We start from the raw sequence: 55,318 nt of genomic DNA on the forward strand, positions 1-55,318 counted from the left end.
GGACGGCCTGTCTGATCCTCTGGCGGAGCAATGGGATGACCACCGGCGAGGCGTCGGCGGGACTTGCGCTGGTCCTGCGCCTGATCGCCATGTCCGGCTGGGTGATGCAGACGGTCCGCGGCGTCTTCGAGAATGTCGGCGTGGTTCAGGAAAGCATGCAGACGATGGCGCGGCCCCACGCCCTCGTGGACGCGCCGGACGCGGGCGCATTGCGGGTCGCGGGGGGCGAGATCCGGTTCGAGAACGTCGGGTTCCATTACGGGCGCGGCGATGCCACCATCATCGAAGATTTCTCGCTGACGATCCGACCCGGCGAGAAGGTCGGGCTGGTGGGAGTGAGTGGTGCGGGCAAGTCCACCCTGGCGACACTTCTCCTGCGGCTCTACGACGTGGAGAGCGGCCGCATCCTGGTAGACGGCCAGGACATCGCCACGGTGACGCAGACATCTTTGCGCGAGGCCATCGCGATGGTCAGCCAGGACACGTCGCTCCTGCACCGCTCGATCCGGGATAACATCGCCTACGGGCGGCCTGACGCCGATCAGGCGGCGATCGAGCGCGCGGCCCGGTTGGCCCATGCCGACAGGTTCATCGCCGACTTGGTCGACCACAAGGGGCGGCGCGGCCACGACGCCCAGGTGGGTGAGCGCGGCGTGAAGCTCTCAGGCGGCCAGCGCCAGCGGATCGCCATCGCGCGGGTCATGCTCAAGGACGCGCCGATCCTGATCCTGGACGAGGCGACCTCCGCGCTCGATAGCCAGGTCGAGGCTGCAATCCAGGATTCCCTCGACACGCTGATGGCCGGCAAGACCGTGCTCGCCATCGCTCACCGCCTGTCGACCATCGCGGCCCTCGACAGGCTCGTGGTCATCGACCGCGGACGGATCGTCGAGGAGGGCACGCACGCAGAACTTGTCGCCCGCGGCGGCGTCTACGCCGGCCTCTGGGCGCGTCAGTCAGGCGGCTTTCTGGCCGATCGGGATCCGCCGAAAACGCCCGAGGGCTGGCTGACGCCGGATCGGCGGGCGCGACATGTTTCCGACGCCTTGCGCAGCTAGGCGATGGCGGCGCCGGCCCAGACGGGTCGCGGCGCCGAGGTCACCGCGTCATCGCGGCCGATCCGTTCAGATTTGAGACATCCCGAGAGCGTTCCATGCCGGCACTCGACCTCGCGGGCCTTCCCGCGCGGGAAGGGGCCCCGTTGCACCGTCCCTGGCTCCACGAATTGCGCGCGACACTGGCGCTATCGGGGCCGCTCGTGCTCATCAACCTCGCCCAGCACGGCCTGATCATGGCCGACGTCGTCCTGCTCGGTCGCCTCGGTGCCGAGGACCTTGCGGCGGCGACGCTGGCGCACGGGCTCTACTTCATCCTGTTCATCGGCGGCCTCGGCCTGACCGGGACGGTGGCACCGCTGACCGCTGCAGCGCTCGGGGGCGATCCAGGCGCGAGCCACGCCGCGCGGCGTACCCTTCGGGCTGGCCTCTGGGCCGCCACCCTGGTGTCCGCGCCCCTCATGGGGCTCCTCTGGTACACCGGCCCGCTGCTCGCCGCGATCGGAGAGCCGCCGGCCCTGGCCGAGGCGGCGGGCGCCTATATGCGCGTGTTGCAATGGGCGATGTGGCCGGCCCTGCTGTTCATGGCCGTGCGGGGCGCGCTCGCCGCCTTGGAACGGCCGGGCTGGGCGCTGGCCGCGAGCCTCGTTGCGCTTCCGGTGAACGTCACCCTCGGCCTGTGGCTCGCCTTTCCTGCGGGCCTCGGCCTTGGCATGGCGGGGATCGGCGCCGCCACGCTGTGCTCGTCGGTGTTCAGCCTCGCTCTTCTGGTCGCCGTAGTTCTGTGCAATCCACGACTCCGGCGCTATCGGCTCCTCCAGGGGCTCTGGCGTTTCGACGGCGCGCGGCTGGCCGCCGTCTTCCGGCTCGGCCTGCCGATGGTGGCGACCGGCCTGGCCGAGGCGGGCCTATTCGAGGCCGCCGCCCTCGGTATGGGCCTGTTCGGGGCGAGCCAGCTCGCCGCCCACGCAGTGGCGATCCAGATCGCGGCCGTGTGCTTTATGGTGCCCAACGGTGTCGCCCAGGCCGCAACCGTACGGGTCGGATTGGCCTTCGGGCGCCGGGACGGGAGCGGCGTACGACGGTCCGGCGCGGTCGCGCTGGGGCTCGCCTTCGTCTTCATGACGCTCTGCGCGTTCACCCAGCTCCTCGTTCCGGAACGGCTCACCGGCCTGTTTCTCGACCTGCGCGACCCCGTCAACGACGCCATCCTGCCGATCGCGGCCGCCTTCATCGGCTTCGCGGCGCTCTTCGCGGTGGCTGACGGCGTGCAGTCGGTGGCGCTTGGCATGCTGCGCGGTCTGCAGGACACCCGGGTCCCGATGTGGATCGCGATCGGGGGTTACTGGGGCCTCGGCGTGCCGCTCGGCGCCGCGCTGGCCTGGGGCGGCGGCTTCCAGGGCTACGGAATCTGGTTCGGCTTCTGCGCGGGGCTCTTCGCGGTGGCGAGCCTGCTGGTCCTGAGGTGGCACCGACTCACGGGCGCGACATGAGGCGGGCGCATCCCGGAACGGAAGCCGGGGTGGAAGAATCGAACCAGCCTCAGGCGGTCGCGGGAGTGCCCTGTCTACCGCACCGCAGTAACATACGGCCCCGCTTACTGCGCGAGATGCGCGCGCGATCTGGCCGTCGGCTTGACTCCGGGCGACGGGCGGTCGCATTGCACAGTTTAGAATTAAAGTGCTGTGGTTCGGCCGAGCCGACAAACCCGCACGTCAAGCGGCGCGCCTCCCTCGTCCGGCACGGTGAGGGCCCGCTCTCTGGAGGTTCGAGACCTTGGCGAACACATCAGCCGCCGCCCCCGCGACGCACGGGCATGACGGCAGCCGCCGTGATTTCCTTTTCCTCGCCACCGGTGCCGCGCTCGCCGTCGGAGCAGGCGCTGCCGCTTGGCCGCTGATCTCCTCCATGGCGCCCGACGCCGATACGATCGCGGCCGGCGCCCCGATCGAGGTCGACCTGGCGCCGATCCAGGACGGGCAGATCGTGAACGTCTTCTGGCGCGGCAAGCTGATCTTCGTCCGCAAGCTCACCGAGAAGGAGGTGGGCGACATGAAGGCGGTGCCACTCTCGGCGATGATCGATCCCGCCGCCTTCACGACGCGGGTCAAGAATGGCCACGACCAGTGGCTCATCGTCTACGGCAACTGCACGCATCTCGGCTGCGTGCCGATCGGCCACCAGGGCAATTTCGAGGGCTGGGCCTGCCCATGCCACGGCTCGCAATTCGACGCGGTGGGTCGCGTGCGCCACGGACCAGCGCCCATCAACCTGCCGATCCCGCCTTACGCCTTCCAGACGGATACGAAGATCCGGATCGGCGAAGGCGGCAAGGAAGCGGCTTGAGGAGGACGGAAGCATGAGCGGAACGGCCAGCACCTACGTCCCCAAGAGCCGCGTGGCCAAATGGTTCGAGGCGCGCCTGCCCATCGCTGGGCTGGTGCACTCGTCCTTCATTGCCTACCCGGTTCCGCGGAACCTCAACTACTTCTGGACCTTCGGGGCGATCCTCGCCGCATTCTTGGGGATCCAGATCATCACCGGCGTCTGGCTGGCGATGCACTATGAACCTTCGGCGACGGGCGCCTTCACGTCCGTCGAGAAGATCATGCGCGACGTGAATTACGGCTGGCTGTTGCGCTACGCGCACGCGAACGGCGCGTCGATGTTCTTCGTGGCCGTCTACGTTCATATGTTCAGGGCGCTCTACTACGGGTCGTACAAGGCCCCGCGCGAGGTGCTCTACATCCTCGGCGTCGTCATCTACCTGCTGATGATGGCCACCGCCTTCCTCGGCTACACGCTGCCCTGGGGCCAGATGAGCTTCTGGGGTGCCACAGTCATCACCAACATCCTGGCGGCGATCCCGGTGGTCGGCGACACGATCCAGACCCTGCTCTGGGGCGGTTACTCGGTGGGCAACCCGACGGTGAACCGCTTCTTCTCCCTGCACTACCTGCTGCCCTGGATGATCGCCGGCGTGGTCATCCTGCACGTCTGGGCGCTGCACGTGACGGGTCAGAACAATCCGGCCGGGATCCCGATCAAGTCGAGCAAGGATGCGGTGCCGTTCACGCCCTACGCCACCGTCAAGGACGTGTTCGCGACCTGCGTGTTCATGATCCTGTTCGCGTGGTTCCTGTTCTTCCAGCCGAACTTCCTCGGCCACGCGGACAACTACATCCAGGCGAATCCCGCCGTGACGCCCGCGCACATCGTTCCGGAATGGTACTTCCTGCCATTCTACGCGATCCTGCGCGCGGTCCCGAGCAAGCTCGGTGGCGTGATCCTGATGTTCTCGGCGGTGATCATCCTGGCCTTCGCGCCGTGGCTCGACACGTCGCGGATCCGCTCGTGCAACTACCGGCCGATCTACCGCCAGTTCTTATGGGTGTTCATCGGCGTCACGCTGCTGCTCGGCTGGCTGGGTTCGCAGCCTCCGGAGGGCGGCTACGTGATCGCATCGCAGGTCTGCACCGCCTACTACTTCGCCCACTTCCTGATCGTCATGCCGCTCTGCGGTCTGTTCGAGACACCGAAGAAGCTGCCGGGCTCGATCCTCGAGAGCGTGACCGGGCCAGGCAAGCAGGTGAGCGGATCCGGCATGCCAGCGGGTGCCGCCGCCGCTCCGACCACCAAGGGCTGACGGGCTGACGACAGGACCATGATGATGACCCGCGTCCTCTCGACCGCCGCCCTTGCGGCACTTCTGTTCGGCGCCGCGCCGGCCTCCGCCCAGGAGGGACATGGCGGGCCGATCCCGGCCCGCGTGAACTGGAGCTTCGCCGGCACGTTCGGCCGCTTCGACACCGCGCAGCTGCAGCGAGGCTTCCAAGTCTACAAGGAAGTCTGCTCAGCCTGCCACTCGATGAAGCTGGTCGCCTTCCGCAATCTGGCGCAGGAGGGCGGCCCGGACTTCACCGCCAGCCAAGTCAAAGCTCTCGCCGCGACCTATCAGGTCAAGGACGGGCCGAACGATGCGGGCGACATGTTCGATCGCCCGGGCCGCCCGGCCGACACCTTCCCGCCGCCCTTCCCGAACGATCAGGCGGCAGCCGCGGCCAATGGCGGCAAGGCGCCTCCGGACTTCTCGGTGATCGCCAAGGCGCGGACCTTCTCCCGCGGCTCGCTGTACTTCCTGACCGACTGGCTGCCCCTCATCGGCTATTCGGAGCAGGGGCCCGATTACATCCACGCGCTCCTCAACGGCTACGAAGAGGCGCCGAAGGACTTCACCGTCCCGGATGGCGGCCACTACAACAAATATTATCCCGGCCACATCATCGCGATGCCGCCGCCGATCACCGACGGGCAGGTCACCTACCCGAAGAACGATCAAGGCCAGCCGGTCGTGCCCGAGACCGTCGATCAGTACGGCAAGGACGTCGCGGCTTTCCTGATGTGGGCGGCCGAGCCGCACATGATGGACCGCAAGGCTCTGGGGTTCCGGGTGATCCTGTTCCTGATCATCCTGTCGGGGCTGCTGTACTACGTGAAGAAGAAGATCTGGGCCGATGTCGGCGGCGAGGTCCACGGCCTCCAGCCGGAGTTGCACAAGGCCTACTGAGATCTCACCTCGGATCGACGAAGCTGGTTGGGCCTCCCTTGCGGAGGCCCATCTTTTTTGAGCTGGATCCCCATGTTAACCCGTCATTTCCGCGATGATCGGCTCGGGGAACACGAGCCGATCCACCCCCAAACCTGGTCCTGAGCGTCGGCGCAGCGGCCTCAAGTGGGCTCCAATTACCGCGGAACCTGGAGGTTTCCTTCGAGGCCTCCGCTTCGCCCCGGCACCTCAGGACGAGGTCACGGGTAGGACTAGCGGCTCTTCGAAGCGCCGCGCCACGACAGGGATACCTTCATGACGGCAGCGGTACTCGGCGTGATGGGCGGCTCCGGCGTCTACGAGCTGCCGGGTCTCGAGGATGTCTGTGAGGAGCGCGTGGCTTCTCCCTGGGGCGAGCCCTCGGACGCCCTGCGGATCGGGCGGATCGGCGACACGAAAGTCGTATTTCTGGCCCGGCACGGGCGCGGCCACCGGCTCTCGCCATCGGGTATCAACTACCGCGCCAACATCGATGCCCTGAAGCGGGCAGGGGTCACCGATCTCGTCGCTCTCTCGGCCTGCGGTTCGTTCCGCGAGGAGCTGCCGCCGGGCCTGTTCGTCCTCGTCGACCAGTTCGTCGACCGCACCTACGGGCGTGCCTCCTCATTCTTCGGCGACGGCTGTGTCGCCCATGTCTCCCTCGCGCACCCGGTGGGTCCCGGTCTTCAGGCGCGGATCGCCCAGGCGGCTAAGGCCGAGCAGATCGCAGTGCACCGCGGCGGTACCTATGTCTGCATGGAGGGCCCGCAATTCTCCTCGCTGGCAGAATCCCGCGCCTACAAGGCACAGGGCTTCGACGTGATCGGCATGACCAACATGCCGGAGGCCAAGCTCGCCCGCGAGGCGGAGATCACCTACGCGACCATCGCGATGGTGACCGACTACGATTGCTGGCATCCCGGCCACGACGCCGTGGACGTGGCCTCCGTGATCGCGGTCGCCCGCGCCAATGCCGACAAGGCCGCGCGCGTGGTGGCACGGCTGGCGCGCGACTTTCCAGGCGAGCGCGAACCCTGTCCGGCGGGTTCCCACCGGGCGCTTGAGGGCGCGATCATGACGGCGCCTTCCGTGCGGGATCCGGCGCTGCTCGCGAAGCTCGACGCCGTGGCGGGACGGGTGCTGGCCGGCTAGGGAACGCCCTTTCCATTCCGAAGAGAGTCCCTCTAGAAGGCGGGGCGGCCACAATCGCCCCTGAGACGAAGTTCAGACCAAGATGCGCAGCGCCACCATCAGCCGGAAGACCGCGGAAACCGACATCGCGGTCTCCGTGGCTCTCGACGGGACCGGCCAATCGACGATAGCCACGGGAATCGGCTTCCTCGATCACATGCTGGATCTCCTGGCGCGGCACGCCCTCTTCGATCTCGACGTGAAGGTCGACGGCGACCTACACATCGACCAGCATCACTCGGCCGAGGATTGCGGCATCGCGCTCGGACAGGCCTTCGCCAAGGCACTCGGCGACAAGCGTGGCGTCACCCGCTACGCCGACATTCACCTGCCGATGGACGAGGCGCTCACCCGCGTCTGCGTCGATATCTCAGGTCGTCCTTTCCTGGTGTTCCGCACCGCCTTTCGGGTTGAGAAGATCGGAAATTTCGACACCGAGCTGGTGCGCGAGTGGTTCCAGGCCTTCGCGATGAATGCCGGGCTGACCTTGCACGTCGAGACGCTCTACGGGGACAACGCCCACCATATCGCGGAAAGCTGCTTCAAGGGACTGGCCCGGGCCTTGCGGAAGGCCGTGGCGATCGATCCGCGGGAGGAGGGGCGCGTTCCCTCCACCAAGGGCTCCCTGTAGACTTGTTGTCGTCGGGCGTCCGGATCGGCCACACGGCCCTCGCGGCGCACGCTGTCGGAGTTTCGCGATGCGGATGCGCAGCTACACGCTCCACCTGCCGGATGAGGCACGGCCGGGCGAGTCGATCGGCCTCGACCGCGCCAAGCTGGTGCAGGACGGCTTCTCGTGGTCGGCCTTCGCCTTCACCGTTGTGTGGTTCCTATTCCATCGCCTCTGGATCGCGGCACTGATCGTGTTGATCGGGCTCGTGGCGCTGGCGGGGCTGGGAATCTTCCTGGACCTGTCCACCGGCGCCGGCGTGTTCGTCACGGTCCTCGCAGCGTGGCTGATCGGACTCGAAGCATCGAGCCTTCGGCGCTGGACGCTGGCCCGGCGCGGGTGGCCGGCGCGCGATGCCGTAGTCGCATCGTCGCCCGAGGAGGCGGAGGCTCGGGCGCTGCAGCGCTGGATCGGAGCGAGCCCGACCGCACCCCGTGCCCCGTTCCCGAGCGGACCCAGCCGGCGCACGGACCCAGTCATCGGTCTGTTCCCTGCGCAGGAAGGCGCCCGGTGAGTCAGTGCGCGAGACGAGCATGAGCACTGAGATCGTCGCGATCATCGATTACGGGTCGGGAAACCTTCATTCCGCCGCCAAGGCCTTCGAGCGCGCCGCCCGCGAGAGCGGCCGCAACGCGCGGATCTGCCTGACGTCGGAGCCGGACGTGGTGGCTTCGGCCGACCGCGTCGTCCTGCCGGGCGTCGGCGCTTACGCGGATTGCCGTCGCGGGCTCGACGCGGTGCCCGGCATGGTCGAGGCGATGACGCATGCCGCCCATGAGGCCGGCCGCCCCTTCCTGGGGATCTGCGTCGGCATGCAGCTCCTCGCGACCCGCGGCCTCGAATACACCACGACCCCGGGCCTCGGCTGGATCCCGGGCGATGTCGGCCCGATCCGCCCGGCGGATCCGACGCTCAAGGTCCCGCATATGGGTTGGAACACCCTGCGGGCTGAACGCGACCACGCCCTCCTTACCGGGATCCCGACCGGCGCAGACGGCCTCCACGCCTACTTCGTACATAGCTACGCGCTCACACCCGAGCGCCCGGACGACGTGGTCGCCCGCGCAGAGTATGGCGGGCCGGTTACCGCCATGGTCGCGCGCGACAACGTCGCCGGCACGCAATTCCATCCCGAGAAGAGTCAGCGGCTGGGCCTCGCCCTCATCGCCAATTTTCTCAACTGGCGCCCGTGAGCGCAGTGCGGCCCCGACAAGAAGGACAGACGCGCCCGTGATCCTGTACCCGGCGATCGACCTGAAGGAGGGACGCTGCGTCCGCCTCATCCAGGGGGACATGGCGCAGGCCAAGGTCTTCGGCGACGATCCGGCGGCGCAGGCCGCGATCTTCGAGGCGCAGGGCTTCTCCTGGCTTCATGTGGTCGATCTCGACGGCGCCTTCGCGGGCGCGCCGCGCAACGCCGAGGCGGTGGACGCGATCCTCGCGCGCGTCACGGTCCCGGTGCAGCTCGGCGGCGGCATCCGCGAGATGAAGACTCTCGAGGGCTGGCTCGCGAAGGGTGTGGCACGGGTGATCATCGGCACCGCGGCGGTGCGCGACCCGGGCTTCGTCCGGGAAGCCGCACGCAAGCATCCGGGCAAGATCGCCGTCGGCATCGACGCGAAAGACGGCCGCGTCGCCGTCGAGGGCTGGGCACAGACGTCCAGCATGACGGCGGAGGAGCTGGGCCGCCGATTTGAGGACGCGGGTGTGGCGGCGATCGTCTACACCGACATCGCCCGTGACGGGATCCTCAAGGGCCTGAACGTCGAGATGACCTTGGCGCTGGCGCAGGCCGTACGCATCCCGGTGATCGCCTCCGGCGGCCTCGCGTCGATCGACGACGTGCACCGCCTGCTGCAGCCGGATTGCGCTCTTATCGCCGGCGCGATCACGGGACGAGCGCTCTATGACGGCCGCATCGATCCGGCCGCGGCACTGGCGGCGATCGCTGCGGCGCGCGGCCCTGCTTCGTGATAGACCGTCTGTGACGGAGGCGCCGAAGTGGGAGGCTTCGATGACGGCGTTGAAGACCCGGCCCGCATCGGCAGAAACGGCCTACACGAACGATTTCCATATCTGGACGCAGGAGCGGAGCGCGGGCCTGCGGTCGGTCGACCTCTCCGGCCTGGATCGCGGGAGCTTGGCTGGTGAGATCGAGAGCTTGTTCAGGAGCCGGTTCGCCAGCGTGGTGAGCGCCTTGCGCGTCGTGCTGGTCCATATGCTGAAGTTCGACTTTCGACCCGTAAAGCGGGCGCGAAGCTGGGCCATACCAATCGCGACCCATCGCGTCCTTATCGCGAAGGAACTTGCTGAGAGCCCAGGATTGAAGGGGCGCCTCGCCGAAGCCGTGGCGAAGGCGTACCGGGTCGCCCGCCTCGAGGCAGCCAGGGAAACGGGCTTCCTGGTGAAGCGCTTCCCAGCGGCCTGCCCATACACCTATCAGGACATCTTGGATCGCCCTATCGCGATCGATCCCGAAGCCTGACCGAACCCCCGGGACGCCGTGCTCAAGACCCGCATCATTCCCTGCCTCGACGTGAAGGACGGGCGCGTCGTGAAGGGCGTCCGCTTCGAGGGCCTGCGCGATGCCGGCGATCCCGTCGAGGCCGCCAAGGTCTACGACGCGGCCGGCGCCGACGAGTTGTGCTTCCTCGACATCACGGCGAGCCGGGAGGCCCGCGGCACGCTGCTCGACATCGTCAGCCGCACCGCCGAGGCCTGCTTCATGCCGCTCACCGTGGGCGGCGGCGTCCGAACCGTCGAGGACGTGCGCGCCCTGCTGCTCGCCGGCGCCGACAAGGTCGCGATCAACACCGCCGCCGTGAAGGATCCGGATCTCGTGGCGCGGGCCGCGGAAAAATTCGGCGCTCAATGCATCGTCGTGGCGATAGACGCCAAGCGCGTGTCGCCGCCCGGAGCGCCCGCCGCCTGGGAAATCTTCACCCACGGCGGCCGCGATCCCACCGGAATCGACGCCGTGGCCTTCGCGCGGCTGGTTGCCAGTAAGGGGGCCGGCGAGTTGCTGGTCACCTCCATGGACAAGGACGGGACCCGCTCCGGCTACGACCTCGCCTTGACGCGGGCGATCAGCGATGCCGTGACGGTGCCGGTGATCGCGTCCGGCGGTGTCGGCGGCCTCGACGACCTCGTGGCCGGCGTGGCCGAGGGCGGGGCGAGCGCCGTCCTGGCAGCCTCCATCTTCCATTTCGGGCAGGCGAGCGTCGCCGAGGCGAAGGCGCACATGGCGGCCGCCGGTCTCGCTATACGCCTCGACGGTCCGGCTTCTTCGGCGAGGGCGCCTCAGTGAGCAGCTATCTTCTGGCGAACGCAAACCTCCTCGATCCCGAGACCGGCCGCCAGACCGCCGGCGCGATTCTCGTGAAAGACGGCCGCATTGCCGACATCGCCGCCGGACATGCTCCAGGCGCCCCGGCAGAGGCGGCGCGAATCGATTGTGCCGGGCATGTGCTGACGCCCGGTCTGATCGATATGCGGGCCTTCGTCGGCGAGCCGGGCGCCGAACACCGCGAGACCCTGGCCTCAGCGAGTGCCGCCGCAGCCGCGGGGGGCGTCACCACCCTGGTGTGCATGCCCGACACGAACCCGGTGATCGACGGACCAGCGATCGTCGACTTCGTGCTTCGGCGCGCCCGCGACACGGCGAGCGTCAACGTCCTGCCCGCCGCCGCCATCACCAAGGGTCTGGCCGGCCGGGAGATGACCGAGTTTGGGTTGCTCAAGGAAGCCGGCGCGGTCGCCTTCACCGACGGGTTGCGGGCCGTGGCGAACGCGCAAGTTTTGCGTCGCGCGCTGACCTACGCTCGGGATTTCGATGCGCTGGTGATGCAGCACGTCGAGGACGCAGAGCTCGTCGCCGAAGGCGTGATGAACGAGGGCGAACTCGCCTCGCGTCTCGGCTTGATGGGGATCCCCCGCGAGGCCGAGACCGTGATGCTTGAACGGGACATCCGCCTCGTTCGGCTGACAGGTGCCCGCTACCACGCGGCGATGATCTCCTGCGCTGATTCTGTCGAGATCGTCCGCCGGGCCAAGGAGGACGGCCTGCCCGTGACCTGCGGCGTCTCGGTCAACAATCTCGTCCTCAACGAGAACGACATCGGCCATTACCGCACGTTCTGCCGGCTCTCGCCGCCCCTGCGCGACGAGGCCGACCGACAGGCCGTGGTGCGCGCACTGGGCGAGGGCGTGATCGACGTCGTCGTCTCCGATCACAATCCGCAGGATGTTGAAACCAAGCGCCTGCCCTTCGCGGAAGCGGCGGATGGCGCCCTGGGAATCGAGACCCTGCTCGGCGCCGCCCTGCGCCTCGTCCATACCGGCGATCTCGCCCTGCCCAAACTGATCGCGGCGCTGACCGTCAATCCGGGCCGCATCCTCGGTCGGAGCGCCGGGCGCCTCGTGGTCGGCGCCCCCGCCGACCTCATCCTGATCGATCCCGATCTGCCCTACGTGCTGGACAAGCACCGGCTGAAGTCACGGTCAAAGAACTCGCCCTTCGACGAGGCGCGCCTGCAGGGGGCGGCCGCGTTAACGTTGGTCGGCGGCCGGATCGTTCACGCAACCGAAGACTATCCGGTGGCCGCCTGATGCCACCTGATCTCGTGACCCCGGCCGCGCTGGGCGGCCTCCTCCTCGGATACGCCCTGGGCTCGATCCCATTCGGGTTGATCCTGACGCGGTTCGCCGGGCTCGGTGATGTGCGGGCGATCGGCTCGGGCAACATTGGCGCCACCAACGTACTCCGGACAGGGCGGAAGGGCTTGGCCGCTGCAACCCTGCTGGGCGACGCCCTCAAGGGGACCGCCGCAGTGCTGATCGCCCGGAATCTGGGCGAGGGCCCGGCGCTCGCCGCTGGTCTGGGAGCGTTCTTGGGCCACCTCTTCCCGATCTGGCTCGGATTCAAGGGCGGCAAGGGCGTTGCGACGTTTATCGGTGTCCTCCTCGCCTTCAGCCCGCCCGCGCTGGGCATCTTCGCCGCGATCTGGCTCGGCCTCGCCTTCGCTCTCAAGTATTCGTCGCTCGCGGCGTTGGCGGCGTCCGCGGTGACACCCGTGATCTTGTGGGCGGTCGGCGCGCCGGCCCAAGCTTTGCTGTTTCTCATCTTGGGCATGCTGCTATGGTGGAAGCACGCGCCCAACATTCGCCGACTCGCGGCCGGCACGGAGGGGCGCATCGGCCAGAAAGGCTGAGCGCGCGACGCGCACCGTGGGGGATGAATGCAGCTCACCGATGCGCAGCGGATCGAATGGCTGCGTCTGATTCGGACCGAGGGTGTCGGCCCCCGCACCTTCCGCGCCCTCGTCAATCGATTCGGCGGCGCCTCCACGGCCCTCGACGCGCTTCCGGACCTCACCCGCCGCCAGGGCCGGCGCATCGCGCCACCGAGCCGGACACAGGCCGAGGACGAGATCGCGGCCCTTGGCCGCCTGGGTGGCCGGTTCATCGCCACCGGCGAGGCGGATTATCCCCGGCTGCTCCAGCGCACCGACGCCGCCCCTCCGCTCCTGGCGCTCCGCGGCGCGCCGATTCTGAGCCAGCCCGCCGTCGCATTGGTCGGCTCGCGTAACGCCTCGACCGCCGGGCTTGCCTTCACGGAGCGCCTGAGCCGCGGACTCGGCGAGGCCGGCCTCGTCGTCGTCTCGAGCCTCGCCCGGGGCATCGACGTGCGGGCCCACAGGGCGAGCCTGCAGACCGGGACCGTCGCGGTGATGGCCGGCGGCCAGGACCGGATCTACCCGGCGAGCCATGCGACGCTGGTCGAGGCGATCCTGGCGGAGGGCGGCGCGGTGCTCGCTGAAATGCCGATGGGATGGGAACCGCGCGGACGCGACTTTCCCCGGCGCAACCGCATCATCTCGGGCCTCGCCTACGGCACCGTCGTCGTCGAGGCAGCGCGGCGCTCCGGCTCGCTCATCACGGCACGGTTTGCCCTGGAGCAGAACCGCGAGGTCTTCGCGGTGCCGGGTTCGCCGCTCGATCCCCGGGCAGAGGGTACCAACGACCTGATCCGACACGGCGCCACCCTCGTTTCGGACGTGTCCCACGTCCTGGACGTCCTCGGCCCGATCATCGAGGGCGGCCCGGATGCAGAGGTGGCGCCCGCCCGCGGCGGCCCGGATCTCGCAGAGCAGCCGGACTTCTGGGACGAGATCGACCTCGACGCCTACGCCGCGGCCCCATGCAACCTGCCGGACCTCTTCAGTCGAGGCCCGACCGGCGTATACGACGAGCCTGAGGACGATCCGTCCGAACCCTTCTATCCCCGCGCGCGGATCGTCGCTCTCTTGAGCCCCAGCCCAGTCGGCACCGACGACTTGGCACGGAGCGCGGGGGTCGGGGCGAGGGTGGTGCAGACCGTCCTGCTGGAGCTGGAACTGGACGGCCGGATCGAACGCCACGCCAGTGGCACGGTCTCGCTCGTCAGCCGCTGATTGGATCCTCCGCAGCATCTGCGTCGGCGAGGTTGCGCATCACGTCGAGACAGCCTTGAAGTATGTAGGCGGCGGCGAGCTTGTCGACCAACTCGCCGCGGCGGGCTCGCGAGGCGTCGGCCTCGATCAGCGCCCGGGTGACCACGGCGGTCGACAGGCGTTCGTCGAAGAAGACGTGGGGCAGCGGCAGGATCGGGGCGAGGTTGCGCATGAAGGCGCGGGTCGATTGCACCCGGGGCCCCTCGCTGCCATCCATGTTCAGCGGCAGGCCGACGACGAGGCCGCCCACGGCGTGCTGCCGGCACAGGGCGGCGAGCCGCTGCGCGTCCGGTGTGAACTTCACCCGTCGGATCGTCTCCAGCGGCGTCGCGATCTGGCGGCCCAGGTCGGACAGGGCGAGCCCGATCGTCTTGGTGCCGAGGTCGATGCCGATCAGCCGTGCCCCGCCCTGAGATGCGGCCGCGAACGCACGGATCGCGTCGTGGTTCATGGTGCCGCCTGCGCGCTTCGGGCCAGGGTCGCTTCGGAGAAGCCCTCGAACCGGGCAGGGAGCGGTTCCTGGCCGGGTTCGAGGACCAGGGCAGCCGCCGGGCCGATGACCCGCGCGAAGAAGTCAAAAAGGCTCTCGCCGCCGAACAGGACCGTCACGAGGTCGGGCGCGAGCAGCCAGATGTCGTACTCCTCGCCACCGCCCGACACATCCCAAAACAGGAAGCTGCCATCGTCGCCCGCGGCGAAGAAGCAAGCGCGCTCGACCACGCTCGGATCGTCGCCCTCGACATCGAAGCGGTGAGGCTCCGACCCGTCCTCCAGCATCTGCACGGCGGCGCCAACGCTGTGGGCAATGAGACCGGCTTGGCTCAGCAGATCGCTGGCCTCGAACGGAACCGGGACGGCGATCCTGAACCGTTCGGCCGCCAAGCCGACGCCGCAGGTTCGACAGAAGGCCCGATAGGAGGCCGGCAGCGCGAAGCCCAACTCCGCCGCCGCGCGGTCGAGGGCTGCGGCGTCGGCCGTCAGACCCGGCGTCAGACTGAGAAACAGCCGCTCCCACATCGCTTCCGCCCCGCCATCCACAGCCTTAACCCTCTCCGTAGATCACCCCGGCTGCGCGCGGAGCCGTTCACCAATAGGTAGGTTAACGCATCGTTAACCCACACCCCGGGTACCGCCTTGTCGACGACCGGCACGCTCAATCGCTTCGCTCCGGCTCCGCGCCGCCACGCGCTCACGCGCAAGCACTGCTGGATGCTGCTGCTCGCCTTCGAGATCCTTGTTGCCGGCTTCACACAATCCCTGGTGCGGCCAGCACGGCAGGCCGGGATCAGCATCGAGATCTCGGTGACGCCGAACCACGTCGTGACCTGAACGACGTCTCGGCGCAACGGCTCCGGCATCGGTCGGCTTTGTCCTGACGATTTAGGGAGCGCCAAGCCTTTGCGGTGTGGCGCGTTGCGGCGCGTCGAAACCCGATGCTATAGCCCGATCGATCTCGGGAGGCTGCTCCCGATCTGGATTGAACGGGACGGCATGTCGGTCGACGAGAAGACGGTTCGGCGCATCGCGCATCTGGCGCGGATCGCAGTCACCGACGACGAGGTCGGACCGCTTCAGGGCGAGCTCAACGCCATCCTCGCCTTCGTCGAGCAACTCAGCACCGTTGATGTCTCCGGGGTCGAGCCGATGACCTCGGTCACCCCGATGGCGATGAAGAAGCGCGAGGACGTGGTCACGGAGGGCGGCCGCGCCGCCGACGTGGTGGCCAACGCCCCCGAGACCGAGGACAACTACTTCCTCGTCCCGAAGGTGGTCGAGTAGCCCTTGCGGGCTGAATTTTCCGGGCCGGATCTTTGGCGAGCAGGCGCGACGACGCGCGGGGACGTGAACAGCGTGAATCCGAACGAACTCACCCTGGCCGAGGCGCGCGACGCTCTGAAGGCGAAGCGGATCTCGGCCCGCGAGCTGTTGCAGGCTCACCTCGACGCGATGGGCAAGGCCCGCGCGCTGAACGCCTACCTGTTGGAGACGCCGGACCGCGCCCTGCAGATGGCTGAGGCCTCGGACCAGAAGATCGCCGCCGGCGCGGCACGGCCGCTGGAGGGCATCCCCCTCGGGATCAAGGATCTCTTCTGCACCGACGGCGTGACCACCACGGCGGGCTCGAAGATCCTGGAGACCTTCGAGCCGCATTACGAATCGGCGGTCTCGGCCAACCTGTGGCGCGACGGCGCCGTGATGCTCGGCAAGCTCAACCTCGACGAATTCGCCATGGGCTCGTCCAACGAGACCAGCGCCTTCGGCAACGTGGTCTCTCCCTGGCGCCGCAAGGGGTCTGACGCGCCGCTGGTGCCCGGCGGCTCGTCGGGAGGCTCGGCCGCCGCCGTTGCGGCGCGGCTTTGCCTCGGCGCCACCGCAACCGATACCGGCGGTTCTATCCGCCAGCCTGCCGCCTTCACCGGGACGGTCGGGATCAAGCCGACCTACGGGCGCTGCTCCCGCTGGGGGACGGTGGCATTTGCCTCCTCCCTCGATCAGGCGGGCCCGATTGCCCGCACGGTCCGCGACTGCGCGATCCTGCTCGGCTCCATGGCCGGCCCCGATCCGCGCGACACGACCTGCGCCGACCTCGCGGTGCCGAATTTCGAGGCCGCGGTGTCGCGCGGCGTCAAGGGCCTGACCATCGGGATCCCGAAGGAGTACCGGGTCGACGGCATGCCGGCCGAGATCCAGAAGCTCTGGGACGAGGGCGCCGCATGGCTCAAGGCGGCCGGCGCGACCCTCAAGGACATCTCGCTGCCGCACACGTCCTACGCGCTGCCGGCTTACTACATCGTCGCCCCGGCCGAGGCCTCTTCGAACCTCGCCCGCTACGACGGCGTGCGCTACGGCCTGCGCGTCCCGGGCAAGGACATCGCCGGGATGTACGAGAACACCCGCGCGGCCGGGTTCGGCCGCGAGGTGAAGCGCCGGATCATGATCGGCACCTACGTGCTGTCGGCCGGCTATTACGACGCCTACTACGTCCGCGCGCAGAAGATCCGCACGCTGATCAAGCGCGACTTCGAGGTCGCCTACGCCGACGGCGTCGATGCGATCCTCACCCCTGCCACCCCGTCGGCCGCCTTCGGCATCGGCGAGAAGGCCTCGGCCGACCCGGTGGAGATGTACCTCAACGACGTGTTCACCGTGACGGTGAACATGGCCGGGCTGCCGGGCATCGCCGTGCCGGCGGGGCTCGACGCCCAGGGGTTGCCCCTCGGGCTGCAGCTCATCGGCCGGCCCTTCGACGAGGAGACGCTGTTCGCGGTGGCCCAGGTCATTGAGGACGCGGCCGGCCGGACCGTCCTCCCAGAGCCCTGGTGGGCATGACCGTTCCCTTCTACCCCTGGACCGTCTGGATCTGGGCCGGGTTCGACCCGGCGCTGATCGTCGTGGCCGTCTATCTCGGCTGGACCGCCAGCCAGTTCGGCAAGCTGTTCATCGCGGCGATCGCGGCGTTCGCCTTCTCCGTGCTGTTCTCCTACGCGGTGAGCGCGGCCGGCATCCCTTGGCCGGCGCCCATCACCCATGACGGGCCGACTTTCTTCCCGGTCCGCGCCGTCGCGGCACTGCTCTGGGCAATCGCCGGCTACGGCGCACGCCGGGCCGTGGGACGCCGCGCTTGATCTTTTCGCGAAGCGGCCCGTAAGTGGCCGGACACAATCAGCTCCCACCCGCGACCTCATCCTGAGGCGCTGGAGCGCAGCGGAGGCCTCGAAGGAGCCCTCCAGCCGGTCGCGCGATCCCTGGAGCCCTCCTTTGAGGCCCGCCGGCGTGGGCACCTCGGGATGAGGTTGCGGGTGGGAGATACCCGCCAAGCTCATCTCGGCCCAAACGACCATGAACGCACCCGTCGACCCCAAGAAGCTGATCAAGGGCGGCCTCCACGACTGGGAGGTGATCGTCGGCATGGAGATCCACGCCCAGGTTGCCAGCCGGGCGAAGCTGTTCTCCGGAGCTTCGACCGAGTTCGGCGGTGAGCCGAACGATCACGTCTCGCTCGTCGATGCCGCGATGCCCGGCATGCTGCCGGTGATCAATGCCGAGTGCGTGGCCCAGGCCGTCCGCACCGGCCTCGGCCTCAAGGCCAGGATCAACCTGCGCTCGGTGTTCGACCGGAAGAACTACTTCTACCCGGACCTACCGCAGGGCTATCAGATCTCACAGTACAAGGACCCGATCGTCGGCGAAGGCGAGGTGCTGGTCGACATGGCCGACGGCTCGTCGATTACTGTCGGCATCGAGCGCCTGCATCTGGAGCAGGATGCCGGGAAGTCGCTGCACGATCAGGACCCAACCCGCAGCTTCGTCGACCTCAACCGCTCGGGCGTGGCGCTGATGGAGATCGTCTCGCGGCCTGACCTGCGCTCCTCCGAGGAAGCGAAGGCCTACGTGACCAAGCTGCGCACGATCCTGCGCTATCTCGGCACCTGCGACGGCGACATGGAGAAGGGCAGCCTTCGTGCTGACGTGAACGTCTCCGTGCGCCGCCCCGGCGAACCGCTGGGCACGCGTTGCGAGATCAAGAACGTCAACTCGATCCGCTTCATCGGGCAGGCGATCGAGACTGAAGCCCGGCGCCAGATCGCGATTTTGGAGGATGGCGGCACGATCGAGCAGGAGACCCGCCTGTTCGACCCGAACAAGGGCGAGACGCGCTCGATGCGCTCCAAGGAGGAAGCCCACGATTACCGCTACTTCCCCGATCCGGACCTATTGCCGCTGGAGTTCGATCAGGCCTTCGTCGACGCGCTCGCCGGAGAGCTGCCGGAACTGCCGGACGCCAAGAAGGCGCGATTCGTCGCCGATTACGGGCTGTCGCCCTACGATGCCGGCGTGCTGGTCGCCGAGCGTGCGTCCGCCGACTATTACGAGGCGGTGGCGAAGGGCCGGGACGGCAAGGCCGCAGCCAACTGGGTGATCAACGAGCTGTTCGGGCGCCTCAACAAGGAGGGACTATCCATCGAGGCCACGCCGGTCTCGGCCCAGCAGCTCGGCGCAATCGTCGACCTGATCGGCGAGGGCGTGATCTCCGGCAAGATCGCCAAGGACCTGTTCGAGATCGTCTGGACGGAGGGTGGCGACCCGCGCGCCGTCGTCGAGAGCCGCGGGATGAAGCAGGTGACCGACACGGGCGCCATCGAGGCGGCCGTGGACCAGATCATAGCGGCCAATCCCGACAAGGTCGCTCAGGCCAAGGAGAAGCCGACGCTGCTCGGCTGGTTCGTCGGCCAGACCATGAAGGCGACCGGCGGCAAGGCGAACCCAGCCGCGGTGAACGCGCTCTTGAAGGCGAAGCTCGGGATCGATTGATCCCGGGCTCACCCGCCTGCAGGGTCTGGCGACGCCGTCCTTGCGAGCGGGGCCATCGAGACACATTGAAATCCCGCCGCGGCCGAGCCGGGCAGGTGATGGACGAACAGATCCTGGCTTCAGAAGGAAACCGCGGCGGAACGGCTCAAAGTGGGGCCTTTCGCGCATTCGAAGACGTGCCGTGTTGGCCGCTTCTGCGCCCCTGGAGCCGCTTCCGTCCGGCTGTTCGTATGGTGCCGCTAGGTGTCGGGCCGAACCTGTCCCGATTCCGTCTAGGCGGCGTTCCGCTGCGGTGGAGTCATGCCTGTCTCCTCCAGCCTCTGGCGACCTTGACCATTGTCAAACCTGACCACGTCAAGGTTTTCGGCCGGTCCATGCCCGCTCTCGCTAAGCACAGATGAAGACTGCGCCCGTCTCCCAGCACGGTCAATAGCTATTTCGTGGTGCCGTTGCATTTTCCGGCCGGCGACGGGCCGCCGCCGCGATGCACGCAAACGCGATCAAGGCCTTGGATCGATCGTGCGGCACCGCGAAAATATTGCCTGGCGCGCGAGTTATTTGCCGGCACCCATATTGTTCTCGACCAAGAATCGGATGCCGCGATCGAAGGACTCGTCCGTGTCGCCGCGAAGGTCGACGCTATAGGCCCGCTCCGGCGCGTTCCCCGCGAGGGGCTTCACGTACACGTTGAGGTTCAAGATCAGGTTCGACACCTTCTGGACCTCGCCGGTGATCGCCACGTCGGCGCCGAGCTTGCGGGCCATCTGGTCGGCGCAGCCGTTGCACCGCCGCAGGTCGGCGCTCTTGGCGACCTCCTCCCGGACCGGATCGACCGAGACCACGGTGAAGAGCCCCTTTTTCGCGAGCAGATCTCGCAGTTCGGCGCTGACCCGCTTCAGGCGCGCGGTGTCGGCCGCGTCGCTCGGGACCGGCGAAAGGTTTGAGAACTGGAAGTCGAACACCGCGGCCTTCTCGGGCGCGGCACGGGCGGCGCTCGCCAGCATCAGGAGGCAGCCGGCACGCAGCGTGGATCGGTTCATGCACATCTCCCCAAGAATGGACTCAGGGGGACAACCAGCGGAGCGAAGATGCGGCCCCTCGGCTTTTCTCAGCGCCGGTCAGCTTCCCGGGTCCGGTTGGCGGACGTGTTCGCGAGGCCGGATATGCGCTCACGCAGATCCATGAACCAGTTCGGTGTCGGCGCCCGGCCGCCGTTGACCACCACCGTCGCGGTCATGCCGGCGATCAGCGGGACGTTCGGCGGAACGTGATCGATGCGGATCCGCACCGGGACGCGCTGGGCAAGCCGGACCCATGTGTAGACCGGGTTCACGTCCGGCAGGCCCTGCGTGCTCGCGGCGGCGTTGGCCGTGGAGATGCCCAAGGTGATGCTCTCGACCGTCCCCTTCAGTTGGGGATCGAAGCCCATCAGCTTGACGTCGGCCGTGTCACCCACGCGGATGTTGGGCATCTTCGTCTCCTCGAAGTACCCGTCGATCCAAAATGAATCAGTGTCGACCACGTTGATGTTCGAGGTGCCGGTGCGGGCGTAGTCGCCGACACGCATCAGAAGGTTGGTCACGCGGCCGTTGACGGTCGATCGCACCTGGGTGCGCTCAAGGTTGACTTTGGCCTGCCGCAGCTGCGCCTGCGCGCTCTCGAGAGTGGCCTCCGCGATCTTGGCGGTGCCGGCGTATTGCTGCTTCTCCTCGATCGACGTTGAGACCGTGGTGAGCGCCTGACGTCGGGCGGACTGGGCATTCTTGACCTGTAAGTCGGCCTCGCGGTTCTTAACCTCGGCATCCGCCGAAGTCACTGAGACCTCGAAGTCGATCGGATCGATCACATAAAGGATATCGCCCTTTCGGACGTTCTGATTGTCCTGAACACGGACTTCTATGATTTGACCGGAGACTTGCGGGGCGATGTTGGCGACCTGCACGCGGACTGCTCCGTCGCGGGTCCAGGGTGCCACCACGTAGAACTGCCACACGTAGATCGCCGCCACGAGAGCGACCAGCAGGATCAGCCCGGTCGCGGCCAATCGGACGACCTTGGCGGCCCGACCCCGGCGCGGGACGGTGGGCAGGCGATCGTCGGTGCGTTTCTCAGGATCCGTCGTGCCCGCGCGCGAGGCGGGCTTGGGATCATCCTCGTCGGCGGTCGTGTCGGGCATTCAAATCAACGCGATGAGAAGAGCGAGGACGCAGACGTAGATGCCGGCCTCGGCGAGCGGGGCGTTGGCAACGTAGCGGCTGAAGCGGATGCGCGCGAAGAACCAGCGCAGGACGAGCAGGACCACGAAGGCAGCCAGAGCATAGGCGACGAAGGAGGAAATCAGCACGCCGCCGATATGGATATCCTCGTACATCTCTGCCTCGAAAGCTGCGTCCCTCAGAATAGCGCGATTCCGAGCCGCTGGAGGAAACGCCGATACCGCGCGATGGTGCGCGACGCGGTGATGAGGTCGCTCGCCGCCCGCGCGGTCGTGAGCCGCACCGTTCTGTCCTGGGCGGATGCGGCGCGAATCATGTCGCGGGCTGCGCGTTCGAGGGCGCGGTCGTCACCGGCCGCGAGGCCGGTGCGCGCCCGAAGGATCGCGTCGCGGAGACCCGGCACGGGCCAGAGGCGCCGCAGCTCCGCATGGGCCCGAGCGGCCGCCGCCTCGAGCCGGGCCAGTGCAAGAGCGTGCGAGAGGTCGGCCCGCCGCACCGCGCCGCTGGCCGAACTGTAGGCGGCGAACTGGAAGACGCGGTCCGCATTCAGGCTCGTCCGCGTGGTAGCGTCCCCGCCTTCGCCCACCAGCGCATCGGCCAAATCGCGTCGCGCTGAATCGAGGGCGAAGACGCGCTGCTGCGCGGGGGTGATCGGGAGCACCAGACGCACCACGATCGACAGGATGATCGCCGACACGACCACCAGGAACGCGTTCAGCAGGAAGCTCTGCGCATCGTAGGACTGAGGATTCGCCGGGCCCAGCAAGACCGGAAAGAACACGATCACGATGAAGCCGATGCCGAAGGTCTTCGGGTTCAGCGAGAGGAAGCAGCCGAAGAAGATCACCGGCGCCATCACCATCGCGAGCATGGGAAAGCCCTGCACGCCGTTGAGGAAGGCGAACCGGGCGATGCCGGCGAACGTGGCGGCGAGGCACATCCCGATCACGACGCCGTTGGCGAACTTCTTGGGATCGGGTGTAACCGAAGACAGGGCCGCCGTCGCAGCGACTTGCACCAAAGCGAAGGTGGCCTGTGGCAGGCCGAGCGCCAGGAAGGTGGCTGCCGTCACGGCGAAGGCGATGGCGACTCGAAGGGCGCCGCGCAGGGCGACCGGGAAGTCCCGGTGCGTCGGCAGGCGGGCGTCACGGAGCGGGCGGTGGCCGTCCGCAACGGCCCGGATCCCATCCTGCGCGAAGGTGGCCGCGCAGACGAAATCCATGGCGCGCTGAAGGACTACTACCTCGTCGAGCGGCCGATGGCCGTCCCGGATCGCGACTTCGACCAGGTCACGCAGCCGCTCGTCGTCCCGGTCGAGGGCTTCGGCATCGGGCGCATCGGCGACCCGCCGACAGATCGCCATGGCCTCCGCGACGGCGGGGCTCGGGCTGCGCAGGCAGGCGGCCGCCGCGGCCACCGCGCGGATCGCCGCCGCCATGACGTAGAGCGCAGCGATGCAGCTGCGCGCCCCGGCGGCCCGGAGGGGCCCGTCGTCGAGTTCCCCCGCGATGGCGCTGGCATCGGCGCGCATCGGCGCGATGGTTCTGATCAGCGCGGCGGTGCGCGCCGGGCCGAGATCGCCAGCGGTGAGTGTCTCGCGGGCATAGGACCGCGTTCCGTCCCAGGCCGTCCGGAGTTGCGGCAGCAGCGACCGCCACGTGCTCGGCGACGCCAGCGCATCGTTGATGAAGGTAATGACGACGATCCCGAGCACGATAACCGCGACTCGGGAGACGGCAGCGTCGAAGGTTCCTTGCGGTTCGTCGATCTGGCCGAGGGCGATGATTGCCACGGTGTATCCGGACAGCATGGCGCCGTAGGCCCGGGTGTCCTGCAGGTACTGCGCGACGAAGACGCAGAGGCCGAGCCAGACCGTGAAGGAGAGGAGCAGGAGCACCCGGTCCTGCCCGAACAGCGCCATGACCAGGATCGACACGACGGCGCCGACGAGCGTGCCGAGGAGGCGATAGACGGCCTTGGAGATCGCCTGTCCCCGTTTTGGCTGCGCGAGGATCGCCACGCAGGTCGCGGCCGAGGAGGCGCTGTCGAGCTGGAGCCAGAAGGCAAGCGCCAGCGCCACCATCATGGCGAGCCAGATGCGCAGGGCAAAGGCCCAGGCCGCCGGCTTGGGCACCCAGGCGTCGAGGATCGCGATGACGCGATCCAGGATCGAGACCTGAGCCTGGGCGGACACGGCCTCAGCCATGCCCGGCCAGCCCGTGCCCGATGCACCGACGCGGCGCGGGTCGACCCATCATGACGGCACTCGCCAGCGATCCGTTTCCCGGCAGGAGCAACATCCGAGAAGCTCCGCGGTTCGAGACCGGCTCAGGCTTTGTCGTTGCCCTTCAGGCGCTTGTTGCACTTGCTCCAGAACTGAGGCCATTTCGGCCCCTGCGCGGTCTTCTGCGCGTCGGTCAGTCCCCGCCACTCGGCACCGCACTTCTTCTGGCGCTCGCGGGCGGCGGTCTGGCCCGGGCTCGGCTGCTTCGCGGCCGGCGCCTCGGTTGCCGCGGGGGCCTTCGCGGGGGCCTCCTTGGCGAGAACGGGCTGCATGACGAGGAGCGGCACGGACAGGGCCGCGATCCTGACGAGTCTGTTGATCATCGAAGCTTCCCCCTTCGGCGTCGCGACGACGCCCGGGCTCCAGTCTCGCCGGTGCGGCGCAGCCGCGGCAAGTCGGACCCGCGATCTGCCAACAGGCGGCGCGTCATATGTCGCAAACGTGAGACCTCCTCCGACGCTGCCCTTGAGCGCGGCCGGGAAATCGTCTTCACTGACAGGGTTGTCCGAGATCGGCGGAGGACCACCGCGTCGCCGATCGATCGGTCGAGGAGCAGGCAGAGCATGGCAGCGGTGTCCGGGCGGCCGATCGACGTCCATACCTGGAGCACGCCGAACGGTTGGAAGATCCCGATCATGCTGGAGGAGTGCGAACTCCCCTATCGGATCGTCCCGGTCGATATCGCCAAGAATGAGCAGTTCGCCCCGGATTTCCTGGCCATCTCACCCAACAACAAGATTCCCGCCATCGTCGATCCGGACGGTCCGGGCGGACGGCCGATCTCCATCTTCGAGTCGGGCGCGATCCTGCAGTATCTCGGCCGCAAGACCGGCCAATTCTACCCGGCGGATGAGCGCGCCCGGATCGTCGTGGACGAGTGGCTGTTTTGGCAGGTGGCGGGCTTCGGGCCGATGCTGGGGCAGACGCACCACTTCAAGATCTACGCGCCCGAGAAGGTGCCGTACGCCATCGACCGGTTCACCACCGAGGCCAAGCGCCTCTACGGTGTGCTGGAACGTCGGCTGGACGGTCGGGCCTACCTCGCCGACGACTACTCCATCGCCGACATCGCCACGTTCACCTGGGCGAAGCTCAACTTCAAGCAGGGCGTCGACATCAACACCCTGCCCAACGTCGCCCGATGGCTGGACAGCATTCTCGCGAGGCCGGCGGTGCAGCGCGGCCTCGCGGCGATCTGACGGACGCTCAGTTCTTGTTGGCGGCCTGCTGGTTCACGTCCGGAACCTTAGTCCAGGTCTGGGAGCCGCACAGGACCTTCAGCATGCAGCCGGACACGCTCAGTTCGGCATCGCTCTCGCGCTCAAGGCTGACCGTATAGATCTTGCCTTCCTCGATATTGTAGAGTTCGCCGGTGAATTTCTCATCATCCGGCTTCAGACCTTCGATGAGCTGCAGCCCGATCACCGGGCGAGCGCGCTTCTTCGGATCGGGATTCTTGAGGTCGGTGCGCGGGGCGCCGTTGTCGAAGGTCGGCGCTTTCAGCCAGACGACCTTCCCGCAGACAAGCTTCTGACCGGGACCGCAACGGTCGATCCGGATCTTGGCGCGGCCGTCGCCTGTGAGCCATGTGCCGGAAGGATCCTTGGCGGTGTCGGCGGCAGCGGCGGAGAGGCCGGCGAGCAGCAGGCCGGCGCTGAGAGCGAGTCGCATGGTTCGTCTCCGGAATTGGGGCGTCTCGGACGCCCTGAGGGGTGGACGAAGTCGATGGACGTCAGTGAGCCGCCGCATTCCGGCGATTTTTCGGCAGTGTTGCGGCAGCGCCACGGCCGCGCTTGTCCGGCATCGCCCAGTTGCGCGGCTTGAGGCACCGGTGGGCGCCCGCTATAAGCCCGGCGCCGAAGCGAAATTTTCGCTGCCGCGCCGCGTCCGGGATGCCGACGTGCCGCGCGCTTTTTCCACAGCCAGACCGGACGCACCATGGCCACCGAGCGCACCTTCTCGATCCTGAAGCCCGACGCCACGCGGCGGAACCTGACTGGCGCGGTGAACGCCGTGATCGAGGAGGCGGGCCTGCGCATCGTCGGCCAGCGCCGCATCCGCATGACCAAGGCGCAGGCCGAGAAGTTCTACGAAGTGCACAAGGAGCGCCCGTTCTTCGGTGAGCTCGTCACCTTCATGACCTCCGGCCCGGTGGTGGTCCAGGTTCTCGAGGGCGAGAATGCCGTGGCCAAGTATCGCGAGGTCATGGGCGCCACGAACCCGGCTCAGGCCGCCGAGGGCACCATCCGCAAGAAGTTCGCCGAGTCGGTCGGCGAGAACACCGTGCACGGCTCGGACAGCGCCGAGAACGCCAAGATCGAGATCGCGCAGTTCTTCCAGGACTCCGACATCGCCGCTTGAGGCGTCGCACGGTGGCGGCCCGGGCACACCGGGCCGCCTTCATTTCGCAGTGCACCCGGCGCTGCGGTGAATGCCGCCGGGTGTGACCGGGCCGTCCTTGACGGGACGGAGCCCGGAAGAGTCCAACGGCTGAGCTTAGCCAATCTCAGCTCCGGACCACCCGACCATGACGATGCGCCGCCTGCCCCTGCTGATCGCGACCGGCCTGTTCGCCCTCGGCGCGACCGCCGCCCTCGCGGGCGGATCCTCGGCCCCGTTCCAGCAATACGAGCCGGATCCGGCCCTCAAGACCGCCACCAAGGCCAACCTCGAAGGCCGCGTGCGTCATGCCTGCACCATCGTCCAGGCCCGCATGACCAGCGCCACCGAGGCCTCCCTGGAGCGGCCCTGCGGCTGCTACGCCCGCCAGACCCTGCGCAGCCTCGACGCGTCCGAGATCGAAGCCTACCGCACCACCGGCTATTTCAACGATTCCGCCCGGGCGAAGGCGCTCGCGGCGCTCGACAGCTGCAAGCTACAGCGCCCGGTCTGAGCACCTCAAGGCAGCGAGGTTCCGCCGACCGTTCTTGCGAGCGGCGCGAAGCAACCCAGCGCAGAGAAACGTCGGCGAGCGTGGCGCAGCGCGATTGCTTCGCTCCGCTCGCAAAGACCTGGGCACGCCGGTATGGCTGTCCTTACAGGCTGAACAGCACGCCGTCCGGCCCGTCGGCGTCGATCACGACCCGCCCGTCCTGCAGGCGGGCACCGCCGCCCGCCACCAGCGCGAGTACCGCTGGGTAGAGCCGGCGCTCCTGCACGATCACGCGGTCCGCGAGGCTTTCGGGATCGTCATCCTGCCGAACCGGGATCGCGGCCTGGGCGACGATCGGGCCGGCGTCGAGCTCCGGCACGACGAAGTGGACCGTGCAGCCATGCAGGCGCACGCCCGCCTCCAGCGCCTGCCGATGCGTGTGCGTGCCCTTGAACAGCGGCAGGAGCGAGGGGTGGATGTTGAGCATCCGGCCCGCCCAGGACGCCACGAAGTCGGGCGTCAGGATCCGCATGAAGCCCGCGAGGCATACGAGGTCGACATCGGCCGCCTGCAGGGCGGCATCCAGGGCGGCGTCGAAGCCGGCACGGTCCGCGAAGGCCGTGTGGTCGATGGCCTGCGTCGGGATGCCGGCCGCGGCCGCACGCGCGAGTCCGGCGGCCTCCGGGCGGTTCGACAGGACCAGCACGATCTCGGCCGGGAAATCGGGGCGTTGCGAAGCCTCCAGCAGCGCCACCATGTTCGAGCCGCGCCCAGAGATCAGGATCGCCACGCGGGTCTTTCGAGCGGCCGCCATCAGAGGGCGAGGCGGCCGGTGAACGTCACGGGCTCGGAGCCGCGCGGCGTGATCCGGCCGAGCCGCACGGGCGTCGCGCCGGCCCGGGTCAGGGCCTCGTCGACGTCGTCCACCGCGTCGGCGGCGGCGATCACCACCATGCCGATCCCGCAATTGAACGTGCGCAGCATCTCAGCCTCGGCGACGGCGCCCGCGCGGGCGAGCCAGCCGAAGACCGGCGGCGGGGTCACCGCGTCGAGGTCTATGGCGATCCCGACATCGTCCGGCAGGACCCGCGGCAGGTTGTCGGGGAATCCGCCGCCGGTGATGTGGGCGAGCGCCCGGATGCCGTCCGTGGCGCCCAGCGCGGCGAGCAACGGCTTTACGTAGATCCGGGTCGGCTCCAGGAGTGCCTCGCCGAGGCTGCGCCCAGGCTCGAACGGCGCCGGATCATCCCAGCCGAGGCCGCTCTTGGCGACGATTCGCCGGACCAGCGAGAAGCCGTTGGAATGCACCCCGGAGGAGGGCAGGCCCAGCACCGCGTCGCCGGGGCGTATGCCCGGTCGCGGCAGCAGCGCGCCTCGCTCGGCGGCGCCCACCGAGAACCCCGCGAGGTCGTAGTCGGAGCCGTCGTAGAGGCCCGGCATCTCGGCCGTCTCGCCGCCGATCAGCGCGCAGCCCGCCTGCCGGCAACCGTCGGCGATGCCCCGCACGATATCGGCGCCGACACCCGGGACCAGCTTGCCGGTGGCGTAGTAGTCGAGGAAGAACAGCGGCTCGGCGCCCTGGACGATGATGTCGTTGACGCACATGGCCACGAGGTCGATGCCGATCGTGTCGTGGCGGCCGGTCTCGATGGCGATCTTGACCTTGGTCCCCACGCCGTCGTTGGCCGCCACCAGGATCGGGTCGCGGAAGCCCGCGGCCTTCAGGTCGAACAGGCCGCCGAACCCGCCGATCTCGGCGTCGGCGCCGGGGCGCCGGGTCGAGCGCACCAGCGGCTTGATCGTCTCGACCATGGCGTTGCCAGCGTCGATGTCGACGCCCGCCGCCGCGTAGGTCAGCCCCGTCTTCGGCTGGTTGCCGTCCTCGCCCGTCATGCCTTCGCCACCTCGCTCGATACGGGTTCCGCTCTAGCGGCTTACCGCGCGGCGCGCGAGTCGGCGGACCGGCGGCTTGATCGGCGCGCGCCGCATACCCACTCTGCGCGCTGGCGGATGTCCGCCGGGGGGAGCGTCGTCGTGCGCGCACGGGCTGTGATCGGGCTGGCCAGCGTGGTCGCTCTCGGACTCGTCGTCTACCTCCTGCGCGAGGTGATGCTGCCCTTCGTGGCGGGCATCACGCTGGCCTATCTCCTCGATCCCCTGGCCGACCGGCTGGAGCGGCTCGGCCTCGGGCGGTTGGCCGCGAGCCTCATGATCCTGGCCCTGTTCGTGATCGCGCTGATCGTGACGCTGCTGATCCTGATCCCCCTGGCGGCCAATCAGGTCGTGGCGCTGGTCAACGCGCTGCCCGGGATGGTGTCGCGGCTCCAGGCGATCATCGCCGAGCGCTCCGGGACCCTGCTGGAGCGGGTCGGCGGCGCGGATGTGCTGAACGAGCTGCAATCCTCCGTCGGCACCCTGGCCACGCAGGCAGGGACGTGGCTCCTGGCCTTCCTGAAGTCGCTCTGGTCGGGCAGCCAGGCGCTGATCTCGATCGCGTCGCTGCTGGTGGTCACGCCGGTGGTCGCGTTCTACATCCTCGTCGACTGGGACCGGATGGTCGCGGCCATCGACGGTTGGGTGCCGCCGCGCCACCGGGCGACGGTGCGGGATCTCGCCCGGCAGATCGACGGGGCCGTCACCGGCTACGTCCGCGGGCAGACGCTGGTCTGCCTCATCCTGGGTAGCTTCTACGCGGTCGGCCTCTGGCTCGTGGGCCTCAACTTCGGCGTGCTGATCGGGCTGATCGCGGGCTTCCTGACCTTCATCCCCTATGTCGGCACGCTTACGGGCTTCCTGCTCTCGGTGGGCGTGGCGCTGGTCCAGTTCTGGCCCTCGTCCGACTGGCTGCACCTGGGCCTGACGGTGGGCGTGTTCCTCGTCGGCCAGTTTCTGGAAGGCAACGTCATCTCGCCGAAGCTCGTCGGCGAGTCGACGGGACTCCACCCGGTCTGGCTGATGTTCGCGCTGCTGGCATTCGGCACGCTCTTCGGCTTCGTCGGGCTGCTGCTGGCCGTCCCGATCGCGGCCTCGATGGGCGTGCTCGTGCGTTTCGCCCTCGCGCGCTATCTCGAGAGCCGCCTCTACCACGCCGGGCAGCCGATCCTCATCGAGCACGACGGCAAGGAGGCAGCGGCCTTGACCTCCGCGGGCGCGGGATGATCCTGCACGAGGCAACCCGGACGACGCATGCGCGAGAACGCTCCACCGCGGCAGCTGGCCTTCGACCTGCCGCTCGATCCCCGCTACGGGCGCGAGGACTTCCTCGTCGGTCCGGCCAACGAGGCCGCCTACGCGCTGATCGAAGCGTGGCCGGACTGGCCCGACAGCGTTCTCGTGCTGACCGGCCCGTCCGGCAGCGGCAAGAGCCACCTCGCGGCGATCTGGGCGGAGCGCGCACATGCCTGGACCATCCCGGCCGCCGAGATCGGAGCCGACGCGGTCCAGCACCTCGTCTCGAACGGCGCGCTGGTCATCGAGGACATCGACCGGGCGGAACAGCGGGACGAGGCGGCGTTGTTCCATCTGCTCAATCGGGCGCGCGAGCGGGCCTGCCCGGTGCTGCTCACCAGCGCGACCGGGATCGATGCCCTCGGCCTCGTGACGCCGGACCTGCGCTCGCGTCTCCGCCTGGCGCCGGGGATCGCCATCGAGGCTCCGGATGATGCCCTGCTCCGCGCCGTGCTGGTGAAACTGTTCGTGGACCGGCAACTGGTCGTCGATCTCGGGGTCATCGAGTCGCTGGCCTTGCGGATCGATCGCTCGCTCGGCCGCGCCCGGGACGTCGTCGCCGAACTGGATCGCGACGCGCTCGGTCGTGGGCGCCGCATCAGCCGTCCGCTCGCCCTGGCGGTGCTGCGGCGTATGGGCTTTGATGACGAGCCGGAGCCGAGTGACTGAGTGGAGAATCCGGCGGCCGTCACGGAACTGTCGTGATGGCCGCCGGTCCAGGGTGATACAGGCTCCGCCACCGTGAGGAGCCACGCGCTAGAGACAGGACTCGGGGATGGAATCGACGCAGAAGCCCATGGATCGCGACGCCGCCGACGAGGCAGCGGAGCCCCGTCGGCGCTCAGCGACCCCTTCGACGACGCGGCGCACGCCCACCACGCGGCGTTCACCGGTTGAGCTGGCCGCCGGTGTGACCACTCCGGCCGCCGCCCCTGAGAGCGCTGTCGGCACCGCCACCGATTCTACCGACGAGTGGCCGGCCGCCGCGCCTCCGGCCGAACAAACGGCGGGCGCTTCGCGGGAGCCCGTGCTCGAAGCCGGGCGCTCCCTGCGGCATTCGCCCGAGCGGTTCGTGAACCGCGAGCTGTCCTGGCTCCAGTTCAACCGACGTGTGCTGGAAGAAGCCTCCAATCCCAATCATCCGCTCCTGGAACGGCTCCGGTTCCTGTCGATCTCAGCGAACAATCTCGACGAGTTCTTCATGGTCCGCGTCGCCGGCCTGATCGATCAGGTCCGCGCGGGCCTGACGGTGCCGTCTCAGGACGGCCTGTCGCCCTCGGAACAGCTCTTGCGCATCGGTGCGGAAGTGTCCCGCCTCGCCGCCGACCAGCAGGCCCGCTGGCGCCAGCTGCGCGAGGAGTTGCATGCCGCCGATATCGACATCGTCGAGCCCGCCTCCCTCTCGGCCGAGCAGTCGGCGTGGCTTGAGGAGTATTTCCTCAACCATGTCTTCCCGGTGCTGACGCCGCTGGCGATCGATCCGGCGCACCCGTTCCCATTCATCCCGAATCTCGGCACCACCATCGCACTGATGCTGGTGCGGCCGAAGGACGGCCGGGTGCTGCGCGCCCTCATCCGCCTGCCGGGCGTGATCGATCGATTCGTGCGCCTGCCGGTCACCGACAGCGAGACGTCGGCGCGGCTGATCCCGATCGAGCAGGTGATCGGGATGTTCACCGGGCGACTCTTCCCGGGCTACCTCGTCAAGGGCAGCGGCGCATTCCGCGTGGTGCGCGATTCGGACCTCGAGATCGAGGAGGAGGCAGAGGATCTGGTCCTCCACTTCGAGACCGCCCTCAAGCAGCGTCGGCGCGGCGTCGTGATCCGCCTCGAGGTCGAGGCCGGCATGTCCGAGGATCTGCGGAGCTTCGTGGCCGACGAGCTTGAGATCTCGCCGGACGCGATCTTCCTGGTGGAGGGCATGCTCGCGCTCAATGAGCTGTCCCAAGTGGTCGGGATTGACCGGCCGGACCTGAAGTTCAAGCCCTACAATCCGCGCTTTCCCGAACGCGTCCGCGAGAGCGGCGGCGACGTGTTCGCGGCGATCCGCCAGAAGGACTTCATCGTCCACCACCCTTACGAATCCTTCGACTCGGTGGTGCAGTTCCTGGCCCAGGCCGCCCGCGACCCGAACGTGGTGGCGATCAAGCAGACGCTCTACCGGACCTCGTCCAACTCCCCCATTGTGGCTGCTCTCGCCGAGGCCGCGGAACTCGGGAAGTCCGTCACCGCCCTGGTCGAGCTGAAGGCCCGCTTCGACGAGGAGGCGAATATTCGCTGGGCGCGCAACCTGGAGAAAGCCGGCGCGCAGGTGGTGTTCGGCTTCGTCGAGTTGAAGACGCACGCCAAGCTGTCACTGGTGGTCCGGCGCGAGGGCGACAAGCTGGTCACCTACTGCCACGTCGGCACCGGCAACTACCACCCGATCACGGCGCGCATCTACACGGACCTGTCGTTCTTCACAGCCGACCCGGCGATTGCTCGCGACGTCTCGCGGATTTTCAACTTCATCACCGGCTACGCTGAGCCCGCCGAACTGGAGCGCATGGCGGTCTCGCCGCTCACGCTGAAGAACCGGTTGCTGGAGCACATCGAGGCCGAGATTGCCCACGCCAGGGCCGGACGCCCGGCGGCGATCTGGATCAAGTGCAACTCGCTGGTCGACGGCCAGATCATCGACGCGCTCTACGACGCCTCGGAGGCTGGGGTGCAGATCGACTGCGTGGTACGCGGCATCTGCTGCCTGCGACCAGGCATCCCGGGCCTGTCGGAGACCATCCGGGTGAAGTCGATCGTCGGGCGCTTCCTCGAGCACGGCCGGATCTATGCCTTCGGCAACGGAGTCGGGCTGCCGCATCCCAAGGCCACGGTCTACATCTCGTCCGCCGACCTGATGAGCCGCAACCTCGACCGCCGGGTTGAGGCGCTGCTGCCGATCACCAACCCGACAGTGCATCAGCAGGTGCTTGACCAGATCATGCTGGCCAACCTGCTCGACAACCGCCAGAGCTGGCGTCTTCTGGCTTCGGGCGGATGCGAGCGGATCCAGCCCGCGGACGGTGAGGAACCCTTCAACGCGCACAAGTACTTCATGACGAACCCGAGCCTCTCGGGCCGCGGCAAGGCCTCGAAAAAGTCGAGCCCGCGGGCCCTGAGCCGGCGCGCGCAGCGTGCCTGACTTTGGCGGCGCGGTGGCACTGGGGTAAGGATTTCGCCCGACGCGCGGAAGCCGCGCGTCGGGCTCAACAAGGACTCGGACGTTTGGGCAGCCTTCGCGCCAACCTCTCCCTCGCGCACGCCGTCGAGCCGCGTGCCGACGATGCGCGCGAACCTGTCGCGATCATCGATATCGGTTCGAACTCGGTCCGGCTCGTCGCCTATGATGGGCTGACCCGGGCGCCGACGCCGCTCTACAACGAGAAGGTGCTCTGCGGTCTCGGGCGCCACGTCCTCACCACCGGTCGGCTCAATGATGACGCGGTCGCCCGGGCGCTTGCCGCCCTCGCGCGCTTCCGGGTGCTGTGTGAGACCATGCGCGTGGGGCAGGTCTTCGTCCTGGCGACCGCGGCGGCGCGGGATGCCGAGAACGGTCCGGACTTCCTGCGCGCCGCCGAGGCGGCCTGCGGCCACGAGATCCAGCTCCTCTCCGGCCGCCGCGAGGCCGAGCTCTCGGCGCTGGGCGTCATCTCCGGCTTCCACGCGCCAGACGGTGTCGTGGGCGATCTTGGCGGCGGGTCTCTGGAAATGGTGGACGTGCGCGGCAGCGTCGTCGGCCAGGGCGTAACCATGCCGCTCGGCGGCCTTGCCCTGCAGGATCTCTCCGGCGGCTCGGTGAAGAAGGCCGCCAAGATCGTCCGCGAGCACATGCGCAAGGCGGCTCCGCAGCTGGAAACCCTGCGCGGCCGGACCTTCTACGCGGTTGGGGGCACGTGGCGCGCGCTCGCCCGGCTGCATCAGGCCGCCCGCGGCTACCCCGTCCACGTGATGCACGGCTACACCGTGGAGCCGAGCGACGAGCTGACCTTCCTGCAGATCGTCGAGCAGACCGACGTGTCCCTGCTCCAGGATGTCGACGCCATCTCGGAAGCTCGCCGCCCCCTGCTGGCCTACGGTGCCGCGGTCTTGGAGGAGATCATCCGGGTCGGGCGGCCGCGGGAGGTGGCAATCTCGGCTTCGGGCGTGCGCGAGGGTCTGCTGTTCGAGCAGCTGGACCGGGAGGTGCGGCAGATCGATCCGTTGCTCGCGTCGGCAGCGGAGTTCAACGCCCTGCGCGCCCGCGCCCCCCGCCACGGCGAGGAGCTGATCGCCTGGACCGACCGGTTCGTTGAGACGCTCGACGGACACGAGACCGCCGACGAGCGCCGCCTGCGCCACGCCGGCTGCCTGCTCTCCGATGTCGGCTGGCGCGCCCATCCGGATTACCGCGACGCGCAGAGCATCGGGGTCATCCAGAATGCGGCGTTCGTCGGAGTCGATCACCCGGGACGGGCCTATCTCGCCTTGGCGGTCGCGCTCCGGCACACCGGCCTCGCCCCCGAAAAGGCCAACCCGGTCCTGCGCGGAGTCGCGGGCCCGCGCCTGTTCGAGCGGGCACGCCTCCTCGGCGCCCTCTTGCGCGTCGCCTTCCCGATCTCGGCCGGGATGGGCGGCGCCCTCGGCCATGCACCGCTGACCGTCGAGGACGGGCGGGTAACCCTGCGCCTGTCCCGCGAGTGGGAAGCGCTGAGCGGCGACCGCCTACTGAACCGTGTCCGCGGGCTCGGGCGCGTGGTCGGCCTCGACGGGCGGATCGAGGTCGGCTGAGGGCGCCGCGGGCCGCTATCGCCGACAGCATCCCGACGTCCTCCGCGGATCTTCACGGGAGAGCGCGGGCTGCCTGGAGCGAGGCGTACGGGCAGAGGTTCAGCACCCGCACAACGAGGCCAGCGAGGCCGCCCGATGAAGCGTCCAGCCGCCGACGCTCAGGCGACGCGATCGGAGAAGATCGCTTTCTTGACCACGGCGTGGACGCCCCAGTTGCCGTCGACCACCTGCGTGATCCCGAAATCGACCGCCACCGACATGAGCGAGATCGCCTCGTCCTCGGTCAGTCCCTTCGCGTGCATCAGGAATTGCCGCATCTTGCGGAAGGCGTCGCGCATCGCGAGATCGATCGAGGATTTCTGAAAGATAACGGATTGCGCCTCCGGACCTAGGTCGCGCAGGTAATTCGGATAGCTGAATCCCGACAGCACCCAGTCGTCCCGGGTCTCGATCATCGGGAAGTCGAGGGCTTCGAGCGGCGTCCCGGGCAGGTCGGTCTTCTTGTGGAGGATGAACTGGAAGGTGCCGGTCAGCGAACACTCGATCGCGGTGCCGCACAATTCGGAATCACCCTGGCTGGCATGGGGATCGCCCACGGAGAACAGAGCGCCGGGCACCGCTACGGGATAGTAGAGTGTCGCGCCCTTGCCGATCCGCCAGTTGTCGATGTTGCCGCCGGTGTAGCTCGGCGGGATCGTGTTCACCCGGTCGGCCTCCGCGGGCGCGACGCCCATGGTGCCGAAATGCGGGCGGATCGGGACGCGGATCCCCTTCAAGACCTCGAAGGTCTTCTGCGTCTTGGCATGGTCCACCGGCAGGCCGGGATAGTCGATGGTCGGGTGGGAGACGCCGAACGGATCGGTCACCCCCGGCCAGCGGAAGCTATAGACCGCCCGCGCCCAGTCGCGCTCTCCGGTGGCGTCCACCTCATAGATCGTGACGACCTCCCGGGGCTTATCGCCGGTGATAAGATCGTTGTAATGGTAGCCCCACCACGCCGCCGCGTTGCTGCCGAAGGCGAGTCCCTTGTACTTAGGGTTGGCGCAGGGTCGCGGCGCAACGTCGAGGATGCGTACCTCCAGCACGTCCCCGGGCTCGGCGCCCCGGATCGCCACCGGGCCGGTGCAGATATGCACGCCGAGGCCACCGCCGGGGCCGATCTTGGCGTCCAGGGCGCCGGCGCCGCGGGGCGAGACGCCCATCTTGTCCTTCGTCCAGAGATAGACGCTCTCGGCGCCCGGATCGCCCTGGATCATCCGCTCGGCATCGTCGCTCGCCTGATGGGTGAGCGTCTCGATGGTGACGAAGTCGCCGGATGCGATCTCGACCTGCGGCTTGAGGCTCCGGCTGAAGAAGCCCCAGTGCACGGTCTCCGCGTTGGCCGACAGGTGATAATGCGCGGTCGCGGCGATCTTCGCGCCGCTCGCCTGGGCGAGCGCCGGGCTCACCAGCGACGGGCCGCCGGCCGCGAAGGCCGCGGCCGCGCTGGTCGCCGCGAAGCTGCTCTTCAGGAAGGCCCGCCGTTCCGGTTCAAGATCCTTCCGGAACCGGCGCCGGTGCTCCTCGAAGGCGTGGCAAGTCGGATCGTCGCCGGCGCACATGGCTCATCTCCCGAGGTTTGGCCAAGGGGACGGGGAAGCAAGTCGACGGCCACGCCTGCGGCCGTCACGCGGCATGCTCACTCCGAGATCATGCCGACGCCGCCCTCCTCGCTCTTGGCCGGAGCCGACGGATCCGCTTGGGCCTCAACCACCGCCGCGGCGGTCACATTGACGATGCCGCGGGCGGTGACCGAAGGCGTGAGGATATGCGCCGGCTTGGCCGGCCCGATCAGCAGGGGGCCGACCGGCAGGGCATCCGCCAGCACCTTGGCGAACTGGAAGGCGATGTTGGCGGCGTCGAGATTCGGGAAGATCAGAACGTTGGCGGCGCCCTTGAGCCGCGAGCCCGGAAGCACGCGATCGCGGACCATCTCGTTGAGGGCCGAATCCGCCTGCATCTCGCCGTCGACCATCAGATTCGGGTCGCGCTTCTGCAGGAGCGCGAGAGCGTCCCGCATCTTCATGGCCGAGGCCGAATCCGACTGGCCGAAGTCCGAATGGCTGAGCAGCGCGATCTTCGGCGTGAGTCCGAACCGGCTCACGTGGCTGGCGCAGGCCTGAGCCACGTCGGCGATCTCCTCGGCGGACGGATTGGGTCGGACGTGGGTATCGGCCAGGAAGTAAGCGCCCTCGTGCGTCACCACGAGGCTCATGGCGGCGCACTGCTCGACCCCGGGCGCCAGCCCGATCACGTCGCGGATGATCCGCAGCCGAGTCTCGAACCGTCCCTCCAGGCCGCAGATCAGGGCATCGGCCTCACCGCGGCGGACCGCGATCGCGCCGATCACGGTGTTGTTGGTGCGCACCAGCGTACGGGCGGCATCCGGCGTGATGCCGCGTCGGCCGGCCACCTCGAGATAGGTCTGCACGTAGGCGCGGTAGCGGGGATCGTCCTCCGGATCGATCAGCTCGAAATCGCGCCCGTGCTCTAAGGACAGGCCGAAACGCTTGAGCCGCGTCTCCACCACCCGCGGCCGCCCGACCAGGATCGGGAACGCGACCTTGTCCTCGACGATCGCCTGGACGGCACGGAGCACGCGCTCGTCCTCGCCCTCGGCGTAGATGACGCGCTTGGGCGCTTCCTTCGCCTTGGAAAACAGCGGCTTCATGATCAGGCCGGACCGGTGGACGAACCGGTCCAGGCTCTCGACGTAGGCGTCGAAATCGGCGAGCGGCCGGCCGGCGACGCCAGACTCCATCGCCGCCTTGGCCACCGCCGGCGCGATGCGCAGGATCAGGCGTGGATCGAATGGGCTCGGAATCAGCGATTTCGGACCGAACGGCCGGGCCTCGCCGCCATAGGCACGGGCGACCACGTCCGAGGTCGTCTCGTGCGCGAGGCCCGCGATCGCCTTCACAGCGGCCTTCTTCATCTCCTCGTTGATCTTGTGGGCGCCCACATCCAGCGCGCCGCGGAAGATGTAGGGGAAGCACAGGACGTTGTTGACCTGATTGGGAAAATCCGACCGGCCGGTGCAGATCATCGCGTCCGGCCGTTCCTGCTCGGCCAGGTCCGGCATGATCTCCGGATAGGGGTTGGCGAGCGCCATGATCAGAGGCTTCTCGGCCATCTCCTTCAGATATTCGGGCTTGAGCACACCGCCGGCCGAGAGGCCGATGAACACGTCGGCGCCAGGGATCACTTCGGCGAGCGTCCGCTTGTCGGTCTCCTGGGCGTAGATGTCCTTCCAGCGGTCCATCAGTTCCGGGCGGCCCTTGTAGACCACGCCCTTGATGTCGGTGACCGTGATGTTCTCGCGGGTCGCGCCGAGCGACACGAGAAGGTTCAGGCAGGCCAGAGCCGCCGCTCCCGCGCCCGATGTGACGATCCGGACGTCGGACAGGTTCTTGCCGGCGAGCTCAAGTCCGTTGAGGACGGCCGCCGCCACGATGATCGCGGTGCCGTGCTGGTCGTCGTGGAAGACCGGAATGTTCATCCGAGCCCGGCACTGCTCCTCCACCTCGAAGCACTCGGGCGCCTTGATGTCCTCCAAATTGATGCCGCCGAAGGTCGGCTCCAAGGCGCAGACAACGTCGACGAGCTTCGAGACGTCCTTCTGGTCGACCTCGATGTCGAACACGTCGATGCCGGCGAACTTCTTGAACAGGACTGCCTTGCCCTCCATCACGGGCTTGGAGGCCAGGGGACCGATATCGCCCAGGCCCAGGACCGCCGTACCGTTGGAGAGCACCGCCACGAGGTTCTGGCGAACCGTGAGGTTGGCAGCCTCTTGCGGATCGTCGTGGATGGCCATGCAGGCTGCCGCCACGCCCGGCGAGTAGGCCAGTGCGAGGTCGCGCTGGTTGCCCAGAGGCTTGGTGGCCTGGATCTCCAGCTTTCCGGGCTTAGGCAGGCGGTGGTAGATGAGCGCCCCGGCCTTGAGGTCCTCGGACATGTTATCGGCCATCGCCCACGCTCCCGCTCACCTGCTTTCCCGAGGACGACGCGATCGCGCAGCGCACGGGCTCCCGTCGTGACCGGTCTGTTGCACCGGCTACGCAGGGGGCGCAACCCGCACAACGAGACCCGAATCCACCTCGCCAAACTGGCGAGGACCTACGGCTTCTCCATAGGCGCTTATTCGTATGGGCGTCCAAAAATCCGCTTTCCCGAGAGCGGACGGCGGCTGACGATCGGCCGCTATTGTTCCATTGCCGACAAGGTCGAGATCCTGCTCGGCGGCGACCACCGGCTCGATTGGCCGTCGACCTACCCGTTCGCGGCGATGCGAGGGCTGTTTCCGGACGCTCGAGCCCCGGAGAATTACCATGCGTCCCGGGGCGACGTGGTGATCGGGCACGATGTCTGGCTCGGCTCGGGCTGCATGGTCCTGTCGGGCGTCACGGTTGGGCACGGCGCCGTGGTGGCGGCCCGGGCCGTGGTAAGCCGCGACGTGCCGGCCTACGCAGTGGTGGCGGGCAATCCCGCACGGGTGGTGCGCCGCCGGTTCGACGAGGCCACGGTGGCGGCGCTGACAGCGGCGGCGTGGTGGGATCTCCCGCACGCGACGGTGACACGGCTGGTGCCGCTGCTGCAGAGCGGGCAGGTCGAAGCCCTGCTCGCGGCGTTGCGCGGGAACGCGGATTCCCGTACCGGCGAGGCCCAGCTCGAAGCCGCTCCGAGATCCGGACTATGACCGACACGCCTCCCGACCGCCTCGCCGCCAACCCGAACAGTCCCTTCTACGACGAGAAGGCGTTGGAGCGCGGCGTCGGCGTGCGGTTCAAGGGCGTCGAGAAGACCAACGTCGAGGAGTATTGCGTGAGCGAGGGCTGGGTGCGGCTCTCGGCCGGCAAGACCCTCGACCGGGCCGGCAATCCGATGACGGTGAAGCTGAAGGGTGCCGTGGAGCCCTACTTCCGCGATCCGACGCCGGAGGCCTGATCGGCCTTCCGGGCGAGTGATGCCCGGAAGTTGCGGACCGCGTCCGACACCATACGTTCGACCTGCTCCCGTGAGCGCGGGTCGTCGATGACGAGGCTCGTCAGGATGTCGGCGCGCCTGGAACGCTGATTGGCGGTACGGGCGTGATTCGACACGCGCAGGTGCCATGAGCAACTGACGGGCCTGAGATAGAGACTATCACCGCGCTCATTGCGCGCGGTCACCACAAAACCTTCCTGCTCAAGCAGGCGCGCCGCCAAATCAAGCGCCGCCAGCGGCAGGATCGGTCTCCCGGATCCGCTCATGGCCCAGCCGGCTCGATGGTACCGAGGGTGCGTCGCCCCAAGATCCGCGATTTCAGCGATAGGGCGGGCCGCTCGATCCCGAACCACGACAGGGCGGCCACCGGCAGCGTCATGGCGAGGGCCGGCACGAGAAGAGCGAGCCCCGACGGCTCCGGCCACAGGGCGTGCAGGCTCTGCTGGATCGGCCAGCCATAGAGATAGATCCCGTAGGACAGGTCGGCGGAGGGATCGAAAAGGCCGCGCGCCATGGGTCCCAGGGCGAGCCAGACGACACCGTAGGCCTCCGCCAGGAACAGTAGCGCGGGATAGGCCGGCGTCCGGGCGAGCACGAAGGTCCCGAAGACCAGACAGGCGAGGGCGGCCGTCGAGATCCGAAGGCGCTCGCGCCACAGGTACAGCGCGGCTCCGGCCGAGAAGATCAGCGGCAATCGCAGGGCGGTCTCGGTGCCCTTGGGCAGCTCGGCCCCGCGCCACCCGCCGACGGCAACCAGGGCGATGGCGAGGCCGATGACGATCACGAGCGCGGCCCCCCGCCTCCGAAGCAGGCCGCAAAGGGCGGCGGCCAAGACGCCGAGATAGCACAGGACCTCGTATTTGAGCGTCCACACCGTGCCGAGGGGCGCCCTGTACGGGTTGGCCTCGAAGACACCGGGGAGCGCGGCATTGCTCTTGAAGGTCGTCAGCGTCGCGCGGATGAACGACCAGAGGCCGGGGTCGCGCAGGTACTCGGCCAGGGGCAGCCGGGTGAGCGCCGCCCCGAGCCCGAGCGACACCATCAGCGTCGCCGCAACCAGCCCCGGCAGGATCCGCAGGGTCCGGGCGATCGCGTAGTCGCGGATCCCGCGCCGGTCGCAGCTCATGGTGACCAGGAAGCCCGAGACGGCGAAGAAGCCATTCACCGCGTGCTCGCCGAGGGTGTAGCCGGTGAGCCGAGCCAGCGGCTCATCGCCGGCAGCGCCCGTCGCCACGCTGAAGGCATGCGATACGACGACCGCGAGCGCGAGGAAGAGGCGCAGACCGGTGAAGCCGTTGCGCGGCCCCTCCAGAACGGTCGCGATGGTCGAGGCCGCCACTAGCGCAGGCCCTCCCGCGCGAGTGCGTCCTGGCCACGCAGGAAGGCGAGGGCGCCGGCCGCGGAGCCACCGTAGCGCTCCAGTCCCGACCGTCGCAGGGCGAGGGCCGAGAGGAGCACCTTCGGCAGGTTACGCGCGAGGCCGGCAGGGCTCGGATCGGGCAGGCCGTACTTCCGGCTGACATAGGCCCGCGACCAAGCCTGATGCCAGCGCGAGCGGAACACCCGCCCCGGCTCCGGCGCGGATGAGCGACCACGGCCATGCAGCGCCTCGGCGCCATGGACGTGGACGAGCGCCCGGCCGGCATCGGCGACGCGTCGGCACAGGTCGTCGTCCTCGTAGAACAGGAAGATGTTCTCGTCGAAGCCGCCGAGCTCCAGGAATAGGGCGCGCGGTATCATCAGGCAGGCGCCGGAGAGGAACGGCGCACAGGCATCGCCCTGCGGCAGGGCCGGGCGGCCGCCCGGATTGGTCAGATAAGGTGCCAGCAGGGAGCGTGCCTGAAAAAAGAATCGCCCGTCGGGCTCGACAAGCCGGGGCGCATAGAGACCGGCCTCCGGCCATGCGCGGGCGGCATCCAGCAAAGCGTCGACGGCACCCGGACGCAGGACGATGTCGGGATTCACGATGAGGACGCGCTCCGCCGTCGCGGCGGCCCGGACGCCCCTGTTGTTGGCGCGGCCATAGCCCTCGTTGCGGGCGTTGCGGATCACCTGGGCTCCGGCGGCCTCCGCGACCGACGCGGAGGCGTCCCGGCTGGCATTATCCACCACGATCGCCGGGACGTGCTGGCCGGCCAACGCCGCGAGGCAGGACGGCAGCACGTCCGCGCTGTCATGCGCGACCACGATCGCGACGAGGCTCGCCACGGCGCGGCGAACCCGTCAGCGAGTCAGGCCTTCTTCTCGGGCAGGTTGAGCCGGATGTGCAGCTCGCGCAGCTGCTTGGGCGTCGCCTCGGAGGGCGCGCCCATCATCAGGTCCTCGGCGCGCTGGTTCATCGGGAACAGCACCACCTCGCGGATGTTTGGCTCGTTGCACAGGAGCATGACGATGCGGTCGACGCCCGGCGCAATGCCGCCGTGCGGCGGAGCGCCCATGCGGAGTGCGTTCAGCATGCCGCCGAACTTCTGCTCCAGCACCTCGTGGCCGTAGCCCGCGATGGCGAACGCCTTCTCCATGACGTCCGGACGATGGTTCCGGATCGCCCCGGAGGACAGCTCCACGCCGTTGCAGACGATGTCGTACTGGAAGGCCTTGATGTTGAGGATCTTCTTCGTGTTGGCGCCGGTCTCGTCCTCGGATGCCAGCGCATCGAGATCGAGGTTCAAGAACTCGTCGCGGTCAATGTTGGGCATGGAGAACGGGTTGTGGGAGAAGTCGATCCGCTTCTCCTCCTCGCTCCACTCATACATCGGGAAGTCGGTGATCCAGCAGAAGGCGTACTGGTCCTTGTCGCACAAGCCCAGTTCGTCGCCGATGCGGATGCGCGCCTTGCCGGCGAGGCCGGCGGCCTTGCCCTCCGGGCCGGCGGAGAAGAACACTGCATCGCCGGATTTGGCGCTCGCCCGCTCGGCGATCAGAGCCTGGACCTCGGCCGGGATGAACTTGGCGATCGGCCCCTTGCCGGAGAGCTGACCGTTCTCCTCCTCGAAGACGATATATCCGAGACCGGGCGCGCCCTCGGAGCGGGCCCAGTCGTTCAGCCTGTCGAAGAACGAGCGCGACTGCGCGGCCGCCCCGGTCGCCGGGATCGCGCGGACCACGCCGCCGCCGGCGATCACACCCTTGAACGCCTTGAACGCGACGTCGTCGCGGGCGAACAAGTCGGTCACGTCCGCGATGATCAGCGGGTTGCGCAAATCCGGCTTGTCGACGCCGTATTTCAGCATCGAATCCGCGTAGGTGATCCGCGGAAATTCCCCGGTGACGCGCTTACCCTCGGCGAACTCTTCGAACACGCCGCGCAGGACCGGCTCGACCGCCTGGAACACGTCCTCCTGGGTGACGAAGCTCATCTCGATATCGAGCTGGTAGAACTCGCCCGGCGAGCGGTCGGCGCGGGCGTCCTCGTCGCGGAAGCAGGGCGCGATCTGAAAGTACCGGTCGAAGCCCGCGATCATCGTCAGCTGCTTGAACTGCTGCGGCGCCTGCGGCAGCGCGTAGAACTTGCCGGGATGGACTCGCGACGGCACGAGGTAGTCGCGCGCGCCCTCCGGGCTCGACGCGGTCAGGATCGGGGTCTGGAACTCGAAGAAGCCGCCCTCGCGCATCCGGCGGCGGAGCGAGTCGATGATCGCGCCGCGCTTCATGATGTTGGCGTGGAGCTTCTCCCGGCGCAGGTCGAGGAAGCGGTACCGCAGCCGTGTCTCCTCCGGATATTCCAGGTCGCCGAAGACCGGCAGCGGCAGCTCGCCCGCGGGACCGAGCACCTCCAGGTCGTCGATGTAGACCTCGACCGCGCCGGTCGACAGCTCGGCGTTCTCGGTCCCGGACGGGCGCGTCCGGACCCGTCCGTCGATCCGCACGACCCATTCCGAGCGCACGGTCTCTGCCGCCTTGAAGGCCGGGGAGTCGGAATCGACCACGCACTGCGTGAGTCCGTAATGGTCCCGCAGGTCGACGAAGAGCACGCCGCCATGATCGCGGATGCGGTGGCACCAGCCGGAGAGGCGGACACTCTGTCCGACGTCGGACGGGCGGAGCGCCCCGCAGGTGTGGGAACGGTAACGGTGCATGACGGGCTTCTTCCGAGGGAAGGCCGGCACCATTCACGCGAGGCCCCCCAAGTCAAGCGCAGGACCGGCACGATGGCTGCGAAACGGGCCGCGCGCCGCGCGTTCGGCCAGCCGGCCGGACTACCGGATCGGCCGCCCGATCCCCATATGATCTCCATGAGTCACAACGCTTTTTCCCATCCGGCGGCCGCCCCTGATCCGCCGATCGCAGCGGCTCCAAGCGCGTGGCGGACCCTGCCGCTCGACGGCCATTTCGACCTCGTCTACGAGGATGCCACCGGCGCGTGGAGCAATCGGTCCCTCGATGCGCGCGAGTTGAAGCTCGGTCCCGGGCGGATGCTGCTCGGCGGCATCGATGCCCGCCGCGGCGGCTATCGCGGCTTCCGGGTCGATCGGATCCGGCGGCTCATCGACGGCGCGACGGGCGAGCGCATCGAGACCGGCATCCTTGACCGGCTGCTGGCGCGTGCGGAGGCGCAACGCCGCGCCGATGCCGTGCGGATCCGGGGCCAGGCCCGGGCACGGCGCAGGGCGAGCCTCGCCGCCGCGGCCAGGGCATTTTCCGCCTAGGGAATGCGGGGAAATATGGGGACCTTCGCGCCTGTCCCTCCCCATGATGGCGGCGGTTGCGTATAGCCGGGACATGGACCTGATCACCTCAACTGACACGCTGCGTGAAACCTGCGCGCGTCTGGCCGCGCAGCCCTTCGTGACCGTGGACACGGAGTTCATGCGCGAGACGACGTATTATCCGAAGCTCTGCCTGATCCAGATGGCGGCTCCGGACGGCACCGCCGTGCTGGTCGATCCGCTCGCGCCGGGGATCGATCTGCAGCCCTTCATCGACTTGATGGCCGACGAGCGCACCGTGAAGGTGTTCCACTCCGCGCGCCAGGATCTCGAGATCATCTGGTTGATGGGCGGCGTGCTGCCGCACCCGTTCTTCGACACCCAGGTCGCCGCGATGGTGTGCGGCTACGGCGACTCGGTCTCGTACGAGCAGCTCGTCAACGATGTCGCCAAGGCCAAGATCGACAAGTCCTCGCGCTTCACCGACTGGTCGCGGCGGCCGCTTTCGGAGGCCCAGCTTACCTACGCCCTGTCAGACGTGACCCACCTCGTGAAGGTCTACGAGGTTCTCGTGGCCGAGTTGCTGCGCACGGATCGCGGCGCTTGGCTCGACGAGGAGATGGCGGTGCTGACCTCGCCGGACACCTATCGGGCCGAGCCCGCGCAGGCCTGGCGCAGGCTGTCGGGCCGGATGCGCAAGCCGCGCGAGATCGCCGTGCTGATGGAGGTGGCGGCCTGGCGCGAGGGCGAGGCGCAGGCGCGCAACGTTCCCCGCGGGCGCGTCCTCAAGGACGAGGCGGTGATCGACGTGGCCTCGGCCGCACCGCGCAACGCCGAGGCGCTGGCGCGGCTACGCACCATCCCGGCCGGGTTCGAGCGCTCACGCACGGGCGCCGAGATCCTGTCGGCCGTCGAGCGCGGTCTGTCGCGCGACACCAGCGAGATCCGCATGCCGGAGCGGATCCGCCGGAGCGGCGGCAACGGCGCGATCGTGGAGCTCCTCAAGGTGCTGCTGAAGGCCGTCTGCGAGGCCGAGGGCGTGGCTCCGAAGATCATCGCCACCGTAGACGACCTCGAATCCCTCGCGGACGACGATGCCGCCGAGGTGCCGGCTCTCCAAGGCTGGCGTCGGGTGCTGTTCGGCGAGAAGGCCCTGGCCCTCAAGCAGGGTCGGCTGGCGCTCTCGGTCGTGGCCGGCCGCATCGTCGTGCGGGAGCTCGACGCAATGCCGGCTGACGCAGAGCCCCTCGGGAATGGCTGACAACGGGTCGTCGGTCCCCGCCCAACCTGAGCTGTGCGCGTGACACGTCGGCGGGTCGGGATTAAATGGCAACAGGGTTGCCGATTAATCCCCTCCGCGTCGTGCGTATGTTCGAGCCGAACGAAGTCTTAAAGACGTTGACCGGCCGTGGGCTGGTTTCGGCGGAGGGTTGCGGCTCCGTGCGGGTTCGTTACCGCGTGGTCATCGAGCGACGGGAAGGCGGCGTCGTCGCCTTCGGCAATCTCTACGGCAGTCACGCCAATCTGCGGCCCATCTGGCTTGAGCCTGACGCCCAGCTCCGGCTCGCGAACGGCCGCCGCCTGACGATATCCCTGACCGATCTCGTGGGCGACGTGGCCGAGTTCGAGGGAACGGGGCCGGTCGGCCCGCTCTAGGCGGACGTCGATAGCCTGATTTCGCCGCGCATGGCGACTCAGAGCCTCGCGCTGCGATGTGCGGCCGCAGGGCGACGCGGGGCCCACATCGCGCGGCCCTGCGAAAACCGGTCTGCTGCACATCTACGATGAGGGGATCGATCAGTCCCGGGGGAGGGGTCCTCCGGCCCGGCCGTCGCGCGTCTTCCAGCGTCCAGTGACCCGGGATGATTCGGCAATCTTCTCGCGCGAACCCGCCGAAGCATTCTTGGATCCCGATCAACGACGAGTGCGGCGACTGGGCGCACGGCCACCGCGTCGGCGGTTCCGTCGCCGGGGAGGCCCCTGGACGCCTTCGCACCGCAAAGATTCCTCCGCGCCGACGCCGAAGCGATACGGTCCGGCTCCCGCCACGCGCGCATATGGCGCCGTAGCAAAGCTTCGCCCCCTGCAAGACCTGCATAGGAAGGCGTCACATCGGCGTGAGGACAATCCCGAACGAAGCCGAACTAATTGTGCGTCGCAGCATTTTCTTCCGCGGCACAATGACAGGGACTAGGCTTGTGTCACCCTAAACGAAGCTTTCACCGCGGGGGTTATCGCGCGGAAGAGCGAGTTGACGGCGCTCAAAAATCTCTTAGAGTTCGTTCAAGCCTCGGTTTCGAGGGAGCCGCCCCAGGGATGGCGGTTCCTGGCTAGGGGATCGGTAGATCTCCTCGAAGTCCACTATGCCCGCTACCGAGGCGTCCATCCCTGTCGCAAACAGTCAGGTCGGAGTCCGAGCGACGCCCTTCTCTAAGCGCGCCGCAACGACCCTTAAAGACTTGTCGGAGGAACCCATGAGAGCAGTGCATCTCCTTGCGCTCGGCGCGGGTGTTGCGGCCGTCGCCGCGCCGGCGCTGGCCAACGAAAGCGTCATGAAGGGCATCGCCAATCCGGCGGAGCAGGTCCTTCAGACGGTAGACTACGCCAATACGCGTTATTCCAAGCTCGATCAGATCAACGCCAAGAACGTCAAGGATCTCCAGGTTGCCTGGACGTTCTCGACCGGCGTTCTGCGCGGCCACGAGGGCTCGCCGCTCGTCATCGGCAACATGATGTACGTGCACACGCCGTTCCCGAACATCGTGTACGCCCTCGACCTCGACCACGAGGCGAAGATCGTCTGGAAGTACGAGCCCAAGCAGGATCCGTCCGTGATCCCGGTCATGTGCTGTGACACGGTCAACCGTGGTCTGGCCTACGCCGACGGCGCCATCCTCCTGCACCAGGCCGACACCACCCTCGTGTCGCTCGACGCCAAGACCGGCAAGGTCAACTGGTCGGTCGTGAACGGCGACCCGAAGAAGGGCGAGACCAATACCGCCACGGTTCTGCCCGTGAAGGACAAGGTCATCGTCGGCATCTCGGGCGGCGAGTTCGGCGTGCAGTGCCACGTCACCGCCTACGACCTGAAGACCGGCAAGAAGGTGTGGCGCGGCTACTCCGAGGGTCCGGACGACCAGATGCTGGTCGACCCGGAGAAGACCACCTCGCTCGGCAAGCCTGTCGGCAAGGACTCCTCGCTGAAGACCTGGGAAGGCGATCAGTGGAAGACCGGCGGCGGCTGCACCTGGGGCTGGTTCTCGTACGATCCCAAGCTCGACCTGATGTATTACGGCTCGGGCAACCCCTCGACCTGGAACCCCAAGCAGCGTCCGGGCGACAACAAGTGGTCGATGACCATCTGGGCGCGTAACCCGGATACCGGCGTCGCCAAGTGGGTCTACCAGATGACCCCCCACGACGAGTGGGACTACGACGGCATCAACGAGATGATCCTCACGGATCAGAAGGTTGACGGCAAGGAGCAGCCGCTCCTGACCCACTTCGACCGTAACGGCTTCGGCTACACGCTGAACCGCGCGGACGGCAACCTGCTGGTGGCCGAGAAGTACGACCCGGCCGTCAACTGGGCGACCAAGGTCGACATGGACAAGGGCTCGAAGAACTACGGCCGTCCGCTGGTCGTGTCGAAGTACTCGACCGAGCAGAACGGTGAGGACACCAACTCCAAGGGCATCTGCCCGGCGGCCCTCGGGTCGAAGGATCAGCAGCCTGCGGCCTTCTCGCCGAAGACCAACCTGTTCTACGTGCCCACCAACCACGTCTGCATGGACTACGAGCCGTTCCGGGTGACCTACACCCCGGGCCAGCCCTACGTCGGTGCGACCCTCTCGATGTACCCGGCCCCGAACTCGCACGGCGGCATGGGCAACTTCATCGCGTGGGATGGCGTCAACGGCAAGATCAAGTGGTCCAACCCCGAGCAGTTCTCGGTGTGGTCCGGTGCTCTGGCCACCGCCGGCGACGTGGTGTTCTACGGCACGCTTGAGGGCTACCTGAAGGCGGTCGACGACAAGACCGGCAAGGAGCTCTACAAGTTCAAGACCCCGTCGGGCATCATCGGCAACGTGATGACCTACCAGCACAAGGGCAAGCAGTACGTCGGCGTCCTCTCGGGCGTGGGCGGCTGGGCCGGCATCGGCCTCGCGGCCGGCCTGACCGACCCGAATGCCGGCCTCGGCGCGGTGGGCGGCTACGCGGCCCTGACCCAGTACACCAACCTCGGTGGTCAGCTGACGGTCTTCGCTCTGCCGAACTAATCGGCCGCAGGGTGCAAGTGTAAAATCGGTGCCGGCGCGGGTTCCCGCGCCGGCATCCTTGTGATTAGACTCATGCGCAAGAGGCTGCGGCTCGAAGGGAGACGAAAGGCCTCGCGCCTAGGGAGACACATGCTTTGTTCAACCTCAGCACGATCGTAACGCGGCCGGTTATCGCCGCCCTCGCCCTAGCCACCGTGTCCGCGGTGGCCGTACATGCTGAGGATGCCAAGCCTGCCGACCCCGCCCTCGCCAACTCGCTCAACGCCAACGACAAGACGGCCGAGCAGGACGAGAAGCTCCTCAAGAAGGATGCCGCCGTTAAGGTCGAGGACGGCAAGTACCTGGATGCCGAAGGCCATCCGACCTTCCGCGTGACGCAGGACGGCAAGAAGCTCGATTGGTATACGTATTCCGGATACCGCCGATACCACGCCGAGTGCCACGTCTGCCACGGACCGGACGGCATGGGCTCGACCTACGCGCCGGCGCTGAAGGACTCGCTGAAGCACCTCTCCTACGAGGAGTTCATCGGCATCCTGGTCGGCGGCAAGCAGGACGTGAACGCCTCCGAGCAGAAGGTCATGCCGGCCTTCGGCGACAACAAGAACGTCATGTGCTATTCGGACGATCTCTACGTCTACTTGAAGGCGCGTGCCGCCGGGGCGATCGGGCGTATCCGTCCCTCGGAGCACGAGGACAAGCCCGAAGGCGCCCGGAAGTCCGAGAAGGAGTGCATGGGCGGTTGATGTCGTCCCCTGCCCGGATCCTTGCACTCTGCGCCCTGTCGTTGACGGTGGCGCAGGGCGCTCACGCCCAGCATCTGCCGGATACGGTCACCACCGACGTGCTGCGCGTCTGCGGGGACCCGGGCAACATGCCGTTCTCCGAACGCAAGGAGGACGGCTTCGAGAACAAGATCGCGGCGATCATCGCCGATGAGCTGAAGATCAAGGTCCGCTATTACTGGCTGACCCAGGGGCCCGGCTTCGTGCGCAACACGCTCGGGACCGGCCTCTGCGACCTCATCATGGGTCAGGCCTTCGGCAGCGACCTCGTCCAGACGACCAACCCGTATTATCGCTCCGCCTACACGCTGGTCACCCGCGCGGGCGAGTTCGACGGCGTCTCCGCCCTCGACGACCCGCGCCTGAAGGGCAAGAGCATCGGGGTGATCGCCGGCACGCCGCCGGTCAACCGGATGGGCGAGCTCGGCCTCGTCTCCAGCATGAAGGCCTACGCGCCATACCAGCTCGATCCGGCCCGCAAGCACCAGACGGTGGCGGCCGAGATCGTCGCGGCTCTGGCCTCCAAGGAGATCGACGCCGCCGTGCTCTGGGGCCCGGCAGCCGGGTGGCTCGCCAAGCAGTCGGGAACGGCCATGCGCGTCGTGCCGCTGCTCAAGGAGCCGGAGCGGCCGCCGATGGCCTACCGGATCGCCATGGGCGTCAGGATCGGCGAGAACGACTGGAAGCGCTCGCTGAATACCGTGCTGCGCAAGCGCAAGGCCGACATCGATAAGGTTCTTCGCGACTACGACGTGCCGCTCCTCGACGAGGAGGAGAACAGGCTGGCCGAACCCGGCGAACGGTGAGCGGCCGTTTGTCCGACCCGCCACCTCATACTGAGGTGATGTGTGGAGGGACCGTGACGGGCCTCGGCGGTACGCGTGCGGCCCCCGATTTCAGACCCGCTCAATCCCCGTGCGATCGAGCTTTACCAGGGCCTCCGCCGCACGCTCGCCCCCGATGACGAGATCCGGCGCGATCTCGACCAGGGGCACCAGCACGAAGGCCCGCTCGCGCACGTAGCGGTGCGGCAGCACGAGACGCGCGTCGTCCACGGCGGCGCCCTCGTAGGACAGGACGTCGATATCGATCACCCGCGGCCCCCAGCGCTCCTCGCGCACGCGGCCGAGTTCCTGCTCCACGCGCAGGCACGCATCGAGCAGGCCGTGCGGGTCCAGATCGGTCTCGACCGCGACGGCGCCATTGAGGAACCAGGGCTGATCGGTCCTGCCCCAGGGCGGCGTGCGATAATCGGCCGAACGCGCCACCACCCTGATGCCCGGTGTCGCGTTGAGACCGGCGACCGCCCGGTCGAGCATCGCGGCCATGTCGCCGACATTGCTGCCGATTCCGAGATAGGCCCTCATGGATGGCTTTCGCGGCGGCGCGTGATCTCCACGCTGACACTCTCCAGGATGGCGGGAACGGGGGCGCTCGGCTTGTCGATCCGCACGGTGATCGCCTCAACCGGCGGGAAGCCCGTCAGGATCGAGGTCGCGATCGCTTCCGCCAGCGCCTCGATCAGGTTGAAGCGGCGCTCCGTGGCGATCTCGACCGCAACCTGCGTGAGGTCTGCGTAGCTCACCGTACCGCCGACGTCGTCGGAGCGTCCCGCCGGACGGAGATCGAGAGCGGCTTCCAGCGTGATGTAGAAGCGCTGGCCGAGCACCGCCTCCTCGGGCAGCAGGCCGTGGCGGCCGAACACCGCGATGCGGGTCACGCGGATCACGTCGCCGGCCATGCTCAGCGGCCCTCCGGCCGCATGACGGCATCGACCACGCGCATGGCATCGACGTGGGCCGCCACGTCGTGCACCCGCACGATGTCGGCGCCCAGCGTCGCGGCGACCGCATGCGCCGCCAGCGAGCCGTGGAGGCGGTCGGCCGGGCGGGTCTCGCGATCGTGCAAGCGTCCCAGCAGCGACTTGCGGGAGACACCGACCAGAACCGGAAAACCGAGGGCTCGAATCTCAGGCAGCCGCCTCAAGGCTTCCAAGTGCTGTGTCCAGGTCTTGCCGAAGCCGACTCCCGGATCGAGCACGATCTCGGAATCTTGGATTCCAGCCCGATGGGCGATGGCAAGCGACCGCTCGAAGAAGGCGAGCATGTCGGCGACGATGTCGAGGTCGGGCTCGATCGTCTCGCGGTTGTGCATGATGATGACCGGTGCGCCATGCGCCGCCGCCACGGTGGCGATGTCGGGCTCGCGCTGAAGCCCCCAGACGTCGTTCACGATCCGAGCGCCGGCTTCCAGCGCCACCCGCGCCGTGGACGCCTTGTAGGTGTCGATGGAGATCGGCACCGCCAGCCGGGGTGCCACGGCCCGGATCACCGGCAGGACCCGTGCCTGCTCCTCCTCGGCCGGGACCGGCGTATGGCCGGGCCTCGTGGACTCGCCGCCGATGTCGAGGATCGCCGCGCCTTCGGACACCAGCCGCTCGGCCTGGGAGACGGCCTCGGCCTCTCCGGCGAACAGGCCTCCGTCCGAGAAGGAATCGGGCGTGACGTTGAGGATGCCCATGACCAGCGTGCGCCCACCGAGATCGGGCAGGAGGTCGGACAGGCCGGGGGAGGGGGTCACGGAGCGGGTCCCGTTCACGAGCGCGGTTCGGGAGCCGGTCTGCGCGAATCGCGCGGCCGGCGCAACGCCGGCCGCGCAATCCACACTCAGCCGCGATAGCAGCGGATCTCGGCCTCGGCCTGGGCGCGCCGCAGATCGGCGACCTTGTCGTCGAAGATCTTGGTCGACTTGAACTCGTTGGCGCGGTTGCCGATTCCCTGACGCATCGACAGCACCGTGCTCGCCTGCACGTACTTGTCGTAGGGCAGGATCGCGGCGAGCTGGTCGAGCGAGCAGGAGCACTTCTGCAGGCTCTCGCGCGTCTGGCCGTTGGCCGCCATGCAGCCGAACACGTAATCGACCCGCGCGTCGGTCGGGTAGTCGTTCTCCTCGGCCGCCCTGCCCGCCAGCCCCGAAACCGTCAGGGCGAGGGCGGCGAGGGCGGTGCGGCTAGCCAGCCTTCTGGTCATAGTTCAGTTTCTCCTCGAGCAGTTCGCCGCCGTCCTGGCTCTTCGACGACGCCTCGATCGAGACGATCTCGCCGGGGACCGAAGGGGCGGTGACGAAGGTGTAGGTCATGTCGTCCATGCCGCGCATGCGTTGCGTCATCGCGTCGCCCGCGAACGGCTTCGTGACGACGCGCCAGCCGTCGACCTCCCGGCCACCGATGGTCACCTTGGTGGGTGTCACGGTCGCCTTCTCGCGCAGGCCCTTGCGGATCGCGAGCTTCAGGTAGCGCGGGTTGGCTTCCAGCACCTTCGACAGCACCCGAAGGTGGTTCTCCAGGAACAGGGAGACGACCGGATTGCCCGCCATGTCCTCGAACGGACCGGCCGGCACGCGATTCAACCCTGAGAACATCGTGACGGAGATGTCCCGCGCCTCGGGACTCTTCCCGGGCTCCATCTTGAGCGTCACCGTGTCCTCGAGCGGCGCGCCGAACGGCCCCTTGGAGATCCCGGAACGGCGCAGGTAGTCGTAGGTGATGGTCGAACCGGGGTCCGTGTTCTTCATGTGCGGCTGATCGAACAGCAGATCGGCCGCAGAGGGCGGCGCCGCGGCGTTGGCCTGGGTGACGGCGGGTTTCGGCGCGTCCTCGGCGAAGGCCGGCAGCGCGGTCAGCGCCAGCGCGATGGCGGTCGTGGCGAGACCTCTCACGACTTGAACTCTCACGAGTGCACTTCCTCTTTAAGCGGCGACCGGACGTTGCTGCCGATCGTCCGATAGATGTAATCGGGCGGATTCTCGGCCGCCTCCTCGACGGCGAGCGCCCGCACCTTGGCGTGGAGCGGGGAGAGCGAGCACGCCGGATCGGTCGCCGCGGCATCGCCCGCGAGCGCCAGCGCCTGGCATCGGCAGCCCCCCCAATCCTTCTCCCGCCGGTCGCAGGAGCGGCAGGGCTCCTGCATCCAGTCGGTGCCGCGATAGGCGGTGAAGGCCGGGGAGTCGCGCCAGATCTCGCCGAGGGAATGATCGTTGACGTTCCAGAACTCAAGCCCCGGGATCGTCTCGGCGGCATGACAGGGCAGCACCTTGCCCTGAGGGGTCACGTTCATCAGCTTGCGGCCCCAGCCGCCCGCGCAGGCCTTCGGATACTTCGCGTAGTAGTCGGGCACGACGAGGTCGATCACCAGATGGCCTTTCAGGCGCTCGCGGGCCGCCTCGACGATCCGGATCGACTCGTCCACCTGCGCCTTGTCGGGCATCAGCGCGGCGCGGTTGACGTAGGCCCAGCCGTAATACTGGGTGTGCGCCACCTCGAGGCGCTTGGCGCCCATCTTCACCGCAAGGTCGATGAAGCCCGCAACCTCGTGGATGTTGCCGCGGTGGATCACCGAGTTCAGCGTCAGCGGTAGTCCCAGCTCCACGACCTTGGCGGCAAACTCGAATTTCTGCGGCTGCGCGTTCTTCAGGCCGCCGATCTTCTCGGCGTTCTGCGCGTCGACCCCCTGCACCGAGAGCTGCACATGGTCGAGGCCAACGTCGTAGAGGGCCTGGAGCTTGCCCAGCGCCCCGCCGACCCCCGACGTGATCAGGTTGGAGTACAGGCCGAGGTCGGCGCAGGTCTTGGTGATCTCGACGATGTCATTGCGTGCCGTGGGCTCGCCGCCGGACAGGTGGACGTGCAGGACACCGAGGCCGGACGCTTCCTTGAGGACGCGTTGCCACGTCGCCGTGTCGAGCTCGCCCGACCGGCGGTCGAGCTCCAGCGGATTGGAGCAATAGGGGCAGCGCAGAGGGCAGCGATGGGTCAGCTCGGCGAGCAGGCCCACCGGCGCCGGCGCTTCGGGCCGGTTCGTCGTCAGGGCATTCATCGCTCTAGAACTCGCTTCTCGGCGAGCCCGTCGAGCATCGCCAGGATGTCGGTCTCGATGGCCCGGGGATCGGCCGCGTAGGTCTTGCCCAGTTCGTCCGCGATCTCCGCGACGCTGCGGTTGCCGTCCACGAGCTTGAGCACCGCCACGGCGTTGTCGTCGAGGTCGAAGGTGCGCTCAGGCGCGAGCAGGACGTACTTGCCGCGGGTCTCGTCGTTGCGCAGCCGGACGCCGCGGGGCAGGCGCGGCCGGTCTCCGGCCGTCATCTTGCCGGCGGCGGTGCCGCCCTGGACCGGCGCGCGCTCGGCGACGAGGCCTTCGCCCGGCTGCCACGCGTCCGGCGGGATCATGCCGGGCGCCACATAGGCGAAGTACAGGGCGTCGAGCTGCGTCCAGAGGACGTTGCACTTGAACGTCAGCGCCGCCATCGCCCGGCGCTGCAGCTCCGGCGTCGTGGCGTGCTGCTTGACGTAGTCCAGGGCGAAGTCGGCATCGCGCGGCGCCTGGGTCAGACGCTTGTCGAAATAGGCCAGCGTCTCCTTGGTGATGAAGTCGTAGTTCTTGAGCATCCCGGCGACGCGCTCGGAGATGATCGTCGGCGAGAACATCTCGGTCAGTGAGGAGGCGATTGCCTCCAGCAGCGTTTTCTCGGAGACGAAGTGGACGTAGGCCTCGACCGAGAACTTCGTGGCCGACAGGATGCCGCGGGTCGACAGCACATACTCGCGATCGAAGCCGACGCCCTCGGCGAGCTTCAGCCAGCGCTCGATTCCGCCGTCGCCCTCGTGGTCGCCGTCATGATCGACGATGCGCTGCCGCCAGACGCGCCGCAGCGAGGCGTCCGTCATCCGGGCGAGCACCGCGGCGTCTTTCACCGGGATCATCGCCTGGTAGTAGTAGCGGTTCAGCGCCCAGGCGCGGACCTGATCCTTCGACAGCTTGCCGTCGTGCAGGAGCCGGTGGAACGGGTGCAGGTTGTGGTAGCGCCGCGCGCCGATGT

At 68.2% G+C, this 55,318-nt stretch carries 58 protein-coding genes (2 of these 58 running past the window's edge); 35 read left to right on the plus strand and 23 right to left on the minus strand.

What is annotated here, in order from left to right; genetic code table 11:
- The 15 genes from ACLBX9_RS22315 to dprA all read left to right on the plus strand — a co-directional run.
- Positions 1-1,058: the 3' portion of an ABC transporter ATP-binding protein gene (locus ACLBX9_RS22315; RefSeq protein ID WP_447720468.1), read on the plus strand. 856 nt of this gene lie to the left of the window's left edge; 1,058 of the gene's 1,914 nt are visible here — the last part of the coding sequence; its start codon lies off the left edge, out of view; it ends in the stop codon at positions 1,056-1,058.
- Positions 1,059-1,153: 95 nt separating this feature from the next.
- Complete coding sequence (locus ACLBX9_RS22320; protein WP_447720469.1) at positions 1,154-2,548, plus strand: MATE family efflux transporter; 1,395 nt, start codon at positions 1,154-1,156, stop codon at positions 2,546-2,548.
- A gap of 283 nt (positions 2,549-2,831) precedes the next feature.
- Positions 2,832-3,401: a ubiquinol-cytochrome c reductase iron-sulfur subunit gene (gene petA / locus ACLBX9_RS22325; RefSeq protein ID WP_010682075.1), complete on the plus strand. Its 570-nt coding sequence runs from the start codon at positions 2,832-2,834 to the stop codon at positions 3,399-3,401.
- 13 nt (positions 3,402-3,414) lie between these two features.
- Entirely contained in the window at positions 3,415-4,701 is a 1,287-nt protein-coding gene (locus ACLBX9_RS22330) for a cytochrome b (RefSeq protein ID WP_447720470.1), read from the plus strand.
- A 21-nt stretch (positions 4,702-4,722) separates the two neighbouring features.
- Positions 4,723-5,622, plus strand: coding sequence for a cytochrome c1 (locus ACLBX9_RS22335; RefSeq protein WP_432419910.1), 900 nt, complete (start codon positions 4,723-4,725; stop codon positions 5,620-5,622).
- A 294-nt stretch (positions 5,623-5,916) separates the two neighbouring features.
- Positions 5,917-6,792, plus strand: coding sequence for an S-methyl-5'-thioadenosine phosphorylase (locus ACLBX9_RS22340; RefSeq protein WP_010682072.1), 876 nt, complete (start codon positions 5,917-5,919; stop codon positions 6,790-6,792).
- Between the two features lie 82 nt (positions 6,793-6,874).
- Positions 6,875-7,462 (plus strand): imidazoleglycerol-phosphate dehydratase HisB, encoded by a 588-nt coding sequence (gene hisB, locus ACLBX9_RS22345; protein ID WP_447720471.1) that lies wholly within the window; start codon positions 6,875-6,877, stop codon positions 7,460-7,462.
- 73 nt (positions 7,463-7,535) lie between these two features.
- The gene (locus ACLBX9_RS22350) at positions 7,536-8,015 is read left to right on the plus strand and encodes a DUF2628 domain-containing protein (RefSeq protein WP_447720631.1); all 480 of its coding nucleotides are present in this window, start codon (positions 7,536-7,538) and stop codon (positions 8,013-8,015) included.
- A 19-nt stretch (positions 8,016-8,034) separates the two neighbouring features.
- On the plus strand, positions 8,035-8,694 hold the full coding sequence (hisH, locus tag ACLBX9_RS22355; RefSeq protein WP_010682069.1) for an imidazole glycerol phosphate synthase subunit HisH: 660 nt from the start codon (positions 8,035-8,037) through the stop codon (positions 8,692-8,694).
- 37 nt (positions 8,695-8,731) lie between these two features.
- A complete protein-coding gene (gene hisA / locus ACLBX9_RS22360; protein WP_447720472.1) occupies positions 8,732-9,475 on the plus strand; it encodes a 1-(5-phosphoribosyl)-5-[(5-phosphoribosylamino)methylideneamino]imidazole-4-carboxamide isomerase in 744 nt (247 codons plus the stop codon).
- A gap of 40 nt (positions 9,476-9,515) precedes the next feature.
- Entirely contained in the window at positions 9,516-9,986 is a 471-nt protein-coding gene (locus ACLBX9_RS22365; RefSeq protein WP_447720473.1) for a DUF29 domain-containing protein, read from the plus strand.
- A gap of 18 nt (positions 9,987-10,004) precedes the next feature.
- Positions 10,005-10,808, plus strand: a complete 804-nt coding sequence (gene hisF, locus ACLBX9_RS22370; protein ID WP_447720474.1) for an imidazole glycerol phosphate synthase subunit HisF — start codon at positions 10,005-10,007, stop codon at positions 10,806-10,808.
- Positions 10,805-12,109, plus strand: coding sequence for a dihydroorotase (locus ACLBX9_RS22375; protein ID WP_447720475.1), 1,305 nt, complete (start codon positions 10,805-10,807; stop codon positions 12,107-12,109). Before hisF ends, ACLBX9_RS22375 begins: the two co-directional genes overlap by 4 nt.
- Positions 12,109-12,711 (plus strand): glycerol-3-phosphate 1-O-acyltransferase PlsY, encoded by a 603-nt coding sequence (gene plsY / locus ACLBX9_RS22380; protein WP_010682064.1) that lies wholly within the window; start codon positions 12,109-12,111, stop codon positions 12,709-12,711. The genes ACLBX9_RS22375 and plsY overlap by 1 nt, the downstream gene beginning before the upstream one ends.
- A 27-nt stretch (positions 12,712-12,738) precedes the next feature.
- Positions 12,739-13,953, plus strand: coding sequence for a DNA-processing protein DprA (gene dprA / locus ACLBX9_RS22385; protein WP_447720476.1), 1,215 nt, complete (start codon positions 12,739-12,741; stop codon positions 13,951-13,953).
- On the opposite strand, the gene ruvX is transcribed toward dprA, so the two are convergent.
- Positions 13,943-14,443 carry a Holliday junction resolvase RuvX gene (gene ruvX, locus ACLBX9_RS22390; protein ID WP_010682062.1) on the minus strand — a complete coding sequence of 167 codons (501 nt, stop codon included), beginning with the start codon at positions 14,441-14,443 and terminating at the stop codon, positions 13,943-13,945. The genes dprA and ruvX overlap by 11 nt on opposite strands.
- The gene (locus ACLBX9_RS22395; protein ID WP_447720632.1) at positions 14,440-15,009 is read right to left on the minus strand and encodes an SMI1/KNR4 family protein; all 570 of its coding nucleotides are present in this window, start codon (positions 15,007-15,009) and stop codon (positions 14,440-14,442) included. The genes ruvX and ACLBX9_RS22395 overlap by 4 nt, the downstream gene beginning before the upstream one ends.
- Before the next feature lie 117 nt (positions 15,010-15,126).
- Between ACLBX9_RS22395 and ACLBX9_RS22400 the strand changes: the two genes are divergently transcribed.
- The 5 genes from ACLBX9_RS22400 to gatB all read left to right on the plus strand — a co-directional run bounded on the left by ACLBX9_RS22400 (position 15,127) and on the right by gatB (position 19,305).
- The gene (locus ACLBX9_RS22400) at positions 15,127-15,321 is read left to right on the plus strand and encodes a hypothetical protein (RefSeq protein ID WP_447720477.1); all 195 of its coding nucleotides are present in this window, start codon (positions 15,127-15,129) and stop codon (positions 15,319-15,321) included.
- Positions 15,322-15,483: 162 nt separating this feature from the next.
- A complete protein-coding gene (gatC, locus tag ACLBX9_RS22405; protein ID WP_039892179.1) occupies positions 15,484-15,771 on the plus strand; it encodes an Asp-tRNA(Asn)/Glu-tRNA(Gln) amidotransferase subunit GatC in 288 nt (95 codons plus the stop codon).
- Positions 15,772-15,843: 72 nt separating this feature from the next.
- Positions 15,844-17,322: an Asp-tRNA(Asn)/Glu-tRNA(Gln) amidotransferase subunit GatA gene (gatA, locus tag ACLBX9_RS22410; protein ID WP_447720633.1), complete on the plus strand. Its 1,479-nt coding sequence runs from the start codon at positions 15,844-15,846 to the stop codon at positions 17,320-17,322.
- On the plus strand, positions 17,319-17,618 hold the full coding sequence (locus tag ACLBX9_RS22415) for a hypothetical protein (RefSeq protein WP_010682057.1): 300 nt from the start codon (positions 17,319-17,321) through the stop codon (positions 17,616-17,618). Before gatA ends, ACLBX9_RS22415 begins: the two co-directional genes overlap by 4 nt.
- A gap of 214 nt (positions 17,619-17,832) precedes the next feature.
- Positions 17,833-19,305: an Asp-tRNA(Asn)/Glu-tRNA(Gln) amidotransferase subunit GatB gene (gene gatB / locus ACLBX9_RS22420; RefSeq protein ID WP_010682056.1), complete on the plus strand. Its 1,473-nt coding sequence runs from the start codon at positions 17,833-17,835 to the stop codon at positions 19,303-19,305.
- Between the two features lie 554 nt (positions 19,306-19,859).
- Here gatB and ACLBX9_RS22425 read toward each other — a convergent pair.
- The 5 genes from ACLBX9_RS22425 to ACLBX9_RS22445 form a co-directional block, all read right to left on the minus strand.
- Positions 19,860-20,345 carry a DUF3280 domain-containing protein gene (locus ACLBX9_RS22425; protein WP_447720478.1) on the minus strand — a complete coding sequence of 162 codons (486 nt, stop codon included), beginning with the start codon at positions 20,343-20,345 and terminating at the stop codon, positions 19,860-19,862.
- A 68-nt stretch (positions 20,346-20,413) separates the two neighbouring features.
- Positions 20,414-21,481 (minus strand): efflux RND transporter periplasmic adaptor subunit, encoded by a 1,068-nt coding sequence (locus ACLBX9_RS22430; RefSeq protein WP_447720479.1) that lies wholly within the window; start codon positions 21,479-21,481, stop codon positions 20,414-20,416.
- Positions 21,482-21,676 (minus strand): DUF1656 domain-containing protein, encoded by a 195-nt coding sequence (locus tag ACLBX9_RS22435; protein WP_010682053.1) that lies wholly within the window; start codon positions 21,674-21,676, stop codon positions 21,482-21,484.
- Between the two features lie 23 nt (positions 21,677-21,699).
- Positions 21,700-23,727, minus strand: a complete 2,028-nt coding sequence (locus tag ACLBX9_RS22440; protein WP_447720480.1) for an FUSC family protein — start codon at positions 23,725-23,727, stop codon at positions 21,700-21,702.
- A 122-nt stretch (positions 23,728-23,849) separates the two neighbouring features.
- Positions 23,850-24,128: a hypothetical protein gene (locus tag ACLBX9_RS22445; protein ID WP_447720481.1), complete on the minus strand. Its 279-nt coding sequence runs from the start codon at positions 24,126-24,128 to the stop codon at positions 23,850-23,852.
- 240 nt (positions 24,129-24,368) lie between these two features.
- Between ACLBX9_RS22445 and ACLBX9_RS22450 the strand changes: the two genes are divergently transcribed.
- The gene (locus tag ACLBX9_RS22450; RefSeq protein ID WP_447720482.1) at positions 24,369-25,004 is read left to right on the plus strand and encodes a glutathione S-transferase N-terminal domain-containing protein; all 636 of its coding nucleotides are present in this window, start codon (positions 24,369-24,371) and stop codon (positions 25,002-25,004) included.
- Between the two features lie 7 nt (positions 25,005-25,011).
- On the opposite strand, the gene ACLBX9_RS22455 is transcribed toward ACLBX9_RS22450, so the two are convergent.
- Entirely contained in the window at positions 25,012-25,476 is a 465-nt protein-coding gene (locus ACLBX9_RS22455) for a DUF2147 domain-containing protein (protein WP_010682049.1), read from the minus strand.
- A 267-nt stretch (positions 25,477-25,743) separates the two neighbouring features.
- Here ACLBX9_RS22455 and ndk point away from each other — a divergent pair, with 267 nt between their 5' ends.
- Both ndk and ACLBX9_RS22465 read left to right on the plus strand, forming a co-directional pair.
- Positions 25,744-26,166 carry a nucleoside-diphosphate kinase gene (ndk, locus tag ACLBX9_RS22460; protein WP_010682048.1) on the plus strand — a complete coding sequence of 141 codons (423 nt, stop codon included), beginning with the start codon at positions 25,744-25,746 and terminating at the stop codon, positions 26,164-26,166.
- A 166-nt stretch (positions 26,167-26,332) separates the two neighbouring features.
- Positions 26,333-26,698 (plus strand): hypothetical protein, encoded by a 366-nt coding sequence (locus ACLBX9_RS22465; protein WP_010682047.1) that lies wholly within the window; start codon positions 26,333-26,335, stop codon positions 26,696-26,698.
- Between the two features lie 142 nt (positions 26,699-26,840).
- On the opposite strand, the gene purN is transcribed toward ACLBX9_RS22465, so the two are convergent.
- A complete protein-coding gene (gene purN / locus ACLBX9_RS22470) occupies positions 26,841-27,491 on the minus strand; it encodes a phosphoribosylglycinamide formyltransferase (protein ID WP_447720483.1) in 651 nt (216 codons plus the stop codon).
- Positions 27,491-28,570 (minus strand): phosphoribosylformylglycinamidine cyclo-ligase, encoded by a 1,080-nt coding sequence (purM, locus tag ACLBX9_RS22475; protein ID WP_447720484.1) that lies wholly within the window; start codon positions 28,568-28,570, stop codon positions 27,491-27,493. The genes purN and purM overlap by 1 nt, the downstream gene beginning before the upstream one ends.
- 141 nt (positions 28,571-28,711) lie before the next feature.
- Here purM and ACLBX9_RS22480 point away from each other — a divergent pair, with 141 nt between their 5' ends.
- The 4 genes from ACLBX9_RS22480 to ppx all read left to right on the plus strand — a co-directional run bounded on the left by ACLBX9_RS22480 (position 28,712) and on the right by ppx (position 34,708).
- On the plus strand, positions 28,712-29,836 hold the full coding sequence (locus ACLBX9_RS22480; RefSeq protein WP_447720485.1) for an AI-2E family transporter: 1,125 nt from the start codon (positions 28,712-28,714) through the stop codon (positions 29,834-29,836).
- A 27-nt stretch (positions 29,837-29,863) separates the two neighbouring features.
- A complete protein-coding gene (locus ACLBX9_RS22485; RefSeq protein WP_447720486.1) occupies positions 29,864-30,574 on the plus strand; it encodes a hypothetical protein in 711 nt (236 codons plus the stop codon).
- A gap of 106 nt (positions 30,575-30,680) precedes the next feature.
- Positions 30,681-33,083 carry an RNA degradosome polyphosphate kinase gene (locus tag ACLBX9_RS22490; RefSeq protein ID WP_447720487.1) on the plus strand — a complete coding sequence of 801 codons (2,403 nt, stop codon included), beginning with the start codon at positions 30,681-30,683 and terminating at the stop codon, positions 33,081-33,083.
- 83 nt (positions 33,084-33,166) lie between these two features.
- A complete protein-coding gene (gene ppx, locus ACLBX9_RS22495; RefSeq protein WP_010682041.1) occupies positions 33,167-34,708 on the plus strand; it encodes an exopolyphosphatase in 1,542 nt (513 codons plus the stop codon).
- A gap of 158 nt (positions 34,709-34,866) precedes the next feature.
- On the opposite strand, the gene ACLBX9_RS22500 is transcribed toward ppx, so the two are convergent.
- Positions 34,867-36,309 (minus strand): acetamidase/formamidase family protein, encoded by a 1,443-nt coding sequence (locus ACLBX9_RS22500; RefSeq protein WP_447720488.1) that lies wholly within the window; start codon positions 36,307-36,309, stop codon positions 34,867-34,869.
- A gap of 77 nt (positions 36,310-36,386) precedes the next feature.
- On the minus strand, positions 36,387-38,717 hold the full coding sequence (locus ACLBX9_RS22505; protein WP_010682039.1) for an NADP-dependent malic enzyme: 2,331 nt from the start codon (positions 38,715-38,717) through the stop codon (positions 36,387-36,389).
- Positions 38,718-38,795: 78 nt separating this feature from the next.
- Here ACLBX9_RS22505 and ACLBX9_RS22510 point away from each other — a divergent pair, with 78 nt between their 5' ends.
- Complete coding sequence (locus ACLBX9_RS22510; RefSeq protein ID WP_447720634.1) at positions 38,796-39,446, plus strand: CatB-related O-acetyltransferase; 651 nt, start codon at positions 38,796-38,798, stop codon at positions 39,444-39,446.
- Positions 39,443-39,694 carry a DUF3297 family protein gene (locus ACLBX9_RS22515; protein ID WP_010682037.1) on the plus strand — a complete coding sequence of 84 codons (252 nt, stop codon included), beginning with the start codon at positions 39,443-39,445 and terminating at the stop codon, positions 39,692-39,694. Before ACLBX9_RS22510 ends, ACLBX9_RS22515 begins: the two co-directional genes overlap by 4 nt.
- On the opposite strand, the gene ACLBX9_RS22520 is transcribed toward ACLBX9_RS22515, so the two are convergent.
- The 4 genes from ACLBX9_RS22520 to aspS are packed head-to-tail and all read right to left on the minus strand — an operon-like array spanning position 39,664 to position 43,809.
- On the minus strand, positions 39,664-39,999 hold the full coding sequence (locus tag ACLBX9_RS22520; protein ID WP_447720489.1) for a hypothetical protein: 336 nt from the start codon (positions 39,997-39,999) through the stop codon (positions 39,664-39,666). The genes ACLBX9_RS22515 and ACLBX9_RS22520 overlap by 31 nt on opposite strands.
- Positions 39,996-41,072: an acyltransferase family protein gene (locus ACLBX9_RS22525; RefSeq protein ID WP_447720490.1), complete on the minus strand. Its 1,077-nt coding sequence runs from the start codon at positions 41,070-41,072 to the stop codon at positions 39,996-39,998. The genes ACLBX9_RS22520 and ACLBX9_RS22525 overlap by 4 nt, the downstream gene beginning before the upstream one ends.
- Complete coding sequence (locus ACLBX9_RS22530; protein WP_447720491.1) at positions 41,072-41,941, minus strand: glycosyltransferase family 2 protein; 870 nt, start codon at positions 41,939-41,941, stop codon at positions 41,072-41,074. The genes ACLBX9_RS22525 and ACLBX9_RS22530 overlap by 1 nt, the downstream gene beginning before the upstream one ends.
- 23 nt (positions 41,942-41,964) lie before the next feature.
- Positions 41,965-43,809 (minus strand): aspartate--tRNA ligase, encoded by a 1,845-nt coding sequence (gene aspS / locus ACLBX9_RS22535; protein WP_447720492.1) that lies wholly within the window; start codon positions 43,807-43,809, stop codon positions 41,965-41,967.
- Between the two features lie 147 nt (positions 43,810-43,956).
- Here aspS and ACLBX9_RS22540 point away from each other — a divergent pair, with 147 nt between their 5' ends.
- The 6 genes from ACLBX9_RS22540 to xoxJ all read left to right on the plus strand — a co-directional run bounded on the left by ACLBX9_RS22540 (position 43,957) and on the right by xoxJ (position 50,250).
- Positions 43,957-44,379 (plus strand): hypothetical protein, encoded by a 423-nt coding sequence (locus ACLBX9_RS22540; protein WP_447720635.1) that lies wholly within the window; start codon positions 43,957-43,959, stop codon positions 44,377-44,379.
- A 73-nt stretch (positions 44,380-44,452) separates the two neighbouring features.
- Complete coding sequence (gene rnd, locus ACLBX9_RS22545; RefSeq protein WP_039892171.1) at positions 44,453-45,640, plus strand: ribonuclease D; 1,188 nt, start codon at positions 44,453-44,455, stop codon at positions 45,638-45,640.
- A 107-nt stretch (positions 45,641-45,747) separates the two neighbouring features.
- Positions 45,748-46,035, plus strand: a complete 288-nt coding sequence (locus tag ACLBX9_RS22550) for a hypothetical protein (RefSeq protein WP_039892169.1) — start codon at positions 45,748-45,750, stop codon at positions 46,033-46,035.
- Between the two features lie 818 nt (positions 46,036-46,853).
- Positions 46,854-48,659, plus strand: a complete 1,806-nt coding sequence (gene xoxF1 / locus ACLBX9_RS22555) for a lanthanide-dependent methanol dehydrogenase XoxF1 (RefSeq protein ID WP_010682029.1) — start codon at positions 46,854-46,856, stop codon at positions 48,657-48,659.
- 134 nt (positions 48,660-48,793) lie between these two features.
- Entirely contained in the window at positions 48,794-49,405 is a 612-nt protein-coding gene (locus tag ACLBX9_RS22560; protein WP_010682028.1) for a c-type cytochrome, methanol metabolism-related, read from the plus strand.
- Positions 49,405-50,250: a rare earth element methanol dehydrogenase accessory protein XoxJ gene (gene xoxJ, locus ACLBX9_RS22565; protein WP_191991817.1), complete on the plus strand. Its 846-nt coding sequence runs from the start codon at positions 49,405-49,407 to the stop codon at positions 50,248-50,250. The genes ACLBX9_RS22560 and xoxJ overlap by 1 nt, the downstream gene beginning before the upstream one ends.
- A 90-nt stretch (positions 50,251-50,340) precedes the next feature.
- Here the strand turns inward: xoxJ and folK are convergent, their stop codons facing one another.
- The 7 genes from folK to pqqC form a co-directional block, all read right to left on the minus strand.
- Positions 50,341-50,811 (minus strand): 2-amino-4-hydroxy-6-hydroxymethyldihydropteridine diphosphokinase, encoded by a 471-nt coding sequence (folK, locus tag ACLBX9_RS22570; protein WP_447720493.1) that lies wholly within the window; start codon positions 50,809-50,811, stop codon positions 50,341-50,343.
- Positions 50,808-51,185 (minus strand): dihydroneopterin aldolase, encoded by a 378-nt coding sequence (gene folB / locus ACLBX9_RS22575; protein WP_447720494.1) that lies wholly within the window; start codon positions 51,183-51,185, stop codon positions 50,808-50,810. The genes folK and folB overlap by 4 nt, the downstream gene beginning before the upstream one ends.
- 2 nt (positions 51,186-51,187) lie before the next feature.
- The gene (gene folP / locus ACLBX9_RS22580) at positions 51,188-52,024 is read right to left on the minus strand and encodes a dihydropteroate synthase (RefSeq protein ID WP_447720495.1); all 837 of its coding nucleotides are present in this window, start codon (positions 52,022-52,024) and stop codon (positions 51,188-51,190) included.
- Positions 52,025-52,110: 86 nt separating this feature from the next.
- Complete coding sequence (locus ACLBX9_RS22585) at positions 52,111-52,473, minus strand: hypothetical protein (RefSeq protein ID WP_447720496.1); 363 nt, start codon at positions 52,471-52,473, stop codon at positions 52,111-52,113.
- Entirely contained in the window at positions 52,454-53,161 is a 708-nt protein-coding gene (locus ACLBX9_RS22590; RefSeq protein ID WP_447720497.1) for a hypothetical protein, read from the minus strand. Before ACLBX9_RS22590 ends, ACLBX9_RS22585 begins: the two co-directional genes overlap by 20 nt.
- Positions 53,162-53,172: 11 nt before the next feature.
- Positions 53,173-54,318 (minus strand): pyrroloquinoline quinone biosynthesis protein PqqE, encoded by a 1,146-nt coding sequence (gene pqqE, locus ACLBX9_RS22595; protein ID WP_447720498.1) that lies wholly within the window; start codon positions 54,316-54,318, stop codon positions 53,173-53,175.
- Positions 54,315-55,318, minus strand: partial view of a pyrroloquinoline-quinone synthase PqqC gene (gene pqqC / locus ACLBX9_RS22600; RefSeq protein WP_010682020.1) — the 3' portion only. It continues 82 nt past the right edge of the window; only the last 1,004 of its 1,086 coding nucleotides appear in the window; its start codon lies beyond the right edge, outside the window; the stop codon is at positions 54,315-54,317. Before pqqC ends, pqqE begins: the two co-directional genes overlap by 4 nt.

Source organism: Methylobacterium sp. A49B (genome assembly GCF_053346215.1).

Coding starts and splice junctions, on each gene's coding strand:
- gatC (WP_039892179.1), top strand. CDS start 15,484: ATGTCGGTCGACGAGAAGACGGTTCGGCGCATCGCGCATCTGGCGCGG.
- ACLBX9_RS22425 (WP_447720478.1), bottom strand. CDS start 20,345: ATGAACCGATCCACGCTGCGTGCCGGCTGCCTCCTGATGCTGGCGAGC.
- ACLBX9_RS22330 (WP_447720470.1), top strand. CDS start 3,415: ATGAGCGGAACGGCCAGCACCTACGTCCCCAAGAGCCGCGTGGCCAAA.
- ACLBX9_RS22395 (WP_447720632.1), bottom strand. CDS start 15,009: ATGTGGGAGCGGCTGTTTCTCAGTCTGACGCCGGGTCTGACGGCCGAC.
- aspS (WP_447720492.1), bottom strand. CDS start 43,809: ATGCACCGTTACCGTTCCCACACCTGCGGGGCGCTCCGCCCGTCCGAC.
- xoxF1 (WP_010682029.1), top strand. CDS start 46,854: ATGAGAGCAGTGCATCTCCTTGCGCTCGGCGCGGGTGTTGCGGCCGTC.
- purN (WP_447720483.1), bottom strand. CDS start 27,491: ATGGCGGCCGCTCGAAAGACCCGCGTGGCGATCCTGATCTCTGGGCGC.
- ACLBX9_RS22485 (WP_447720486.1), top strand. CDS start 29,864: ATGCGCGAGAACGCTCCACCGCGGCAGCTGGCCTTCGACCTGCCGCTC.
- dprA (WP_447720476.1), top strand. CDS start 12,739: ATGCAGCTCACCGATGCGCAGCGGATCGAATGGCTGCGTCTGATTCGG.
- hisH (WP_010682069.1), top strand. CDS start 8,035: ATGAGCACTGAGATCGTCGCGATCATCGATTACGGGTCGGGAAACCTT.
- ACLBX9_RS22550 (WP_039892169.1), top strand. CDS start 45,748: ATGTTCGAGCCGAACGAAGTCTTAAAGACGTTGACCGGCCGTGGGCTG.
- folK (WP_447720493.1), bottom strand. CDS start 50,811: ATGAGGGCCTATCTCGGAATCGGCAGCAATGTCGGCGACATGGCCGCG.
- ACLBX9_RS22340 (WP_010682072.1), top strand. CDS start 5,917: ATGACGGCAGCGGTACTCGGCGTGATGGGCGGCTCCGGCGTCTACGAG.
- ACLBX9_RS22450 (WP_447720482.1), top strand. CDS start 24,369: ATGGCAGCGGTGTCCGGGCGGCCGATCGACGTCCATACCTGGAGCACG.
- ACLBX9_RS22585 (WP_447720496.1), bottom strand. CDS start 52,473: ATGACCAGAAGGCTGGCTAGCCGCACCGCCCTCGCCGCCCTCGCCCTG.
- ACLBX9_RS22350 (WP_447720631.1), top strand. CDS start 7,536: ATGCGCAGCTACACGCTCCACCTGCCGGATGAGGCACGGCCGGGCGAG.
- ACLBX9_RS22520 (WP_447720489.1), bottom strand. CDS start 39,999: ATGAGCGGATCCGGGAGACCGATCCTGCCGCTGGCGGCGCTTGATTTG.
- folB (WP_447720494.1), bottom strand. CDS start 51,185: ATGGCCGGCGACGTGATCCGCGTGACCCGCATCGCGGTGTTCGGCCGC.
- ACLBX9_RS22500 (WP_447720488.1), bottom strand. CDS start 36,309: ATGTGCGCCGGCGACGATCCGACTTGCCACGCCTTCGAGGAGCACCGG.
- plsY (WP_010682064.1), top strand. CDS start 12,109: ATGCCACCTGATCTCGTGACCCCGGCCGCGCTGGGCGGCCTCCTCCTC.
- ACLBX9_RS22320 (WP_447720469.1), top strand. CDS start 1,154: ATGCCGGCACTCGACCTCGCGGGCCTTCCCGCGCGGGAAGGGGCCCCG.
- ACLBX9_RS22455 (WP_010682049.1), bottom strand. CDS start 25,476: ATGCGACTCGCTCTCAGCGCCGGCCTGCTGCTCGCCGGCCTCTCCGCC.
- ACLBX9_RS22515 (WP_010682037.1), top strand. CDS start 39,443: ATGACCGACACGCCTCCCGACCGCCTCGCCGCCAACCCGAACAGTCCC.
- rnd (WP_039892171.1), top strand. CDS start 44,453: ATGGACCTGATCACCTCAACTGACACGCTGCGTGAAACCTGCGCGCGT.
- ACLBX9_RS22445 (WP_447720481.1), bottom strand. CDS start 24,128: ATGATCAACAGACTCGTCAGGATCGCGGCCCTGTCCGTGCCGCTCCTC.
- gatB (WP_010682056.1), top strand. CDS start 17,833: ATGAACGCACCCGTCGACCCCAAGAAGCTGATCAAGGGCGGCCTCCAC.
- ACLBX9_RS22505 (WP_010682039.1), bottom strand. CDS start 38,717: ATGGCCGATAACATGTCCGAGGACCTCAAGGCCGGGGCGCTCATCTAC.
- pqqE (WP_447720498.1), bottom strand. CDS start 54,318: ATGAATGCCCTGACGACGAACCGGCCCGAAGCGCCGGCGCCGGTGGGC.
- xoxJ (WP_191991817.1), top strand. CDS start 49,405: ATGTCGTCCCCTGCCCGGATCCTTGCACTCTGCGCCCTGTCGTTGACG.
- ACLBX9_RS22335 (WP_432419910.1), top strand. CDS start 4,723: ATGATGACCCGCGTCCTCTCGACCGCCGCCCTTGCGGCACTTCTGTTC.
- ACLBX9_RS22435 (WP_010682053.1), bottom strand. CDS start 21,676: ATGTACGAGGATATCCATATCGGCGGCGTGCTGATTTCCTCCTTCGTC.
- ACLBX9_RS22430 (WP_447720479.1), bottom strand. CDS start 21,481: ATGCCCGACACGACCGCCGACGAGGATGATCCCAAGCCCGCCTCGCGC.
- ACLBX9_RS22465 (WP_010682047.1), top strand. CDS start 26,333: ATGACGATGCGCCGCCTGCCCCTGCTGATCGCGACCGGCCTGTTCGCC.
- ACLBX9_RS22540 (WP_447720635.1), top strand. CDS start 43,957: ATGATCTCCATGAGTCACAACGCTTTTTCCCATCCGGCGGCCGCCCCT.
- ACLBX9_RS22490 (WP_447720487.1), top strand. CDS start 30,681: ATGGAATCGACGCAGAAGCCCATGGATCGCGACGCCGCCGACGAGGCA.
- ACLBX9_RS22415 (WP_010682057.1), top strand. CDS start 17,319: ATGACCGTTCCCTTCTACCCCTGGACCGTCTGGATCTGGGCCGGGTTC.
- ACLBX9_RS22440 (WP_447720480.1), bottom strand. CDS start 23,727: ATGGCTGAGGCCGTGTCCGCCCAGGCTCAGGTCTCGATCCTGGATCGC.
- ndk (WP_010682048.1), top strand. CDS start 25,744: ATGGCCACCGAGCGCACCTTCTCGATCCTGAAGCCCGACGCCACGCGG.
- purM (WP_447720484.1), bottom strand. CDS start 28,570: ATGACGGGCGAGGACGGCAACCAGCCGAAGACGGGGCTGACCTACGCG.
- hisB (WP_447720471.1), top strand. CDS start 6,875: ATGCGCAGCGCCACCATCAGCCGGAAGACCGCGGAAACCGACATCGCG.
- ACLBX9_RS22365 (WP_447720473.1), top strand. CDS start 9,516: ATGACGGCGTTGAAGACCCGGCCCGCATCGGCAGAAACGGCCTACACG.
- ruvX (WP_010682062.1), bottom strand. CDS start 14,443: ATGAACCACGACGCGATCCGTGCGTTCGCGGCCGCATCTCAGGGCGGG.